General features: G+C 68.0%; 58 protein-coding genes and 1 tRNA gene (2 of these 59 running past the window's edge). 29 read left to right on the top strand and 30 right to left on the bottom strand.

Features of this window, described 5'->3' with window-relative positions; all coding sequences use genetic code 11:
- Positions 1-483, bottom strand: partial view of a Gfo/Idh/MocA family protein gene (locus tag KIH31_RS01905; RefSeq protein WP_214425358.1) — the start only. The gene continues 717 nt to the left of window position 1, outside the view; the window shows 483 of its 1200 coding nt (coding positions 1-483); the start codon lies at positions 481-483; its stop codon lies off the left edge, out of view.
- 296 nt (positions 484-779) lie between these two features.
- Here KIH31_RS01905 and KIH31_RS01910 point away from each other — a divergent pair, with 296 nt between their 5' ends.
- The 5 genes from KIH31_RS01910 to aroQ all read left to right on the top strand — a co-directional run bounded on the left by KIH31_RS01910 (position 780) and on the right by aroQ (position 6758).
- Positions 780-1721, top strand: coding sequence for a carbohydrate ABC transporter permease (locus KIH31_RS01910; RefSeq protein WP_214425359.1), 942 nt, complete (start codon positions 780-782; stop codon positions 1719-1721).
- Between the two features lie 10 nt (positions 1722-1731).
- Positions 1732-2661, top strand: coding sequence for a carbohydrate ABC transporter permease (locus KIH31_RS01915; protein ID WP_214425360.1), 930 nt, complete (start codon positions 1732-1734; stop codon positions 2659-2661).
- A 25-nt stretch (positions 2662-2686) separates the two neighbouring features.
- Positions 2687-4030 carry an ABC transporter substrate-binding protein gene (locus tag KIH31_RS01920; protein WP_214425361.1) on the top strand — a complete coding sequence of 448 codons (1344 nt, stop codon included), beginning with the start codon at positions 2687-2689 and terminating at the stop codon, positions 4028-4030.
- Positions 4031-4120: 90 nt separating this feature from the next.
- Complete coding sequence (locus KIH31_RS01925; RefSeq protein WP_214425362.1) at positions 4121-6232, top strand: alpha-galactosidase; 2112 nt, start codon at positions 4121-4123, stop codon at positions 6230-6232.
- 61 nt (positions 6233-6293) lie between these two features.
- Positions 6294-6758, top strand: a complete 465-nt coding sequence (gene aroQ, locus KIH31_RS01930) for a type II 3-dehydroquinate dehydratase (protein WP_214425363.1) — start codon at positions 6294-6296, stop codon at positions 6756-6758.
- Between the two features lie 23 nt (positions 6759-6781).
- Here aroQ and KIH31_RS01935 read toward each other — a convergent pair whose 3' ends face one another.
- Positions 6782-7966, bottom strand: coding sequence for a MarP family serine protease (locus KIH31_RS01935; protein WP_214425364.1), 1185 nt, complete (start codon positions 7964-7966; stop codon positions 6782-6784).
- A gap of 180 nt (positions 7967-8146) precedes the next feature.
- Here KIH31_RS01935 and KIH31_RS01940 point away from each other — a divergent pair, with 180 nt between their 5' ends.
- On the top strand, positions 8147-8824 hold the full coding sequence (locus tag KIH31_RS01940) for a Crp/Fnr family transcriptional regulator (protein ID WP_214425365.1): 678 nt from the start codon (positions 8147-8149) through the stop codon (positions 8822-8824).
- Positions 8825-8888: 64 nt separating this feature from the next.
- Here the strand turns inward: KIH31_RS01940 and KIH31_RS01945 are convergent, their stop codons facing one another.
- The 3 genes from KIH31_RS01945 to KIH31_RS01955 are packed head-to-tail and all read right to left on the bottom strand — an operon-like array spanning position 8889 to position 10438.
- Positions 8889-9800, bottom strand: a complete 912-nt coding sequence (locus tag KIH31_RS01945; protein ID WP_214425366.1) for an NUDIX hydrolase — start codon at positions 9798-9800, stop codon at positions 8889-8891.
- Entirely contained in the window at positions 9784-10278 is a 495-nt protein-coding gene (locus tag KIH31_RS01950; protein ID WP_214425367.1) for a RidA family protein, read from the bottom strand. Before KIH31_RS01950 ends, KIH31_RS01945 begins: the two co-directional genes overlap by 17 nt.
- Before the next feature lie 4 nt (positions 10279-10282).
- The gene (locus tag KIH31_RS01955) at positions 10283-10438 is read right to left on the bottom strand and encodes a DUF4177 domain-containing protein (protein ID WP_214425368.1); all 156 of its coding nucleotides are present in this window, start codon (positions 10436-10438) and stop codon (positions 10283-10285) included.
- A 37-nt stretch (positions 10439-10475) separates the two neighbouring features.
- Between KIH31_RS01955 and KIH31_RS01960 the strand changes: the two genes are divergently transcribed.
- The 5 genes from KIH31_RS01960 to KIH31_RS01980 all read left to right on the top strand — a co-directional run bounded on the left by KIH31_RS01960 (position 10476) and on the right by KIH31_RS01980 (position 17542).
- Complete coding sequence (locus KIH31_RS01960; RefSeq protein WP_250545344.1) at positions 10476-12725, top strand: transglycosylase domain-containing protein; 2250 nt, start codon at positions 10476-10478, stop codon at positions 12723-12725.
- Positions 12726-12729: 4 nt separating this feature from the next.
- Positions 12730-13662 (top strand): metallophosphoesterase, encoded by a 933-nt coding sequence (locus KIH31_RS01965; RefSeq protein ID WP_214425370.1) that lies wholly within the window; start codon positions 12730-12732, stop codon positions 13660-13662.
- A gap of 71 nt (positions 13663-13733) precedes the next feature.
- Positions 13734-15536 carry an ABC transporter ATP-binding protein gene (locus tag KIH31_RS01970; RefSeq protein WP_214425371.1) on the top strand — a complete coding sequence of 601 codons (1803 nt, stop codon included), beginning with the start codon at positions 13734-13736 and terminating at the stop codon, positions 15534-15536.
- Complete coding sequence (locus tag KIH31_RS01975) at positions 15533-17383, top strand: ABC transporter ATP-binding protein (protein WP_214425372.1); 1851 nt, start codon at positions 15533-15535, stop codon at positions 17381-17383. The genes KIH31_RS01970 and KIH31_RS01975 overlap by 4 nt, the downstream gene beginning before the upstream one ends.
- An 82-nt stretch (positions 17384-17465) precedes the next feature.
- Positions 17466-17542 (top strand) — tRNA-Pro (locus KIH31_RS01980).
- 426 nt (positions 17543-17968) lie between these two features.
- Here KIH31_RS01980 and KIH31_RS01985 read toward each other — a convergent pair.
- Positions 17969-18124 (bottom strand): hypothetical protein, encoded by a 156-nt coding sequence (locus KIH31_RS01985; protein ID WP_214425677.1) that lies wholly within the window; start codon positions 18122-18124, stop codon positions 17969-17971.
- Between the two features lie 124 nt (positions 18125-18248).
- On the opposite strand from KIH31_RS01985, the gene KIH31_RS01990 reads away from it, so the two are divergent.
- Positions 18249-19529, top strand: a complete 1281-nt coding sequence (locus tag KIH31_RS01990) for a helix-turn-helix transcriptional regulator (protein WP_214425373.1) — start codon at positions 18249-18251, stop codon at positions 19527-19529.
- A gap of 9 nt (positions 19530-19538) precedes the next feature.
- On the opposite strand, the gene KIH31_RS01995 is transcribed toward KIH31_RS01990, so the two are convergent.
- Together KIH31_RS01995 and purD are read right to left on the bottom strand one after the other, a co-directional pair.
- Positions 19539-20426: a phosphoribosylaminoimidazolesuccinocarboxamide synthase gene (locus KIH31_RS01995; RefSeq protein ID WP_214425374.1), complete on the bottom strand. Its 888-nt coding sequence runs from the start codon at positions 20424-20426 to the stop codon at positions 19539-19541.
- On the bottom strand, positions 20423-21730 hold the full coding sequence (gene purD / locus KIH31_RS02000) for a phosphoribosylamine--glycine ligase (protein ID WP_214425375.1): 1308 nt from the start codon (positions 21728-21730) through the stop codon (positions 20423-20425). Before purD ends, KIH31_RS01995 begins: the two co-directional genes overlap by 4 nt.
- Before the next feature lie 127 nt (positions 21731-21857).
- Between purD and KIH31_RS02005 the strand changes: the two genes are divergently transcribed.
- The 5 genes from KIH31_RS02005 to purM are packed head-to-tail and all read left to right on the top strand — an operon-like array spanning position 21858 to position 26309.
- On the top strand, positions 21858-22862 hold the full coding sequence (locus KIH31_RS02005) for an asparaginase (protein ID WP_214425376.1): 1005 nt from the start codon (positions 21858-21860) through the stop codon (positions 22860-22862).
- Complete coding sequence (locus KIH31_RS02010) at positions 22859-23224, top strand: sterol carrier family protein (protein ID WP_214425652.1); 366 nt, start codon at positions 22859-22861, stop codon at positions 23222-23224. The genes KIH31_RS02005 and KIH31_RS02010 overlap by 4 nt, the downstream gene beginning before the upstream one ends.
- 36 nt (positions 23225-23260) lie before the next feature.
- A complete protein-coding gene (locus KIH31_RS02015) occupies positions 23261-23593 on the top strand; it encodes a hypothetical protein (protein WP_214425377.1) in 333 nt (110 codons plus the stop codon).
- A 32-nt stretch (positions 23594-23625) separates the two neighbouring features.
- On the top strand, positions 23626-25185 hold the full coding sequence (purF, locus tag KIH31_RS02020; protein ID WP_214425378.1) for an amidophosphoribosyltransferase: 1560 nt from the start codon (positions 23626-23628) through the stop codon (positions 25183-25185).
- On the top strand, positions 25182-26309 hold the full coding sequence (gene purM, locus KIH31_RS02025; RefSeq protein WP_214425379.1) for a phosphoribosylformylglycinamidine cyclo-ligase: 1128 nt from the start codon (positions 25182-25184) through the stop codon (positions 26307-26309). The genes purF and purM overlap by 4 nt, the downstream gene beginning before the upstream one ends.
- Positions 26310-26422: 113 nt before the next feature.
- Here the strand turns inward: purM and KIH31_RS02030 are convergent, their stop codons facing one another.
- Positions 26423-26659, bottom strand: a complete 237-nt coding sequence (locus tag KIH31_RS02030; protein ID WP_214425380.1) for a DUF3073 domain-containing protein — start codon at positions 26657-26659, stop codon at positions 26423-26425.
- A gap of 248 nt (positions 26660-26907) precedes the next feature.
- Here KIH31_RS02030 and KIH31_RS02035 point away from each other — a divergent pair, with 248 nt between their 5' ends.
- On the top strand, positions 26908-27501 hold the full coding sequence (locus KIH31_RS02035) for a septum formation family protein (protein ID WP_214425381.1): 594 nt from the start codon (positions 26908-26910) through the stop codon (positions 27499-27501).
- A 3-nt stretch (positions 27502-27504) separates the two neighbouring features.
- Here the strand turns inward: KIH31_RS02035 and clpB are convergent, their stop codons facing one another.
- A complete protein-coding gene (clpB, locus tag KIH31_RS02040) occupies positions 27505-30141 on the bottom strand; it encodes an ATP-dependent chaperone ClpB (protein ID WP_214425382.1) in 2637 nt (878 codons plus the stop codon).
- A gap of 257 nt (positions 30142-30398) precedes the next feature.
- Between clpB and KIH31_RS02045 the strand changes: the two genes are divergently transcribed.
- Positions 30399-30995, top strand: a complete 597-nt coding sequence (locus tag KIH31_RS02045; RefSeq protein ID WP_214425383.1) for a hypothetical protein — start codon at positions 30399-30401, stop codon at positions 30993-30995.
- Positions 30996-31019: 24 nt separating this feature from the next.
- Positions 31020-31919, top strand: a complete 900-nt coding sequence (locus KIH31_RS02050; protein WP_214425384.1) for a DUF4031 domain-containing protein — start codon at positions 31020-31022, stop codon at positions 31917-31919.
- A 3-nt stretch (positions 31920-31922) separates the two neighbouring features.
- On the opposite strand, the gene KIH31_RS02055 is transcribed toward KIH31_RS02050, so the two are convergent.
- From KIH31_RS02055 to KIH31_RS02065, 3 genes are all read right to left on the bottom strand, one after another.
- Positions 31923-32918 carry an aldo/keto reductase gene (locus KIH31_RS02055; RefSeq protein WP_250545345.1) on the bottom strand — a complete coding sequence of 332 codons (996 nt, stop codon included), beginning with the start codon at positions 32916-32918 and terminating at the stop codon, positions 31923-31925.
- Positions 32919-33005: 87 nt separating this feature from the next.
- Positions 33006-33404 carry a YccF domain-containing protein gene (locus KIH31_RS02060; RefSeq protein WP_214425386.1) on the bottom strand — a complete coding sequence of 133 codons (399 nt, stop codon included), beginning with the start codon at positions 33402-33404 and terminating at the stop codon, positions 33006-33008.
- A gap of 43 nt (positions 33405-33447) precedes the next feature.
- Entirely contained in the window at positions 33448-34374 is a 927-nt protein-coding gene (locus KIH31_RS02065) for an NAD(P)-dependent oxidoreductase (protein WP_214425387.1), read from the bottom strand.
- A gap of 46 nt (positions 34375-34420) precedes the next feature.
- Between KIH31_RS02065 and KIH31_RS02070 the strand changes: the two genes are divergently transcribed.
- A complete protein-coding gene (locus KIH31_RS02070) occupies positions 34421-35485 on the top strand; it encodes a D-2-hydroxyacid dehydrogenase (protein WP_214425388.1) in 1065 nt (354 codons plus the stop codon).
- Between the two features lie 28 nt (positions 35486-35513).
- Here the strand turns inward: KIH31_RS02070 and KIH31_RS02075 are convergent, their stop codons facing one another.
- On the bottom strand, positions 35514-35702 hold the full coding sequence (locus KIH31_RS02075) for a hypothetical protein (protein WP_214425389.1): 189 nt from the start codon (positions 35700-35702) through the stop codon (positions 35514-35516).
- 104 nt (positions 35703-35806) lie between these two features.
- Between KIH31_RS02075 and KIH31_RS02080 the strand changes: the two genes are divergently transcribed.
- From KIH31_RS02080 to KIH31_RS02090, 3 genes are all read left to right on the top strand, one after another.
- Positions 35807-36235 carry a lipopolysaccharide assembly LapA domain-containing protein gene (locus tag KIH31_RS02080; protein WP_214425390.1) on the top strand — a complete coding sequence of 143 codons (429 nt, stop codon included), beginning with the start codon at positions 35807-35809 and terminating at the stop codon, positions 36233-36235.
- 70 nt (positions 36236-36305) lie between these two features.
- Positions 36306-36503, top strand: coding sequence for a hypothetical protein (locus KIH31_RS02085; RefSeq protein ID WP_214425391.1), 198 nt, complete (start codon positions 36306-36308; stop codon positions 36501-36503).
- A 21-nt stretch (positions 36504-36524) separates the two neighbouring features.
- Positions 36525-37412, top strand: a complete 888-nt coding sequence (locus KIH31_RS02090; RefSeq protein WP_214425392.1) for a Rieske 2Fe-2S domain-containing protein — start codon at positions 36525-36527, stop codon at positions 37410-37412.
- A 131-nt stretch (positions 37413-37543) separates the two neighbouring features.
- Here the strand turns inward: KIH31_RS02090 and KIH31_RS02095 are convergent, their stop codons facing one another.
- The 5 genes from KIH31_RS02095 to KIH31_RS02115 all read right to left on the bottom strand — a co-directional run bounded on the left by KIH31_RS02095 (position 37544) and on the right by KIH31_RS02115 (position 41482).
- Positions 37544-38266, bottom strand: a complete 723-nt coding sequence (locus KIH31_RS02095) for an amino acid ABC transporter ATP-binding protein (protein ID WP_214425393.1) — start codon at positions 38264-38266, stop codon at positions 37544-37546.
- Entirely contained in the window at positions 38263-38997 is a 735-nt protein-coding gene (locus KIH31_RS02100; RefSeq protein WP_250545346.1) for an amino acid ABC transporter permease, read from the bottom strand. Before KIH31_RS02100 ends, KIH31_RS02095 begins: the two co-directional genes overlap by 4 nt.
- A 9-nt stretch (positions 38998-39006) precedes the next feature.
- Positions 39007-39660, bottom strand: a complete 654-nt coding sequence (locus KIH31_RS02105) for an amino acid ABC transporter permease (RefSeq protein ID WP_214425394.1) — start codon at positions 39658-39660, stop codon at positions 39007-39009.
- Positions 39661-39740: 80 nt separating this feature from the next.
- Positions 39741-40574, bottom strand: a complete 834-nt coding sequence (locus KIH31_RS02110) for a transporter substrate-binding domain-containing protein (RefSeq protein WP_214425395.1) — start codon at positions 40572-40574, stop codon at positions 39741-39743.
- A 113-nt stretch (positions 40575-40687) separates the two neighbouring features.
- A complete protein-coding gene (locus KIH31_RS02115; RefSeq protein ID WP_307857501.1) occupies positions 40688-41482 on the bottom strand; it encodes an IclR family transcriptional regulator C-terminal domain-containing protein in 795 nt (264 codons plus the stop codon).
- Positions 41483-41623: 141 nt separating this feature from the next.
- Between KIH31_RS02115 and KIH31_RS02120 the strand changes: the two genes are divergently transcribed.
- Complete coding sequence (locus KIH31_RS02120; RefSeq protein WP_214425397.1) at positions 41624-42754, top strand: diaminopropionate ammonia-lyase; 1131 nt, start codon at positions 41624-41626, stop codon at positions 42752-42754.
- Here KIH31_RS02120 and KIH31_RS02125 read toward each other — a convergent pair.
- From KIH31_RS02125 to KIH31_RS02145, 5 genes are all read right to left on the bottom strand, one after another.
- Positions 42742-43197, bottom strand: coding sequence for a group III truncated hemoglobin (locus KIH31_RS02125; RefSeq protein WP_214425398.1), 456 nt, complete (start codon positions 43195-43197; stop codon positions 42742-42744). The genes KIH31_RS02120 and KIH31_RS02125 overlap by 13 nt on opposite strands.
- The gene (locus KIH31_RS02130; RefSeq protein ID WP_214425399.1) at positions 43194-43628 is read right to left on the bottom strand and encodes a hypothetical protein; all 435 of its coding nucleotides are present in this window, start codon (positions 43626-43628) and stop codon (positions 43194-43196) included. The genes KIH31_RS02125 and KIH31_RS02130 overlap by 4 nt, the downstream gene beginning before the upstream one ends.
- Entirely contained in the window at positions 43625-44329 is a 705-nt protein-coding gene (locus KIH31_RS02135; RefSeq protein ID WP_214425400.1) for a metalloregulator ArsR/SmtB family transcription factor, read from the bottom strand. Before KIH31_RS02135 ends, KIH31_RS02130 begins: the two co-directional genes overlap by 4 nt.
- Positions 44330-44398: 69 nt before the next feature.
- Positions 44399-44860, bottom strand: coding sequence for a pyridoxamine 5'-phosphate oxidase family protein (locus tag KIH31_RS02140; RefSeq protein ID WP_307857502.1), 462 nt, complete (start codon positions 44858-44860; stop codon positions 44399-44401).
- 115 nt (positions 44861-44975) lie between these two features.
- On the bottom strand, positions 44976-46556 hold the full coding sequence (locus KIH31_RS02145) for a DEAD/DEAH box helicase (protein WP_214425401.1): 1581 nt from the start codon (positions 46554-46556) through the stop codon (positions 44976-44978).
- Positions 46557-46581: 25 nt separating this feature from the next.
- On the opposite strand from KIH31_RS02145, the gene KIH31_RS02150 reads away from it, so the two are divergent.
- On the top strand, positions 46582-46737 hold the full coding sequence (locus KIH31_RS02150) for a hypothetical protein (protein ID WP_214425402.1): 156 nt from the start codon (positions 46582-46584) through the stop codon (positions 46735-46737).
- Between the two features lie 91 nt (positions 46738-46828).
- Here KIH31_RS02150 and KIH31_RS18370 read toward each other — a convergent pair whose 3' ends face one another.
- Positions 46829-48958, bottom strand: a complete 2130-nt coding sequence (locus KIH31_RS18370) for an acyltransferase family protein (protein ID WP_214425403.1) — start codon at positions 48956-48958, stop codon at positions 46829-46831.
- A 152-nt stretch (positions 48959-49110) separates the two neighbouring features.
- On the opposite strand from KIH31_RS18370, the gene trmB reads away from it, so the two are divergent.
- Complete coding sequence (gene trmB / locus KIH31_RS02160) at positions 49111-49887, top strand: tRNA (guanosine(46)-N7)-methyltransferase TrmB (protein ID WP_214425404.1); 777 nt, start codon at positions 49111-49113, stop codon at positions 49885-49887.
- 45 nt (positions 49888-49932) lie between these two features.
- On the opposite strand, the gene KIH31_RS02165 is transcribed toward trmB, so the two are convergent.
- Complete coding sequence (locus tag KIH31_RS02165; protein ID WP_307857503.1) at positions 49933-50631, bottom strand: zf-HC2 domain-containing protein; 699 nt, start codon at positions 50629-50631, stop codon at positions 49933-49935.
- A complete protein-coding gene (locus KIH31_RS02170; RefSeq protein ID WP_214425405.1) occupies positions 50628-51128 on the bottom strand; it encodes a sigma-70 family RNA polymerase sigma factor in 501 nt (166 codons plus the stop codon). Before KIH31_RS02170 ends, KIH31_RS02165 begins: the two co-directional genes overlap by 4 nt.
- Positions 51129-51332: 204 nt before the next feature.
- On the opposite strand from KIH31_RS02170, the gene KIH31_RS02175 reads away from it, so the two are divergent.
- Positions 51333-51863, top strand: a complete 531-nt coding sequence (locus KIH31_RS02175; RefSeq protein ID WP_214425406.1) for a hypothetical protein — start codon at positions 51333-51335, stop codon at positions 51861-51863.
- A gap of 92 nt (positions 51864-51955) precedes the next feature.
- Positions 51956-52300: a UPF0758 domain-containing protein gene (locus tag KIH31_RS02180; RefSeq protein ID WP_214425407.1), complete on the top strand. Its 345-nt coding sequence runs from the start codon at positions 51956-51958 to the stop codon at positions 52298-52300.
- On the opposite strand, the gene KIH31_RS02185 is transcribed toward KIH31_RS02180, so the two are convergent.
- The 3 genes from KIH31_RS02185 to KIH31_RS02195 form a co-directional block, all read right to left on the bottom strand.
- Positions 52281-52706, bottom strand: a complete 426-nt coding sequence (locus KIH31_RS02185; RefSeq protein ID WP_214425408.1) for a heat shock protein transcriptional repressor HspR — start codon at positions 52704-52706, stop codon at positions 52281-52283. The two genes, KIH31_RS02180 and KIH31_RS02185, sit on opposite strands and share 20 nt — an antisense overlap.
- 40 nt (positions 52707-52746) lie before the next feature.
- Positions 52747-53724, bottom strand: a complete 978-nt coding sequence (locus KIH31_RS02190) for a DnaJ C-terminal domain-containing protein (protein ID WP_214425409.1) — start codon at positions 53722-53724, stop codon at positions 52747-52749.
- Positions 53725-53802: 78 nt separating this feature from the next.
- On the bottom strand, positions 53803-54421 hold the 3' portion of the coding sequence (locus tag KIH31_RS02195; RefSeq protein WP_214425410.1) for a nucleotide exchange factor GrpE. It continues 35 nt past the right edge of the window; the window shows 619 of its 654 coding nt (coding positions 36-654); the start codon falls outside the window, past its right edge; it ends in the stop codon at positions 53803-53805.

Here is a 54421-nt window from a genome sequence, read left to right on the forward strand (position 1 = left end):
CTCGTAGAAGCCCAGGTCCATGTCGTGGACGTAGTCGCCCTCCGCATAGAACACCCGTCCGAAGGCACCGTCGGCCTGCTTGCCCCGGGCGTAGACCGTGGCGGGGTTGTAGTAGCTCGTCTCCCCCATCATGTAGGTCAGCCCGGTGTCCCGGACCGCCTCGATGATGTCGGCGATCTCCTGTTCCGAAATCGCCATCGGGACCGCGGAGTACACATGCTTGCCGGCGCGGAGCGCCTGGACCACGAGGGGCCCGTGCGTCCAGCGCTGGGTGAAGATCGCGACGGCGTCGACGTCGGAGGCCAGCATCGCCTCGAAGTCCGGGAGGGTGCCGTCGAGTTCCAGCCGTTCGGCGAGAGCGGCGGAACGTTCGGCAAGCACGTCCGTGACCAGGACCCGGTCGATTCCGGGATGCAGTTTGAAGAGTTTGGCGAACTGACCGGCAAACTGGCCGGCGCCGACGAGTCCGAGGGAGATGGTCACGGCAGGGCCTTTCTGAGGAGGGCGGGAAGCATCATCCCCGGTGACGCAGGTCACGCGGGTGTCAGGTCAGTCTTTCGCCAAAATCTACACGAGTCAACCCCTGCTACGGCCTCGAAGATATCGCGACCGAAACAAAGGGAAAAAGGGCTTGCGGTTCTAAATCTACTCGCGTAGATTGATCGCCAGCTGTTGCGCAAGTCACATACCGGATAGCTCCCGGAGGCCGGCGGAACACCCACGGCACCGGGCCCTGTCGCCAGGGCGGGAGCCGCCCGCAGTACTGAGAAAGGCACACCATGACCATCGTCAGGCAAGCGGCCAGGGCAGAAGCTTCCCCGGCCCCCGCACCAGCACCCGGCCGCACACGCCCCCGAAGCAAGGACCTGAGAATTGCCCTGCTCTTCATCGCCCCGGCTTTCCTCGGGTTCGTGGCGTTCTATCTGGTCCCGACGATCCGGGGCATCTACCTGAGCTTCACCCGGTACAACCTCTTCGGCGACCCGAAATGGATCGGCCTGAAGAACTACACGGACATCTTCAAGGACAAGCTCTTTTGGAACTCCCTCTGGGTGACGCTGGAGTATGTCGTCCTGAACATCGGGTTCCAGACAGTGATCGCCCTGGTTCTCGCGGTCCTGATGCACCGGGTGGCCAAGTCGACGCTGGTCCGCGGGGTCCTGCTGCTGCCCTACCTGATCGCGAACGTCGTCGTCGCCATGGTCTGGTTCTGGATGCTCGACTACCAGATCGGCATCGTCAACCAGCTGATCGACTGGCTCGGGCTGCCCCGCATCGCCTTCTTCGGGGACCAGGCGTGGGCCATCCCAACCATCGCCTTCGTCAATGTCTGGCGGCACATGGGCTACACCGCGCTGCTGATCTTCGCTGGACTGCAGGCCATCCCGGGCCACATCTACGAAGTTGCCGCCCTTGACGGGGCCAGTGCCTGGAAGACGTTCTGGCGCATCACCATGCCGCTGCTTCGTCCGGTGCTTGTGCTGGTCATGGTGGTCACGGTGATCGGCTCCTTCCAGGTCTTCGACACGGTCGCGGTCACTACCGGCGGCGGCCCGATCAACGCGACGCGGGTCATCCAGATGTACATCTACCAGCGCGCGTTCGCCGAGTCGGACTTCGGCTATGCCTCCGCCCTCTCCGTGATCCTCTTCATCATCCTCGGCATCGTCGCCTTCCTTCAGATGAAGTTCCTGCGCGGCAACGAATCCGACCTCAGCTAAGGAACCCGACATGGCAACCACCCTCAGCACCCGTCCGCGCGCCCGGACGGCCCCCCGGCGCCGCAAGCCCATCAACTGGGGCCGCGTCGGCAGCTGGACCGTCCTGGCCTTCTTCATCCTGCTCACCGTCGTCCCGTTCCTCTGGATGATCCGCACCGCGCTCTCCAGCAACCACTCGCTGGCTGCCAATTCCAGCAACCTCCTGCCGGCCGATTTCAGCTGGGGTGCCCTGAAGCGGGTCTTCGGGCTGCAGTCCCAGCAGGACGCCCTCGCCGAAGGCGGTTCGGGCGCGGCAGTGAACTTCCTGCTCTACCTGCGCAACTCGCTCATCGTCTCGACGCTGATCACCGTCGCCCAGGTGTTCTTCAGCTCGCTGGCCGCCTACGCCTTCGCCCGGCTGCAGTGGCCCGGACGGGACAAGGTCTTCAGCATCTTCCTTGGCACCCTGCTCGTGCCGCCGATCTTCACCGCGCTGCCGAACTTCCTGCTCATCAAGAACCTGGGCCTGCTCAACACCCTCCTCGGGATCGCGCTGCCCACCATGCTGATGACGCCGTTCGCGATCTTCTTCCTGCGCCAGTTCTTCCTCGGCATGTCCCGCGAGGTGGAGGAAGCCGCGATGCTCGACGGCGCCAAGCACCTGCGCATCTTCTTCCAGATCGTGCTGCCCAACGCCGTCGGACCGCTGGCCACGCTCGGCCTGCTGACCTTCATCGCGGCGTGGAATGACTACTTCTGGCCGCTGCTGGTCGGGCAGACCGAAGCCTCCCGCGTCCTCACTGTCGGCCTGGGGGTCTTCAAGAGCCAGTCCCCGCAGGGCGCCCCGGACTGGAGCGGCCTGATGGCCGCCACCCTCATCGCGGCACTGCCCATCCTCATCCTGTTCCTCGCCTTCGGCAAGAAGGTCGTGAACTCCATCGGATTCTCCGGAATCAAGTAACCCCCCCCCCCCCCGAAAGGTCATCATGAAAAAAACCATCGGCGTTCTCTCGGCTGTCGCCGCCGTCGCCCTTTCCCTCACCGGCTGCGGCGCGGACGGCGGATCCTCCGCGGACGCGAAGGGAGACATCAGCTACTGGCTCTGGGACTCCAACCAGCTGCCCGCCTACCAGCAGTGCGCGAACGACTTCCACGCCGCGAACCCGGACCTGACAGTCAAAATCACCCAGCGCGGCTGGGACGACTACTGGGGCACCTTGACCAACGCGATGGTCGCCGGCACCGCGCCGGATGTCTTCACGGACCACGTCTCGAAGTACCCGGACTTCATCGCCAAGAACCAGCTCCTCCCCTTGGACGACGCCGTCAAGCAGGACAACGTGGACCTGAGCGTGTACAACAAGGGCCTGGCGGATCTCTGGGTGGGCCAGGACGGCAAGCGGTACGGCCTGCCCAAGGACTGGGACACCATTGCCATGTTCTACAACAAGAAGCTGACCGACGCCGCCGGCATCCCGGCCGACCAGCTGCAGAAACTCGCCTGGAACCCGACCGACGGCGGAACCTTCGAAAAGGCCATCGCCCACCTCACCGTGGACAAGAAGGGCGTGCGGGGGGACCAGCCCGGCTTCGACAAGAACAACGTGGCGGTCTACGGCCTCGGCCTCGACGGCGGCTCCGGGTCCGGCGTCGGGCAGACCCAGTGGAGCATGTTCACGGGCGGCACCGGCTGGAACTTCACCGACAAGAACCCATGGGGAACGCACTACAACTACGACGACCCGAAGTTCCAGGACACCATCAAATGGTGGTCGAGCCTGGCACAGAAGGGCTACATGCCCAAGCTGGAGACCACCGTGGGAGCCAACATGGCGGACAACTTCGGCGCAGGCAAAGCGGCGATCAACACCCAGGGGTCCTGGATGATCAACCAGTACGCCTCCTACAAGGGGATCAACGTCGGCCTCGCGCCGACCCCGACCGGACCCGACGGCAAGCGGGCCAGCATGTTCAACGGTCTGGCGGACTCGATCTGGGCCGGGACCAAGAACCAGGCCGGGGCCACCAAGTGGGTTGAGTACCTGGCCTCGGCCAAGTGCCAGGACATCGTGGGCAAGAAGGGCGTGGTCTTCCCTGCAATCAAGAGCTCCGACACCCTCGCGGTCAACGCGTTCAAGGCCAAGGGCATCGACGTCACCCCCTTCACCAAGCAGGTGGCGGACGGCACGACTTTCCTCTTCCCGATCACGGAGAATGCGGCCAAGATCGACGGCATCATGAAGCCGGCCATGGACGCTGTGCTCTCCGGCAAGTCGCCCGTGGGCTCGCTGACTGACGCCAACAACCAGGTCAACGACCTGTTCAACTAGACCGCCGCGCAACGCTGGACCCCGCGCCGGGCTGGAGGAATAGACTGTGTCCTCCAGCCCGGCGTTCACCTTTCCCCTTTTGGAGCTAATTTGGACCCCCTGTATTTGCGGTCGGCCGGCCGCAGCCTGCTGATCGACCTGTCCGCCCCGGAGCCCGTCCTCGTCCATTGGGGCGCGGACCTGGGCGAGGAGCTTCCCGAGCTGTCACTGCTGCAGGAGCCGGTGCCGCCGTCCTCGCTGGACGTCCCGGTCCGGCTGGGCCTGGTGCCGCAGGCCTCCTCGGGCTGGCGCGGCCGGCCTGGCCTGCGCGGCAGCCGCCACGGCCAGGATTTCTCCCCGCGGCTACGGCTGGCCTCGGCCGAGAGCACCGGCCCCGGGTCCGCCCTGCTCACCCAGTCGGACCCGGACCTGGGCCTGACCGTGCGCACCGAGCTCACGCTCAACGACGGCGGCCTGCTGCAGCTGCGCCATGAGCTGGTCAACGACGGCGCCACCGGCTACCAGCTCCAGGGCCTGGACCTGGTGCTCCCGGTGGGGCCGGCGGCCTCCGAGCTGCTCGACCTGACCGGCCGCTGGTGCCGCGAACGCCACCCGCAGCGCCTGCCCGTCCAGCAAGGGACCTGGCTGCGCTCCGGCCGCCACGGGCGCACCGGCCATGACGCGAGCCTCGTCCTCGCCGCCGGCTCTGCCGCCTTCGGCAACCGCACCGGCCAGGTCTGGGCCGTGCACCTCGGCTGGAGCGGGGACCATGAAACCTTCGCCGACACGCTGGCCGACGGCCGGACAGTGCTCGGTGCCGGCGAACTGCTTGGCGCCGGGGAAATCGACCTCGCGCCGGGCAAGTCCTACCGCACCCCCTGGCTCTTCGCCGCGTACTCGGACCGCGGCCTCGACGGCATCACCGAGTCCTTCTACCGATGGTTCCGGAACCGGCCGCACCACCCCGCCCGTCCCCGGCCCGTGGTGCTGAACACCTGGGAGGCGGTCTACTTCGACCACGACCTGGACACGCTGACCGAACTCGCCGAGTCCGGCGCCGACCTCGGGGTCGAGCGCTTTGTCCTCGACGACGGCTGGTTCCGTGGCCGCCGGGACGATACGAAGGGCCTGGGCGACTGGTACGTCGACGAGGAGGTCTGGCCGGAAGGACTTACCCCGCTGATCGACGCGGTGACCGGGCTGGGGATGGAGTTCGGGCTCTGGGTCGAACCCGAGATGGTGAACGAGGATTCGGACGTCGTGCGCGAGCACCCCGACTGGATTGCGGGCCCGGCCGTCGCCGGCGGCGTCCGGATCCCGGAACGCTGGCGGCACCAGCAGGTGCTCGATCTGGCCAACCCGGAGGCCTGGGATTACATCTACCAGCGGCTGGACGCCCTCCTGAGCGGGAACAGGATCAGCTACTTGAAGTGGGACCAGAACCGGGACCTGACCGAGATGGGCCACGGCGGCAGCCCGTCCGTCCACGCCCAGACCCTCGCCGTGTACCGGCTGCTGGACGCGCTGCGGGCGGCGCACCCCGGCGTCGAGATCGAAAGCTGCTCCTCCGGCGGCGCGCGCGTGGACCTGGGCATCCTTGAGCGCACCGACCGCGTCTGGACCTCGGACTGCAACGACGCGCTGGAACGGCAGACCATCCAGCGCTGGACCGAACTCGTCGTCCCGCCCGAACTCGTCGGCGCACACATCGGCCCGACGACGTCGCACACCACCCACCGCACGCACAGCCTCTCCTTCCGTGCCATCACCGCACTGTTCGGCCATTTCGGCATGGAGTGGGACGTCCGGACGGTGACGGGGGCCGAACGGGAGGAGCTCAAGCAGGTCATCGCGCTGTACAAGCAGTACCGCGGCCTGATCCACGGCGGAACGTCCGTCAACAGCGACCACCCGGACCCGGCCCTGCTGCTGCGCGGCGTCGTCTCCGAGGACGGCGGAACGGCCCTCTACGCGCTGGCCGCCCTGGCGACGTCGTACCGGGAGATCCCCGGACGGGTGTGCCTGCCGGGGCTGGACCCGCAGGCGCGCTACTCCGTCAGGGCCCTGTACCCGACGGACCGCAGCGCGTTCATTGAGACAGCTCCGGCGCCCTGGGTGGCCGCCGGCGCCGAAGCAACGGGCCGGTTCCTGGCCGAGGTCGGGCTGCCGATGCCCGTCCTCAACCCGGAGCACGCCCTGCTGATCGAGGTCACCGCCCTGTAATGCCCGGTCATCCCGCCCGGTGCGAGGCGGATGCGCCGACCGTCTGCGGCATAGTTAAGCCATGACGAACGACGCATCCGCCGGGCGCGGAACCATCCTCGTGCTCAACGGCCCGAACTTGAACCTGCTGGGCACGCGCGAACCGGCCATCTACGGCAGCGCCACGCTGGCCGACGTCGAACAGCTCGCCGCCGCATCGGCCGAGCGCCTGGGCTTTCGTGCCGACTGCATCCAGTCGAACCACGAGGGCGATCTGGTGGATGCCATCCACGAGGCCCGCGGGAAGGCGGCTGGCATTGTGATCAACGCCGGCGCCTACACGCACACGTCCGTGGCCATCCGGGACGCCATCTCCGGGGTGTCCATTCCCACTGTCGAAGTCCACATCAGCAACGTGCACCGCCGCGAGGAATTCCGCGGCCACTCCTACCTTTCGGCCGTCTCGGAGGCCGTGATCGTCGGTGCCGGCGTCAAGGGCTACGAACTGGCCATCGAGTTCCTCGCGGACAAGCTCGCCCGGGCCTGAACAGCCGCCCGCGGCCGGGGTTGCTACTTCTTGGTGCAGGAGCCGGAGGAGACCATGCGGCTCAGGGACGGCGCCTCGGCGGCCACCGGGTCCAGTTCCGACGGCGTGAAGGCGTAGCCGACGGTCGAGTTGTCCGTTGCTTTGGCGAAGACCACGCCGGCCACCTGGCCGGAGGTGTTCAGCAGCGGGCCGCCCGAGTTGCCCGGCTGCACGTCCCCGGCGATCTCGTAAATCTTCTCGGGCGAGGGGTTCTGCCCGTAGATGTCCGGCACCAGTGCCGTCGTCACGCCCTGAACCGCGGCAGGCTTGGAGGTGAACGGCCCGCCGTGCGGGTAGCCGGCAAACGCGGCCTGGCTTCCGGCCTTGAGCTGTTCTCCCAGCGGGAGCGCGGGCACGGTAAGTCCGTCCACCGCCAGGACCGCCAGATCCTGCTTGGAATCGAAATACACAACCCGGCTGGACAGGGCGCCCCCGCCCTGCAGTTCGACCACGGGCTGGCTCACCCCGGCCACCACGTGGGCGTTGGTGAGGACCCGGCCCGGTGACACCACGAAGCCGGTGCCGGTCTGGTTCTGGCCGCACTGGTAGGCGGTGCCGGTGATCTTCAGGACCGACTTCGCCGCCTGGTTCAGCGCCGGGGTGTCGGTGCTCGCGTTGGGGATGCTCGCCGGCTGCGAGGAATGCAGCCCGTCGAGCAGCTTCGGGATTCCGTCCCCCATCACCGAGGAGCGGAGCTGGGCAATCATCGCCTTCAGCGCCGTCGGCGTGCCGGAGTCAATTGTGCGGATCACCTTGGAGTCGGCGATGGCGGTGGAGACGCCGGGAACGCCCATCGTGCTGACGCTGAAGGCCAGCGCGGAGAGGACCAGGGCCGCCACGACGACGTTGACCACCCCGCCCAGGGCTCTGTCCAGCGCACGCAGCGGCTGGAACGGCAGCACCCGCCGGATGGCGCGGCCCAGCATGGTGCCAAGCGCATGGCCGACGGCGACAAGCACCACGGCCACGGCGATCACGGCGGTCAGGCGCCAGTTGCTGTCCTGCACCGCGCTGCTGACCATCGGCACCGAAAGGAAAGCCGCGACCGCACCTGCAATGAACCCCGCGATGCCTCCGAGACTGACCAGGAATCCGCTGCGCAGGCCGTAGAACAGGTAGGAAAGCAGCACCAGGACCAGGATGAAGTCCAAAATGGTGAACCCGAACATGCTGCTCCTCCGTGCCGATGTCTGCTCCAGAAGTCTACCTGCGGGCGCTGACAGGTTGCTGGGCGGCAGCTTGGGCGGGCCCCGCGGCGCCTGCCCCAAGGCGTTGCGGATGCCAAGTCCGTCACAAGTAAGGAAGAATGTGGGGAGAATAAAGCGAAGAGTTACGAAAAGAGGAGATTCATGGACATCGAGGTACTGCGCCGCGCACCACTGTTCGCCACGCTCGACGACGAGGCTTTCCGCCTGCTGACCGACGAGCTCACGGAGGTGGATCTTTCCCGCGGCGCCTCGGTGTTCCACGAGGGGGACCAGGGCGACCAGCTGTACTTCATCGTCTCCGGCAAGGTGAAGCTCGGCCGCACCTCCCCCGACGGCCGCGAGTCGCTCGTCGCGATCCTCGGACCCGGGGAACTTTTCGGCGAGATGGCCCTGTTCGACCCGGCCCCGCGCAGCACCACCGCGACGGCTGTTTCGGAGACGCGCCTGGCAGCCCTGAAGAACGAGAGCCTGAACGCGCTGCTGAAGACGCGCCCGGAGGTTTCCGCACAGCTGCTGCAGGCACTGGCCCGCCGCCTGCGCCGTACCAACGACACCCTCTCGGACCTGGTCTTCTCGGACGTGCCGGGCCGCGTGGCGAAGGCGCTGCTGGACCTGGCGGACCGGTTCGGACGGCCGGCCACGGACGGCGTCCTGGTGGCGCACGAGCTGACCCAGGAGGAACTGGCCCAGCTGGTCGGTGCCTCGCGCGAGACGGTCAACAAGGCGCTGGCGGAGTTCGTCCAGCGCGGGTGGCTGCGCCTGGAGGCCCGCGCCGTCGTCATCCTCGACATGAACAGGCTGCGCCAGCGGAGCCGCTAACCGTTCCGGCAGACCGTCGGCAGCATCAACCGCCGGACAACCAAGCGTGGGTCCCCCAGGGGGCTCACGCTTCTTTGTAGGCCTCTTTCATCGCGTCCACCGCGAGCAGGAACCGGCCCTCCTCAACGACGAGCCGGGGCTGGTGCTCGTGGGAGCGGCGTTTGTGGCTGAGGTAGGCGATGCACCCGCGGGAGGCGGAAAGCTTCTCCAGGATGATCTCGGCGCCCGGGACGGTGATCTCGCTCAGCGTCAGACCGCGGGTGTTGTCCTGGCCCACTTCGTCCCCGAGCGCGGCAGTGGCCCGCTGCGCGATGATGTCGGCTGCCGAGACCCAGCGTCCCCACACACCCTTGGATTCAAGCAGGGATGCGGTCTGGTTGACCGGCAAGGCAGCAGCGAAGTAGCGCGTGTTGAAACGGCGGTGGGCGAAGTCAGGGCTCAGCCAGTTCGTGAGCAGTTTGAGCAGGTCGGTGCGCAGCAGCAGGCCGCGCCGGTCCAGGATCTCCGCAAACGTCATGTCCTGCATCGCAAGCGCCTCGCGGTCCTTCATCCACTCATGCGTCTGGACTGCCTCGACGGTGGCCGACGCATCGGGACCGGCCAGCAGCACGCCGGTCTCCTCGAAGGTCTCCCGGATCGCTGCCACCACATGCTGGCGGGCGAGCTGGATGTCGGGGAGGCCCATCGCTTCGGCCCACTGGGCCGGGGTGGGACCGACCCAGCCGATTGGGTCGTTGTCGCTAGCCTCGAGGGAGCCGCCCGGGAAGGCAACGACGCCCAGCGGTGAGCTTCCGGGCCGGTACGCGAGGTACGTCTCGGGCCCCTCGGCGCCATCTCGAAGCAGGACAACCGAGGAGGCGTACCGGGGTTTGCGCGGGGTGCGCTCTCCGTGCTCTACCCAGCTGCGGGCGGATTCGAGCAGTTCGGGCGGCAGCGGGAAGAGCCGCCGCGCAGGGGTGCTACTGGAATTCGGCAATCAGTTCCACCTCGACCGGCGAATCAAGGGGCAGGACGGCGACGCCGACCGCGGAGCGCGCGTGCACACCCGCATCCCCCAGCACTTTCCCCAGCAGCTCGGAGGCGCCGTTGATGACGCCGGGCTGGCCGGTGAAGTCCGGGGCCGAGGCCACGAACCCGACAACCTTGACGATCCGGGTGATGCGGTCCAAGTCCCCGATCTGCGCCTTGACGGCAGCGAGGGCATTCACGGCGCAGAGGGCAGCGTACTCCTTGGCGTCCTCTGCGGAGACGCCGGCCCCGACCTTGCCGGCGGCCGGGAGCTTGCCCTCGACGAACGGAAGCTGGCCGGAGGTGTAAACGTGGCTGCCGGAGATGACGGCGGGAACGTAGGCGGCCACCGGGGCCGCCACCGCGGGAAGCGTGATCCCCAGTTCCTGCAACCGGGCTTCAACCGCGGAGACTGCCGATCCTTCAGGCGTCGTGGAAGCACTCATGGGGCTACTGCTTCTCCCTCTTCAGGTACGCCACCAGGCCGTTGCCGTCCGGGCCGGGAACGACCTGGACGAGCTCCCATCCGTCGCTTCCCCACTGGTCAAGAATCTGCTTCGTCGCGTGGATAATGAGCGGAATTGTCGCGTATTCCCATTTGGTCATGAGAGACAGACTAGCCCGTGCTTGTAAAGTGGAGAACATGGCCGCACGCAAGTCACCACTCCTTGACACCGCTACGACCCTCGGAAAGATTCTTGGCTTCCTGGGTATCAGCGCTATTTGCGGTGTCCTCGTCGCTGGATTGCTGGTGCCCGCCGCGGCCCTCACCGGCACTTCCGCCACGAACTCGATCCAGTTCTTCGACAACCTCCCGGCGGAGCTGACTGTCAATCCTCCCGGCCAGTCGACCAACGTCCTCGCCGCCGACGGGACGCGCCTTGCCACGTTCTATGACGAGAACCGGGTTCGCGTGCCGCTGGACAAAATGTCCAAGTACATCAAGGACGGCATCGTTTCCATCGAGGACGCCCGCTTCTACGAGCACGGCGGCGTGGACGGCACCGGCATCCTGCGCGCACTCACCTCGAACCTGACCGGCGGACGCCAGGGCGCTTCGACGATCACGCAGCAGTACGTCAACAACGTCATCATCGAATCCCAGGTGGCTTCCGGGCACGCGGCGGAGGTCAAGCTTGGCGGCGACAAGACCATCGGGGACAAGCTGCGCGAGATGAAGCTCGCCATTGCGCTGGAAAAGAAGTACAGCAAGCAGCAGATCCTTGAGGGCTACCTCAACATCGTCTTCTTCAACGCCAACGCGTACGGCATCGAAGCCGCGTCCGAGTATTTCTTCAGCCGCCACGCCAATGACCTGACCCTGCCGCAGGCAGCGCTTCTGGCCGGCCTCGTGAACAGCCCGGCCAGCTACGACCCGACGGTGCACCCGAAGGCCTCGGCTGGGCGCCGGAACCTCGTGCTCGACGCCATGCTCAGGCAGGGCAAGATCACGCAGAAGCAGCACGATGACGCCGTCAAGACGCCTGTCACCGTCAAGGTCACGCAGCCGAAGCAGGGCTGCACCGCCGCGGCGATGGCGCCGTACTTCTGCCAGTACGTTGAGCGCCTGATCCTCAACAACCCCGCCTTCGGCCAGACCGAAAATGACCGGGAACAGATCCTGCACCAGGGCGGGCTGACCATCAAGACCACGCTGGATCCCCGGCTGCAGAAGGCGGCGCAGAAGCAGGTGGACTCCACCGTCCCGGACAACCCGGACCGTTACGGCGCGTCCCTGGTGACCGTCCAGCCCGGTACCGGCCGGATCCTGGCGATGGCGCAGAACACCGTGCCGGTGAAGTCCGGCAATAAGTTCGACTTCATCTACAACGTCAACGTGGACAAGAACGACGCGGCCGGCAATTCGCTGATGGGCGACGGCGGATTCCAGCCCGGATCCACGTTCAAACCCTTCACCTTCGCTGAATGGCTCAGCGAAGGGCACCAGATGATGCAGACCGTGCAGGCGTCCCGGCACAGCTACCCCGTCGGCTTCCCCTGGAAATCCAGCTGCGGTGTCCCGGTCGACGGCCACTATGACGACCTGCAAAATGCCACGCCCGGCTACGACCGGGACAACCTCACCATGCTGGAGGCCCTCTACAACTCGGTGAACACCGGCATCTACGCCGGTGCCTCGGAGCTTGATCTGTGCGGCATCCAGAACATCGTCAATGCACTGGGGATCCACAACGGTGACAACAACCAGCCCGTGGACATGCACACGCTGGGCAACATCCTCGGTTCCACGGACGTGGCGCCGTTGACCATGGCATCCGCGTTCGCCGCCTATTCGCATGACGGCACGCTGTGCGCGCCGATTGCGATCACCGAGATCAGTGACGGCAGCGGGAAGAAGTGGCCTGCCCAGACGCAGGACTGCAAGGAGGCGATCAAGCCCGAGATCGCCCACGGTGTCACCTACGCGCTGCAGCAGGTGCTCAAGAAGGGCTCCGGCTACAAGATCCCGCTGGACAACGGCATCCCCGCCGGCGCCAAGACCGGTACCTCCGACTTCTCGAGCCAGACCTGGGTGGTCGGATTCACCTCCGGCCTGACCACCGCGTCCTGGTTCGGCAACCCTGAGGGCAAGGCCCGGCCGATGCAGGGGGTGACCATCAACGGCAAGGTGTGGCCCCAGGTCGATGGTGCGGACATCGCCGGCCCGCAGTGGCAGCAGTACATGAACCAGGTGGCGCCGCTCTACAGCACCAACCCGTTCCCGGAACCGCCGCAGGACATGATCGGCAACACCCAGCCGAGCTACAACGTTCCCGCCGCGCCGGCGCCCGACCAGCAGCCGCAGCAGCAACCGCAACCGCCGCAGCAGCAGTCCCCGGCGCCCGCGCCGAGCCCGGCCCCCGCGCCGAGCAAGCCTGGCAAGAAGCATTAGCGCCATGCCAAGTGGCCTCGCGCGGCTGGGCCGCAACCTGGCCCGCGTCGTCGGTACCGGCGCTGCCGTCGGCGCCGCGTGCGTGGCGTACGGCAGCCTGCTCGAGCGCAACGCGTTCACTGTGCGCGAGGAGGCCGTGCCCGTGCTGCCCGCGGGGTCCGGGCCGCTCCGTGTCCTTCACCTCTCGGACATCCACTTCGTGCCGGGCCAGAACATCAAGACCCGCTGGCTCAGGGGACTTGCCGGGCTGAAGCCGGATCTGGTGGTCAACACCGGGGACAACCTGAGCCACCCGGATGCCATCGCCCCGCTGCTGGACGCGCTCGGACCGCTGCTGGAGGTTCCGGGCGTGTTCGTCCCCGGCTCCAACGATTACTACGCCCCCACCTTCAAGAACCCTGCCAGCTATCTGCTCGGGCCGTCGCGGATGACCGGCAAGGAGCCGCAGGAGCTGGACACGGCCCGGCTGCACTCGGGATTCGGCGCGGCCGGCTGGCTCGACTTGACCAACCGCGCCGGGTCGATGACGCTGCAGGGCCTGCGCCTGGACTTCACCGGCGTCGACGATCCCCACCTGCGCCGGGAAAAGTACGCGGGATGGCCGGCCGGGGGCGCAAAGGCGGCGCAGTCCCCGCAGGTGAAGATCGCCGTTGCGCACGCCCCGTACCAGCGCGTGCTGGACAGGTTCACCGACGACGGCGCGCAGCTGATCTTCGCGGGCCACACCCACGGCGGCCAGCTCTGCGTCCCCGGCTACGGTGCCCTGGTCAGCAACTGCGACCTGCCGACGTGGCGGGCCAAGGGGCTCACCCGGTGGGAGCACGGCGGACGCTCAAGCTGGCTGGAGGTGTCCGGAGGAATCGGCACCTCCCGCTTCGCGCCGGTCAGGTTCGCCTGCCGCCCGGAAGCCGTGCTGCTCACGCTCACGCCTGCCTGAGCGGAGCCGCGCGGCCTTCGGCATAGAGTAGTTGCCACAGGTAATCACCTACTCCGGCACAAGAAGATGAGATGGCCGCGCAGACGACGCTATTTGAATCCATCGGACGCATCCAGCCCCATGTGAGGCCGATCCTCGGCCGGCTCACCCTGGGCCTGTTCAGCGCGCTCGGCGCCAGCGTGGTGGCGCTGGCTGTCCCCCAGGTCCTGCGGGAACTGGTCAACGGCGCCCTGCACCGGGGAGGCGATCCCGCCCAGCTCTGGGCTGCGGCGGCAGCGGTGCTGGGGCTCGGCATGCTAGAAGCCGGCTTCATTGCCCTGCGCCGGCAGTTCGTCATCAATCCCGCGACCACCGTGGAGACGGGGATGCGCGTCGCCTTCTACCGCCACCTGCAGGACCTGCCGGTCGCTTTCCACGACCGCTGGGGCTCCGGTCAGCTGCTCTCCCGCTCCATGAGCGACCTGAACCTCATCCGCCGCTGGCTGGCCTTCGGCGCCCTCATGCTGGTGGTGTGCGCGCTGACCACCGTCATCGGCGTCGCGCTGATGTTCGCCTCCAGCTGGCAGCTGGCGCTGGTCTTCCTGGCGGCGGCCATCCCGGTGGTGATCTTCGGCTTCCGGTTCAGGACGAGCTACCGGGTGGTGTCCCGACTGAGCCAGGACCAGGCCGGGGACCTCGCGACGGCCGTCGAGGAGTCGGTGCAGGGCATCCGGGTGCTCAAGGCGTTCGGCCGCGGCTCGGAGGCCCTGGAGAGCTTCTCCAACCAGGCGGAGGAACTGCGCCGGACGGAGATCGTCAAGGCCCGCACCCTCGCCACGTTCGCCCTGGCCGTCACCCTGATCCCGGAGCTGGCTCTCGGACTCGCCCTGGTCGTCGGCGTCCTCACCGTCGCGGACGGCCAGCTCACGGTCGGCGCCGTCGTCGCGTTCTTCGCCACCGCCGCCGTCGTCGCCGGGCCGGTGGAGGCGCTCGGGCCGCTGATGGGCATGACGCTCACGGCCAAGACCGCTATTGACCGCCACTTCGACGTCATGGACGAAACCAGCACCATCCTTGACCCGCCGCCGGGACGGGAGCTGATCCCGGAAACCGGGTCCGGGGCGCTGGACTTCCGTGGGGTCCATTTCCGCTACCCGGACGCGCATGCCGGCACCCGCGACGTGCTCAACGGGGTGGACCTGCACGTCCGGCCCGGGGAGACGATGGCGCTGGTGGGTGTCACCGGCAGCGGCAAGAGCACCCTGCTGCAGCTGGTGCCGCGGCTGTACGACACCACGGCGGGTGAGGTGGCCGTGGACGGCGCCGACGTGCGCGGGCTGCCGCTCGAGGCGCTGCGAACCCGGGTCGCCGTTGCCTTCGAGGACACCACCCTGTTCTCCAGCTCGGTGCGCGACAACGTCTTGCTGGGCGCCCCGGACCAGACCGAGGAGGCGCTCGACGAGGCCCTCGACGTCGCCCAGGCACATTTTGCCTACTCACTGCCCGACGGCGTCGACACCCTCATCGGTGAAGCGGGCCTGAGCCTCTCCGGCGGCCAGCGCCAGCGACTGGCTCTGGCCCGCGCCATTGCCGCGCGCCCCGGCGTGCTGGTGCTGGACGACCCGCTGTCCGCCCTCGACGTGAACACGGAGGAAAGGGTCGAGGAGCGGCTCCGCGAGGTCCTCGCTGACACCACCACCCTGATCGTGGCCCACAGGCCTTCCACTGTGCAGCTGGCGGACCGGGTGGCGCTGCTGGAGGAGGGCAGGATCTCCGCGGTCGGCACGCACGAGGAGTTGCTCGCCGGCAACGCGCACTACCGTTACGTCCTCGCGAGCCTGACCGACGAGCCGGAAGACCTGGACAGCGCGGACGAAGAGGAGGCCCTGGCATGAGCCCCAAGAACGCCCGGAGCACCGGGCCCGCACCCGCGGGCGTGGCGGATGAGGACAACGTCAGCCTGAGCCGGGCCGACAGCCGGTCCGTCCGCCAGCGCTCCATGCGGCTGCTCGGGCTGCTGCTCAGGCCCCTCCGCGGAGCCTTCGCGGGCACCGTGGTCCTGGTCCTGCTCTCACAGGCGGCGCGGGTGGCAGGGCCGGCCCTGATCGCCTTCGGCATCGACCACGCTCTTCCGGCGCTGCGCAGCGGCAACCCGGCCCCGCTCGCCTTCACCGGCGTCGGCTACGGCGCCGCGGCGCTGGCCGCCGGGCTGCTCACCGCCGCGTACGTCAACGCGACAGCCCGGCTGAGCCAGGCCATGCTGCTCGATCTGCGGCTGCGCGTCTTCCGGCACACCCAGCGGCTCAGTCTCGAGTTTCACGAGCGCTACACCTCAGGCCGGATCATCTCCCGGCAGACGTCGGACCTGGAGGCGCTCCGGGAGCTGCTGGACAACGGCGTGGGCTCGCTCGCCTCGGGCGCCGCCTACATGGTGTTCACCGCCGTGTCGATCTTCGCCCTGGACTGGGAAACGGGCGTGCTCGTGCTGCTCGCGTCGGTCCCGATGTACCTGCTGTCCCGTTGGTACCAGCGGCGCTCCCAAATCGCCTTCCGCGCCTCACGCGTGGCATCGGCAAGCCTGATCGTGCACTTCGTCGAAACCATGACCGGCATCAGGGCCGTGAAGGCCTTCCGCCGCGAACGCGCCAACGCGGCCCGCTACGGCGATCTCGCCGAGGACTACCGCCGGGTCACCGTGCGCTCAATCAACCTCAACGGAATCTTCCAGCCGGGGCTAGTGCTGATCGGGAACGTAACGGTGGCGGTGGTGCTGGTGGCCGGCGGCTTCAGGGTGCTCGACGGCGGGATGGCGGTGGGGGCGCTGCTGGCCCTGATTCTGTACACCAAACGCTTCTTCCAGCCGGTGGACCAGATGGCCATGTTCTACAACTCGTTCCAGTCCGCCCAGGCGGCACTGGAGAAAGTCTCCGGGCTGTTGGAAGAGGTTCCCACTGTCAGGCCGCCCCGCCACCCCGTCCCGCTCACGCAGCCGCGCGGCAGCCTCAGGCTCGACGGCGTGGAGTTCCGCTACGGCGACGGGCCGGTGGTGATTCCCCGGCTGGACCTGGAGATTCCCGCCGGGCAGACGGTGGCCCTTGTGGGGCAGACCGGAGCGGGCAAGTCAACGCTCGCCAAGCTCATCGCGCGCTTCTACGACGTCTCCAACGGTTCGCTCACCATCGACGGCGTGGACGTCCGCGACGTCTCGGACGAGGACCTGCGCCGCGCCGTCGTCATGGTCACCCAGGAAGCTTTCCTCTTCAGCGGCACGGTGGCCGAGAACATCGCCCTCGGCAACCCCTTGGCCACCCGCGGGGAGATCGTCGCGGCAGCCCGCTCGGTGGGAGCGCACGACTTCATTGAGGCCCTCCCGGACGGCTACGACACCGACGTGAACAAACGCGGCGGTCGCGTGTCCTCGGGCCAGCGGCAGCTGATTTCCTTCGCCCGGGCCTTCCTGGCGAGCCCGGCCGTGCTCATCCTGGACGAGGCAACCTCCTCGCTGGACATCCCGTCCGAACGGATGGTCCAGGCCGGGCTCCGGCGGCTTCTGGGCGGGTTCCATGGAGCGGGCCGCACGGCACTGATCATCGCGCACCGGTTGTCCACCGTGGAGATCGCTGACCGCGTCCTGGTGATCCATGACGGGCGCGTGGTCGAGGACGGGACGCCGGCGGAGCTGATCTCCGGGGAAGGCCGTTTCGCCGCCCTGCACCGGGCGTGGCGGGACTCACTCGTCTGACGGCGGCGCCGGTTTCGCGGATTGGCCGTCCGTCGGCTATTCTTGAGAAGTTGCTTTTGAGCCCCGCTCGAAGCGATGGATTCGGGGTGTGGCGCAGTTTGGTAGCGCGCGTCGTTCGGGACGACGAGGTCGCAGGTTCAAATCCTGTCACCCCGACCACCAGGATCCTTGCGGATCTCAGGTGCCTCCGGCTTAGGCCGGGGGCATCGTTGTTTAAGGCCTTCGCCGGTTCACTGCGCCAACTGTGCCCGCGGACGCATGCTCCATCCGCTGAATCCGTCCCCTGAGCACCGCAACAGCGCATCGGCGGGCAGACTTGGCGGGACGCTGGGCCTGGGGGCACGAAAAAGGGCCTCCCACGCGTTCGCGTCGCGGGAGGCCCTCTCCGCAGCTCCGGCTGGTGCACCCAAAAAACCAACCGAAGTCTGATGGGGCGGACCACTCCTCCGCCGTCATCAGCCTGCTGTGAAATATGCATCCCCGGGCATTGTTCGCGGATACCCGGGGATACACCATTTCATCTCCCCCTGGGGCTAGGGGAAGCCTAGTTGGGACCTATCGAAAACGCGCCGCGCCGCGAAGCTGCTAGTTGGTGGTGGTGGAGTTCGGCCAAATCCCAACAGCGGTGGTGGTACCCGAGTTGGGCCAGATGCCAACTGCGGTTACAGCAGCCTGCGAGGAGAAGCCAACCAACGCGAGCGCTGCGGCCACGAGCAGGGAAACGCCATACTTCTTGATCATGAGAGTTCCTCTATTTTGTCGGGTCGAGCCAACAAGGTGATTTTCCTTGTTGACAGACATTGTAAAGTTAGATCTACAATAATTGTCAAGCAAAACGCGGCACTAACTCTGCGAAGGAGGATCCTTGGGTAACGGATTCGGAGAAAGACTCCGTGCAGAACGTCTTGCCCGCGGACTCACCCAAGCCGACTTGGGACGCAATTTGTATTCTTCCAGCTACATCTCGCTCTTGGAAACAGGCCGCCGCGAGCCGACCGCCGATGTCATCGAAGAATTGGCCCGCAGGCTTGAATTGACGCCGAACACGATGGAAGCGTGGGGTTCTCCCGTCGCTCCCGGTGACGCTGAATTCGTTCTGGCCGAGCTGCTTGCGCGTCAGGCGTGGGACCTACGTGACTACAGCTCGGCCGGCCAGCATGCTGAGGACGCCGCCCGAATTGCACTGGACCAAAAGAACACCACCGCCTGGTGGAACATGTCTTTTCTTCAGGCTCGCTGCTCGCTATTCGAGGGCGATTTCGTTGGTTGTCAGACTGTCGCCGATGAACTGATGGACCACCCGCTTACGGCCGAGTCGCCCGGCTTGGCCGTGCAAGCACTCACGCTGCGTGCGATGGCCTACCAAGGACAAGGGCTACTCAAGGAGGCGGTCACCTTCGCCGATCAAGCAGTCGCCCAAGCGCGTGAACTACCGCAAGGCTCCAGCGTTCATATCAAAGCTCTCCGAACTGCGATCGCCGCCTTGGCGGAAAGTGGAGCATTGGACGACGCGTGGAGGTATTGCAGCGACTTGGCTGAGCTGGTTCAAGACCATGCCCATGGCCAAGTAGCTGGCGAGGCGCACTGGGTTATCGGCAACGTGGCTTTTCTGCGTATGAGCTTAAAAGAAGGCGTTAGCCACCACGAACAGGCATCGCAACTCCTTTCGCCGGCCAGCGACATTGAACTGTGGGCCCAGTTCAACAAGGCTTCCGCCTGGGTTCGCCTGTCAGCAGGGATCACCGACCCGGAGACCCTGCGTTGCATCGAGAGGACGGAACTCGCATTCTCGATCGTCGGCGGAAACAAAAGCGACCGCTTGGAGGTCGAACAGATTCGCGCCCGCTGGGACTACCTCACCGGCGACAGCGTCGCGGCGGTCACGCGCCTGCGGAACATCTACGACGACCGCGAAGGTCTCGCCCGTCACACAGTTGGTGAAGTCGCCCTTCTCCTCGGCCAGGCGTTGAAGGCGACCGGAGAAGCCGCCGAAGCCCGCAGCTACCTGCAGCAGGCTCGGGATGCCTTCACCGAGGCGGGAGCCACCGACCGTGCCGCCCTCGCCTGGGACCTGGTCCTTGAAATTCAGGCAAGCGAGCGGATCGCCGCGTCCCAGTCCGCGACCGGCAAGCCGGCCGCGAACTGAAACCGGGCCTTAGCTGAACGTCAGGCCGGTCAGCTTCTCGTAGGCCTCCACGTAGCGCGCACGGGTCTTCTCGACCACTTCCTGCGGGAGGGCCGGCGGCGGAGAGTCCGAGGACCGGTCCCAGCCGGCTTCATCGGAAACGAGCCAGTCACGGACATACTGCTTGTCAAAACTCGGCTGGGAACGTCCGGGCTGCCAGGTGGCGGCATCCCAGAAGCGCGAGGAGTCCGGCGTCAACACCTCGTCCCCCAGCGTGATCACGCCGGTGGCCGGGTCCAGGCCGAATTCCACCTTCGTGTCCGCGAGGATGATGCCGCGCTCCCGGGCAATCTCCTCGGCCCGCGTGTAAATCTTCAGCGTCAGCTCACGCAGCCGGTCCGCGACGTCGGGCCCGACGACGTCGACCACGGCCTCGAAGCTGATGTTCTCGTCGTGCTCACCGACCTCGGCCTTGGCCGACGGCGTGAAGATGGCACGGTCCAGCCGGGAGCCGTCCACCAGCCCCGGCGGCAGCTCGAGGCCGCACACGGTGCTGGAGGCGCGGTACTCGATCAGGCCGGAGCCGGTCAGGTACCCGCGGGCGATGCATTCCACCGGGAACATGTCCAGCTTCTTGCAGATCATCGCCCTGCCGGCCACGGCCTCGGGAACGTCCGTCGAGAGCACGTGGTTCTCGACGTCGTCGAGCTGCTCAAACCACCACAGGCTCAGCTGCGTCAGGATCCGGCCCTTGTCCGGGATCTCGGTGGCGAGGATGTGGTCGTAGGCGCTGATCCGGTCGCTGGCGACGACGAGGACCTGGTCCTGCGGGCGTGCGGAGTCCGGGGCGGGAATGTAAAGGTCCCGGACCTTGCCCGAGTAGACGTGCTGCCAGCCGGCGAGGTCGGGGGCGCTCACGGTGCCACCTCCGGCTGCAGGCCGGACGCACTGTACGGTACCGTGATTTCCCCGCGTGCGGCCTTCGCGGCGATGTCGCGGCGGTACTGGCCGCCGTCGAGCTTGATCAGGCCGACCGACTCGTACGCTTTCTCCCGCGCCTCCTCAAGATCCGCGCCCAGGGCGACGACGGCGAGCACGCGGCCGCCTGCGGACACCACCTTGCCGTCCTCGAGCTTGGTTCCCGCGTGCAGGATGTGCACGTCGTGCACGGTCGCAGCCTTCTTGAGGCCGCCGATCTTGTCCCCGGTGCGGGGCTTGTCCGGATAATTCGCAGAGGCCAGGACGACGGCGACCGCCGTTTCGCGGGCCCAGGTGAGCTGCTCGGCCTCATCGAGCTCGCCCTTGGCCGCTGCCAGCAGCAGCCCGCCAAGCGGGGTGCGGAGGCGGGCCAGGACGGCCTGCGTCTCCGGGTCCCCGAAGCGGGCGTTGAACTCGATGACGCGCATCCCGCGCGAGGTCAGGGCCAGGCCGCAGTACAGCACCCCGACGAACGGCGTCCCGCGGCGGGCCATCTCGTCGATGGTGGGCTGCGCAACCCGGTCAACGACTTCCTGGACCAGCCCGGCAGGCGCCCATTCGAGCGGCGAGTAGGCGCCCATGCCGCCCGTGTTCGGGCCCTCGTCGTTGTCGCGGATGCGCTTGAAATCCTGCGCCGGCGCGAGCGGGACGACGTTCCGGCCGTCGGAGAGGACGAAGAGCGACACTTCGGGTCCGTCCAGGAACTCCTCGATGACCACCTGGCCGCCCGCCTCGAAGCAGCTCCGGGCATGCGCCAGGGCTTCCTCGCGGTCCTCGGTGACGACGACTCCCTTGCCTGCTGCAAGCCCGTCGTCCTTGACGACGTAGGGGGCGCCGAAAGCGTCCAGCGCCTCGGCAGCTTCGGCCTCCGTCGTTGCCACGCGCGCCATCGCCGTCGGGACATTCGCGGCGGCCATGATCTGCTTCGCAAACGCCTTGGATGCCTCCAGCTGGGCCGCGTCCTTGCCCGGGCCGAAGACCGGGATCCCGGCCCCCCGGACGGCGTCCGCGACACCGGCGGCGAGCGGAGCCTCGGGGCCGATAACGACAAGGTCGACGCCGAGACGCACCGCGAGTTCGGTGACCTCGCGCGGATCGTTGCCGTTGATCGCATGGGTGGGCACGAGGTCCGCAATCCCGGCGTTGCCCGGGGCCGCGTGCACCTCGCTCACGTGCGGGTCCGCCAGCAGGGCTCGGACAATGGCATGTTCGCGCCCGCCGGGGCCAATCACAAGTACCTTCACAAGGCTCAAGACTACGTGCTGCCTCCGGGCCCCGCGAAGTGCCGTGAGGTCTGTGAAGTGTCTTCAAGAGGCCCCGCCGGCGCATGGGACATACTGGGACAAAGCGCAGCCGAGCAGAAAGCCCTTCATGTCCCACACGTTTTCCGCGACCAGCGCCGTCGAGCTAGCCGTCGTGGAGCGCAGCGGCTTCATCGAGTCACGGCACATCGGCTCGGCCGTCGTCGTCGCGGGAGACGGCTCGGTGGTGACGGCCCTCGGTGACATTGACGCTCCGGTTTTCGCCCGGTCCTGCCTGAAGCCTTTCCAGGCCCTGGCCTCGATGCAGTCGGGCGTTCCGCTGCGCGGGGCACAGGTGGCCCTCGCCTGCGCCAGCCACGTCGGCTCGCACGAGCACATGGATATCGTTGCCGGGATGCTCAAGCAGGCGGGGGTGGAACCGGACAGGCTCGGCTGCCCCGCGGACTGGCCCTTTGACGAGCAGGCACGCGACTGGCTCGTGCGGACGGACCGCGGACGGTCGAAGCTCGCGATGAATTGTTCCGGCAAGCACGCCGCGTTCCTCTGGGCCTGCACTGAAAACGGCTGGAACCTGGAGAGCTACCTCGAGCCGAACCACCCCCTGCAGCAGCGGGTACGGACCGTCATCGAGGAGTACACCGGCGAGCCGATCGCGCATCTGGGCACCGACGGCTGCGGCGCTCCGGTGGCTGCGGTTTCCCTGACCGGTTTGGCTCGCGGCTACTCGCGGCTCGCTAAGGCCCCGCGGGACAAGGACGCCGACGCCCGTGCCGCGACCGTTGCCACCGCGATGCTGGACTACCCGTGGGCCGTCCAGGGCCGCGGCCGGCCGAACACCGTGGTCATGGACGACCTGGGTGTGCTGGCGAAGGGCGGCGCCGAAGGCGTGCTCGCGATGGCGACCGAAACGGGCGCGTCCGTCGCCGTGAAAATACTCGACGGCAACGACCGCGCAGCCTCGCTGGTGGCGCTCACCATGCTCGCGGCGTGCGGCGCGCTGGACATCCCGGCGGCGGCAGGGGTGTTGGAGAAGGTGGTTCCCCCGGTACTTGGCGGCGGCCGCACTGTGGGCCGGATCCGCCTGGGGTCGGCCGTGACGGCGCTGCTCGACTGATGGCTGCCCGACGTCGAATACCCGTTGCGGACGGACGCGCCGCCCTCGCGGAGTGGAGCGCCGCAGCCGGCGGTGCGGTGCCGCGGACGACGACGGCGACCGCCGTGCGCTACTCGCTCGAGGAACTGGCCGCGCGGGCGCCGGGCAACAGCGTCGAGGTGCGGGTGCCTCCGTTCGGCGTCACCCAGTGCGTTGCCGGTCCGCGGCACACGAGGGGGACTCCCCCTAACGTCATCGAGACCGACGCCGCCACCTGGCTTTCCATGGTGACGGGCGCCCTCCCCTGGGCCGACGCCGTCGCCCAGGGCAAGGTGGCCGCCTCCGGGCTGCGCGCCGACCTCTCGGCCCTGCTGCCGCTCTGACCAAGTGCCAGGCGGCGGGACGCTAGGCTTTAACGCATGACTTCCGAGCAGCCCACGCCCCCGCAGGAGCCGGCCGAGCAGCGCCAGATCCAGGTTCGGCGGGCCCCGCGGTTCGTCCCCTTCCTGGTGCTCGGCGGCGTGCTCGGGCTCGTCGCTGCCGGCATCGCCGCCTTCGCGGGCCCCGCCAACCCCGACTACGACCGCGGCACCGTCCTGGGTTTCTTCTCGGTGCTCTTCGCGATCTTCGGCGTGCTGCTCGGCGCGCTCGTCGCGCTCGTGCTGGACCGGATCAGCGTCAGGCGGAGCAGGCAGGCCACCGTGCAGGCCCTCGGTCCCGAGGAGCAGAGCGTCCCGGAAGACCAGGGTTAAACCGCCGTCGCCGGTCATGCGACAATTGGGGAGTGGCACGCGGAGACGGAAAACTTTCCCACGATCTTTTACCCGGTGAAAAAGGCCCGCAGGACGCCTGCGGAGTCTTCGGAGTCTGGGCGCCGGGCGAAGAGGTGGCGAAGCTCACCTATTACGGCCTGTACGCCCTGCAGCACCGCGGACAGGAGTCTGCCGGCATAGCGACCAGCGACGGCAAACGCATCAACGTCTACAAGGACATGGGCCTGGTCTCCCAGGTCTTCGATGAGACGACCCTGAACACGCTGACCGGGCACATTGCGGTGGGACACTGCCGCTACTCGACCACCGGCTCCTCCACCTGGGCCAACGCACAGCCCACCCTCGGCGCGACCGCGCAGGGCACTGTCGCGCTCGCCCACAACGGGAACCTGATCAACACAGCGGACCTTTACGACATCCTGCTGGAGCGGTACGGCAAGCCCCGCAGCGGCGAGCTGGCCCAGGGCAACACCACGGACACGGCCCTCGTCACCGCACTGCTGGCGGGCGACGCCGAGCATTCGCTCGAGGAAACCGCGCTGGAGATCCTCCCCACCCTCCGCGGAGCCTTCTGCTTCACCTTCATGGACGAGGGCACGCTCTACGCCGCCCGCGACGCCTCGGGTGTCCGCCCGCTGGTGCTGGGCCGGCTGGAGCGCGGCTGGGTGGTCGCCTCCGAGACCGCGGCACTGGACATCGTCGGCGCTTCCTTCGTGCGCGAGATCGAGCCGGGCGAGTTCATCGCGATCGACGAGAACGGCCTGCGCACCCAGAAGTTCGCCCAGCCCAAGCCGGCTGGCTGCGTCTTCGAGTACGTCTACCTGGCACGCCCGGACACCACCATCAGCGGGCGCAGCGTGCACGCCGCCCGGGTGGAGATGGGCCGCAAGCTGGCCAAGGAGTTCCCGGTCGAGGCCGATTTGGTGATCCCGACGCCGGAATCCGGCACGCCGGCGGCGATCGGCTACGCGGAAGCCAGCGGGATCCCCTACGGGCAGGGCCTGGTCAAGAACGCCTACGTGGGCCGCACCTTCATCCAGCCCAGCCAGACCATCCGTCAGCTCGGCATCCGGCTCAAGCTCAACCCGCTCAAGGACGTGGTGCGCGGCAAGCGCCTCGTCGTGATCGACGACTCCATCGTGCGCGGCAACACGCAGCGGGCCCTCGTGCGGATGCTGCGCGAGGCCGGTGCTGCAGAGGTCCATGTGCGGATCTCCTCGCCGCCCATCACCTGGCCGTGCTTCTACGGCATCGACTTCGCCACCCGCGCCGAGCTGGTCGCCACCGGAATCAGCGTCGACGACGTCCGGGCGTCCATCGGCGCGGACAGCCTCGGCTACATCTCCGAGGAAGGCATGATCGAGGCCACTGAACAGCCCCGTGAACGCCTTTGCACGGCATGCTTCACCGGCAGCTATCCGATCGAGCTCCCGGACGCGGACCGGCTGGGCAAGAACCTGTTCGAACGCGGAAGCGCCCCGGGCAAGCAGACCAACGGTTCCTGCGATCCCGGTCCGGGCGCGGAGCTGGAATCCCTGTTGACTGACGCCGACAAGAAAGAGCGAGTATGAGCCGGCCCGACGCCACCCCCTCCGAAATCACCTACGCCAGCGCGGGCGTCGATGTCGAGGCAGGTGACCGGGCCGTCGAGCTGATGAAGGACGCGGTCAAGGCAACTCACGGGCCCCAGGTGCTGGGCGGTGTTGGCGGTTTCGCCGGCCTGTTCGATGTGTCCTCGCTGCTGACTTACCGCAAGCCGCTGCTCGCCACCTCCACCGACGGTGTCGGCACCAAGGTGGCCATCGCTCAGGCCATGGACATCCACGACACCATCGGCTTCGACCTCGTCGGCATGGTGGTGGACGACATCGTGGTGGTGGGCGCTGAGCCGCTCTACATGACCGACTACATCGCCACCGGCAAGGTGGTCCCGGAGCGCATCGCCGACATCGTGCGCGGCATCGCCGCGGCTTGCTCCGTGGCGGGCACAGCCCTCGTGGGCGGCGAGACCGCCGAGCACCCGGGCCTGCTCAAGGCCGACGAGTACGACGTCGCAGGGGCCGCCACCGGCGTGGTGGAAGCGGACAAGCTGCTCGGCCCGGACCGGGTCAAGACCGGCGACGTGGTCATCGCCATGGCATCCTCCGGGCTGCACTCCAACGGCTACTCGCTGGTGCGCCGCGTCATCAATGTCGCCGGCTGGTCCCTGGACCGTCAGGTGTCCGAGCTGGGCCGCACCCTCGGCGAGGAGCTGCTGGAACCGACCAGGGTTTATGCCGCTGACGTGCTGGACCTCGCCCGGCACGACGCCGCCGGCGTGCACGCCTTCAGCCACGTCACCGGGGGCGGGCTCGCCGCCAACCTGGCCCGCGTCCTGCCGCAGGGCCTGGTGGCCACTGTCGACCGCGCCACGTGGGAGCTGCCGCCCGTCTTCACCCTGGTCTCCGAACTCGGCAACGTCCCGCTTCCGGACCTCGAGCGCACACTGAATCTCGGTGTAGGCATGGTCGCGATCGTTGACGCGGCAGGCGCCGACGCTGCGCTGGCCAAGCTCGCCGAGCGCGGCGTGCCCGCCTGGGTCATGGGCACCGTGGGCACCGACCAGGCGGGGGCGGACACCTCCGGACCGGACTACGTTCAGGGCGCCAAGGGCGTCGACGGCGGGGCCGTGCGGATGGTCAATTCCTACCGCTGACGCCGGCAGAGACGACGCAGATACGACAGAAGCCCGGCACCGCGAAGGTGCCGGGCTGTTGTCTTGGAAGACCACGGCGGAAGCGGGCGCGCAGGGCGGACGCTTCCGAAGGATCAGCCGATGCGGCGGGCTTTTACCTCGTCGTCGTCATCGTCATCGAAACCAACCGCGTACTTGTCCTCGTAGTCCCCGAAATCATCGGAGTAACTCGGTGCCGAGTAGCTTTGCGAGCTACGGCTCGGCGCACCATGCAGCTCGCGCTGTAGTGCCGAGTAGTCGGTCTCCGGGCTGAAGTACTTCATGTCCCGGGCCTGCTTGGTAGCTTTTGCCTTTTGACGGCCGCGCCCCATGGCGTGACCCCCTCTGTACGTCGATCCGGGGTAGGCGTCTGGGCATGTCGACGCGGCCCCGGAATATTCGGTCAATTTGTCGTAACTATAGGGTACATGGTTTCGTTACAAACTTCGCGCCGGCGGCCCGCTATCCGCGCTGGGCGAAACAGCTTCCTGCACGAAGACTCCTCCACGGACCTGCTTCGGTAAAGTCAGTCCGGTAAAGGACGCTCCCGGGGGCAGAACGGAAGGCTCGGATCCGCAGCATGAACGGCCCCAGCGAACCGCAGCCTCCCGGCCCCGGGCACAGCACGCTTCCTCCGCCAAGCCACCGGAGGGCGCGGCTGCTGGCGGGCGTCGCCGCGGCCGCCGTCGTCGCCCTGGCGGTGCTGCTGTTCGCGGTGAACGGCCCCATGAACCGTCCCGGCAGCACCGGCACGGCCGAAACCCGGCCCTCGCCGACCCGGACGGTCCCCACGAGCCCGGCAAGCCCGGACGCGAAGGGCGTCATCCGGGCCAACGTCTCGCCGCTGGACTTCAACAAGGGCGACTGCATGCGCGACTACGACGGCAAGGCGCCGCGGGCCACGCTGGTCTCCTGCACCACACCCCACTCCGCGCAGCTGGTGAACACCTTCTACTACGGCGCCGATGACAGCTATCCCGGCCCGGACAGCCTCAAGGGCAAGGGCCAGGAGGTCTGCCGGGCCGCCGCCCTGACGGACGCCGCCAAGGACTACGACCTCAGGCAGGTCACGGCCTATCCCGCGGAGGCCACCTGGCAGAAGGGCGACCGCCGGGTGGACTGCTTCGTCGTCGTCGGCGCCGGCGACCCAATCACCAGGAACCTCGCCCGTTAGGCGCTAGGCCTTCCGCCGCACGCTGAGCCCGACGGCGACGGCTTCCCCGTTCGCGACGGCGTCGGCGGTGAGTTCGTCGACGTCGGCCGCTGTGTCCACGAGCACGGTATCCCCGTCCGTGATGTCACCCGCGAGGACCCCCTTGGCCAGCCGGTCGCCGATTTCGCGCTGCACCAGCCGGCGCAGCGGGCGCGCCCCGTAGGCCGGGTCGTAGCCGGAGAGCGCCAGCCAGGCGCGAGCGCCCTCCGTGACCTCGAGCGTCAGCCGGCGTTCGTGCAGGCGCGAGGCCAAAGACTGGACCTGCAGGTCCACGATGCGGGAGAGCTCGTCGACGCTGAGCGGGTCGAACATGACGATGTCATCGAGCCGGTTCAGGAACTCCGGCTTGAAGGACGAGTTCACCACGTTCATGACCAGGTCCCGCTTCGCCTCGGCGCTGATGGTCTGGTCCACGAGGTACTGGCTGCCCATGTTGGAGGTGAGAATCAGGATAACGTTGCGGAAATCGACGGTGCGGCCCTGGCCGTCGGTGAGCCGTCCGTCGTCGAGCACCTGCAGGAGGATGTCGAACACCTCCGGGTGCGCCTTTTCCACCTCGTCGAGCAGCACCACCGAATAGGGCCGGCGCCGGACGGCCTCGGTCAGCTGGCCGCCCTCCTCGTAGCCGACGTATCCGGGAGGGGCACCGACCAGCCGCGAGACGGAGTGCTTCTCCGAGTATTCGCTCATGTCGATGCGGACCATCGCCCGCTCGTCGTCGAACAGGAAATCGGCGAGCGCCTTCGCGAGCTCGGTCTTGCCGACGCCGGTCGGGCCGAGGAAGAGGAAGGAGCCGGTCGGCCGGTCCGGGTCCGAGATGCCGGCCCGGGCACGCCGCACGGCGTCCGAAACGGCCTGCACCGCGGCAGCCTGGCCGATGAGCCGGGATCCGATGACCTGTTCCATCTGCAGCAGTTTCTGGCTCTCCCCCTGCAGCAGCCGGCCCGCAGGGATGCCCGTCCACGCCGAGATCACCTCGGCGATGTCCGCGGCGGTGACCTCCTCGGCGACCATCAGGTCCGCCTTGTTCGTGTTCTGTGCTTCCGCGGCGGCAGCAGCATCGAGCTCGCGCTGCACCGAGGGGATCTCCCCGTAGAGCAGCCGGGACGCCCGCTCCAGGTCTCCTTCGCGCTGGGCCATGTCCGCAGCGGAACGCAGCTCATCCAGCCGCGCCTTGAGTTCGCCGACCCGGTTCAGGCCCGCCTTCTCCGCCTCCCAGCGCGCGTTGAGCCCGGCCAGCTGCTCCTTCTTGTCCGCCATGTCGGCCCGGAGCGCCTCAAGCCGCTCGCGCGAGGCGTCGTCGGTCTCGTTCTGCAGCGCCAGTTCCTCCATCGTGAGGCGGTCCACCGCGCGGCGCAGCTGGTCGATTTCCTCGGGAGCCGAGTCGATCTCCATGCGCAGCCGGGACGCTGCTTCGTCGACCAGGTCGATGGCCTTGTCCGGCAGCTGGCGGCCGGGGATGTACCGGTTGGAGAGCGTCGCCGCCGCGACCAGGGCGGAGTCAGCGATGGCAACCTTGTGGTGCGCCTCGTAGCGCTCCTTCAGCCCGCGCAGGATGCCGATGGTGTCATCCACGCTGGGTTCGCCCACGTAGACCTGCTGGAAACGGCGCTCCAGCGCCGGGTCCTTCTCGATCCGCTCCCGGTATTCATCCAGCGTGGTCGCACCGATCATCCGCAGTTCGCCGCGGGCCAGCATGGGCTTGAGCATGTTGCCGGCGTCCATCGCGCCCTCGCTGGCGCCGGCGCCGACAACGGTGTGCAGCTCGTCGATGAAGGTGACGATCTGGCCGTCGGAGTTCTTGATCTCCTCGAGGACAGCCTTGAGCCGTTCCTCGAACTCGCCGCGATACTTGGCGCCCGCCACCATGGCTCCCAGATCCAGGGAGACCAAGGTCTTTCCGCGCAGGCTCTCCGGGACGTCGCCCGCCACAATCCGCTGGGCGAGGCCTTCGACGACGGCGGTCTTGCCGACGCCCGGCTCGCCGATGAGCACCGGGTTGTTCTTGGTCCGGCGGCTCAGCACCTGCACGACGCGGCGGATTTCGCTGTCCCGGCCGATCACCGGGTCCAGCTTGCCCGCGCGCGCCACGGCAGTCAGGTCCGTGCCGAACTTCTCCAGCGCCTGGAAGGTGTTTTCCGGGTCCGCGCTGTTCACCTTGCGGTCCCCGCGCACCCCGGGCAGCGCAGCCTTCAGTGCTTCCAGCGAGGCGCCCGCTTCCCGCAGCGCCTTCGCCGCCGGATCGGTGCCCGCCGCGATGCCCAGCAGCAGGTGCTCGGTTGAAACGAACGAGTCCCCAAGGGCCTCCGCCTCCTGCTGGGCCGCCTGGATCGCCTGCAAGCCCTGACGGGAGAGCTGCGCCTGGGCCACCGAGGTGCCGGAGCTTGCCGGCAGCGCCCTGATGGCGGAACTCGCCGCAACGCTGACCGCGTCGGGGTCGGAGCCGGCCCCCTTGAGCAGGGCAACCGCAACGCCGTCGCGCTGGTCCATCAGGGCCTTGAGCAGATGGGCGGGCTCGACTTGAGGGTTGCCGGCCGTGGTCGCGTTCATCGCGGCGCTGGAGAGGGCCTCCTGGCTCTTCGTGGTGAATTTGACGTCCACTGAAACGGCTCCTTTCCGAGCACTCCTGGATAGCGGTCAGCTGGGCGGAGCTCGCGGCACCAACGCTAGCCAAAGTCGGTTCCCGAGATAAGGTGCACCTGCTCCGATCAGTTAACTTGAGTGTAGGGCACTCAAGTTCAATTTCCAAGCCGCGCACGCGTGAGGAATTCGTCAACGGCACTGGCCCTGGGGCCGGACCGGCGGTGCAATAGGTACAGCAACCGGCACGCGGTGGAAGAGCAGGAATGGAGGCCCTGATGGGGACGAGCAGCGGCGGCCCTGGCCCGGGCGCGCGTGATTTCATCGTCGTCGACGACGGCGGCTCTTTCGGTTACGCCGCAAGCGAGGCCGAACTGCTGAGCCAGCTCGAGTACCCCGAGGAGGCCGCGTGCGTGGTGGACCGTTCGGGCAACAACTTCGACCTTGAGGAGGTGCCGGACGGCGGCCTGCGGCTCGCTCCCAGCATTGGCAGGGCCGACCTGGAATGGCTCCGCCGGGTCTGGCACACGGCCCAGCAGCGCAACCCTGCGGACTACCCGCTCGTTCGCCCGCTTCCTGACTCCGACGAGGGCTTCCTGCGCGAACTCTTCGCAGTGCTCCGGCTCAGCAGCGGAGGTCCTGACGCCGCGGCCCACCTGGGCGGCTTCTGGGTGGTGAACGACGGCGGCAGCACCTCCAGCACGGCGAGCCTCAATGACATGCTCGAGCTGCTCGCCGGCCAGCGGCACACGGAGTCGACCTCTGTCGAAGGTCCGGACCGCCGGCGCTACCGGGTGGAGCGGGAGCGACGCCGGGGACCGCTGGGCGTCCTGCGGCCGGGCCGGCCCTATCTGGTGCAGACGTGGCCGGTCTGAGGCTGCCCTCCTAGACTTGACCGCGTGGCCATCCTCATCGATCCCCCCGCCTGGCCCGCGCACGGCACGTACTTCTCGCATCTGGTCTCGGATGAGTCCCTGGCCGAGCTGCATGAGTTCGCGGCGGCCGCGGGCGTTCCCGAGCGCGCCTTCGACGAAGACCACTACGACGTCCCCGAACGCCGGTTCGCGGACCTCGTGGCCCGCGGCGCCGAGCCGGTCGACGGCGGCACCCTGGTGCGCCGGCTGATCGCCAGCGGTTTGCGGGTGCGGGCGCGTGAGCGCAGCGGCGCCCTGGCCGGCCCGCTGCTGCGCCGCTGGACGGCACTGCTGCCCGAGGCGGCGGACACCGGCGCCGAACTCCTCGACCGGTGGGCGGAGCCGCACCGGCGCTACCACAACCGGGCACACCTGCTCGCGGTGCTCGAGGCCCTCGACGCGCTCGGCAACACGCACGCCGCCCCGCACGGCCGGACGGTCGAGCTGGCGGCCTGGTTCCACGACGCCGTCTATGCCGGACGGGCCGGCGAGGACGAGGAGGCGTCGGCGTCGTTGGCCGAGGACCTGCTGGGACGCGCGGGCCACGATCCGGTCGCCACCAGGGAGGTGGCGCGGCTGGTGCGGCTGACGGCCGGCCACCGGCCGGGGCGAGACGACCTGCCCGGCGCCCTGCTGTGCGACGCGGATCTCTCGGTCCTGGGCCGGGACAGCCACGGCTACCGCAGGTATCAGCGCGCCGTCCGCGCCGAGTACGCCCACGTCGCGGAGCAGGACTTCCTGCGCGGCCGGACCGCCGTCGTCGAGCATTTGCTCGGACTCGACCCGTTGTTCCATACCTCCGCCGCGCGCGCCCTCTGGCTTGAGCCGGCGATGCGCAACCTCGCGGCGGAACACGCCGACCTGCGGCGGCGGCTCGAAGGCTGACGGTTATTCGCGGCCCTGCGAAACCCAGGCCGGGTCCGCGGACCTGGCGCCCAGGACCGCGTCCGCCGCGGCATCGAGAATGGCCAGCTGGGCCGCGTCGAGGGACAGCGCCAGAGCCCCGATGTTCTCATCGACCCGCCGGGCGCGCCGCGTGCCGGGGATGGGGACCACGGGCAGCCCGAACTGGACACCCTTGGCGAGCAGCCATGCCAGCGCGACCTGGGCCGGCGTCGCGCCGAGCTCGATGGCGACCATCTTCACCGCGGACACCACGCTGTTGTTGGCCTCCAGCAGGCCGTCGGCAAACCGCGGGAAGGACCGCCGGATGTCGTGCTCGGCGAGGCTGCGCCTGTCGACCGTGCCGGTGAGGAACCCGCGTCCCAGCGGCGAATAGGGCACGAATCCAACACCGAGCTTGGCGGCGGCCGGCACCACATGGCGCTCGACGTCGCGGCTCCAGATGGACCATTCACTCTGCACTGCCGCAATCGGGTGGATGGCGTGGGCCTGCTTCAGCTCCGCCGCCGTCACCTCGGACAGCCCAAGGTGGCGCACCTTCCCGGCCCGGACCAGCTCCGCCATCGCGCCGACCGTCTCTTCCAGCGGCGTGGCCAGGTCCCGCCGGTGCAGGTAGAACAAGTCGATGACGTCGGTGCCCAGGCGCCACAGGCTGGCTTCGGCGCTTTCGCGCACGTAGGCCGCGTCGCCACGCGAGGACCGCTCCCCCGTCGCCGGGTTGCCGGTGATGCCGAATTTGGTGGCGAGCTGGATATCGCCGCGGCGCTCCTTCAGCAGCTTGCCGATGAGCTCTTCGTTGGAGCCCATCCCGTACACGTCCGCGGTGTCGATGAAGGTGACGCCGGCGTCGACGGCGTGCCGGAGGGTCGACAGGGCCTCCTCGGGATCGACCTCCCCGTACACGGGAGTGAGCGCCATCGCGCCGAAGCCCAGCCGGCTCACGGCCAGGCTGTCACCCAGGGCTGTAGTTCCGATCGGCATGGCCATCCCTTCGTCGCGTCCGCTGTTTGGACGATAGCCCTCCCCGGGACGGTTGGCCAGAGATCGGCGGCGGCAGGATGGAGTCGGTCAGCGGTACGTCGGGACGAAGGGCCGCGATGTCGGGACGATAACCTTGCCCAGCGGCATCAGGGAGATCGGGATCATCTTGAGGTTGGCGATGGCCAACGGGATTCCGACGATCGTCGCTGCCTGCGCAGCGGCCGTTACCACGTGTCCCAGGGCTATCCATATCCCTGCCACCAGGACCCAAATGATGTTGCCGGCCGTGGTCAGCACACCGGGTGCGCCCCGGTCCACGACAGTGCGGCCAAAGGGCCAAAGGGCGTAACCGGCGATGCGGAACGAGGCGATCCCCCACGGAATGGTCACGATCAGCAGGCAGCACACCACCCCGGCTGCGAAGTACCCGATCGCGAGGAATACGCCGCCGAATACGAGCCAGATGATGTTCAGAATCGTCTTCATGGCTCCCATTCTGCAAGGACGCAGCGCGCCCCGCCAGAGGGGTTCACCCTTGGCGGACCCTGGCTTCCCCCAGGTGCTCGATGGCCTCCCGGACGACGGCGAGGTCCAGATCACCAAGACCTTGGTCGTTGACGGCCGCATAGACGCGTTCCCCGGCCGTGGCCAGCGGCACTGCCGTCCCGGCTTCCTCGGCCGCAGCAAGGACGAACCGGAGGTCCTTGTGCATGAACTTTGCCGGCGCGGTGACCGTGTAGTCCCGCGCCGCGAAGCGCGGGCCGAGCTGCTGGAGCACAGTGCTGTTGGCCAGGCCGCCGCCGAGGATTTCCAGCAGTGCGGCGGGTTCAATGCCCGAGTGTTCGGCGAGCACCACTGCTTCGGCGAGCGCGGCCGCCGTCGTGCCCACCACCAGCTGGTTGCAGGCCTTGGTGAGTGAACCCGCGCCCAGCGGACCCATTAGCCGCACCGTCCGCCCCATCGCCTTCAGCACCGGCTCCACCCGGTCGAAGTCTTCCTGAGCGCCGCCGGCCATGACGGCGAGGGTGCCGTCGACAGCGCCCTGCCGGCCTCCGCTGACGGGAGCGTCGACGACGGCGGCGCGCCCCCCGGACGCTTCGCGCACCACGGCACCGAAGCCGCGCACCCGGTCAGGCGCAACGGTGCTCATGACCAGGAGGGTGGCACCCTGAGCGGGAGGCTCCCGGCGCCACCGCTCCAGCAGCGCCTCCGCCGCAGCCTCAATGAACGGCAGGTCCGGGAGCATAAAGATGATCACCGGCAACTGCGCGAGATCAGCCACCTCAGCCACCCGGCGGGCACCGAGCGCCACCAACTCCTCGGCCGCGCCGTCGGAGCGGTTGTGCACCGCCACCTCGAAGCCTGCCCTGACAAGATTGGCCGCCATCGGGGCCCCCATGAGTCCCAGGCCCACAAAGCCGACCGTCGCTGCCGCCCGCGGATCCTCTCCGCTCATTACGCCCTCCGCTCGCATTTGTTCAGCATTCTAGCCAGCATTCAGTATGATGAACAGCATGACTTCCCAGTTGACCGTCGCCGTTGCCGTTCCCCTGGAGCCGGAACTCGTTGAGGAGATCCGGCGGACGGACCCGTCCGTGACGGTGCTCTACGATCCGGACCTGCTCCCGCCGGAGCGCTACCCGGCGGACCACGCAGGCGACCCGGCCTTCACCCGCACCCCGGAGCAGGAGGAACGGTACTGGAGCATGCTCGACGCCGCGGACGTGCTGTTCGGCTTTCCCAACGAAAGCGCCGCGGGTCTTGCGCGGATCGCGGCCTCCAACCCCAACCTCCGCTGGGTCCACGCGATGGCCGCCGGGGCAGGCGGCGCGGTCAAGGCCGCCGGCCTGAGCCCGGAGAACCTGGAGCGGATCACCGTCACCACCTCCGCGGGAGTCCACTCGCTGCCGCTGGCCGAATTCGGCATCATGGGCGTCCTCAACGGCTTCAAACGAACCGCGGAACTGGCCCAGGACCAGCGGGCCAAAATCTGGCCGGAACTGCGCACACCGACCCGGATGGCCAATGGCTCCCGTGTGGTCGTGACGGGCCTCGGCGAAATCGGTCTTGAGACCGCCCGCCTGGCCCGCGCACTCGGCATGAAGGTCAGCGGCACGAAACGCACGGTCGAGGAGATCGACGGCATCGACCGCGTGACCACGAACAAAAATCTGCCGGAGCTGCTGGCGGAGGCGGATGCCGTGATCAACACGCTGCCCGGCACCCCGTTCACGGAACGGCTGTTCAACCGGGAGGTCTTTGGCGCGATGCGCCACGGAACGGTCCTGGTCAACGTGGGCCGCGGCACCGTGGTGGACGAGGAAGCCCTGCTCGAGGCACTGGACGAAGGACGCGTCAGCTACGCATGCCTCGACGTGTTCGCAGTCGAACCGCTGCCCTCCGGGAGCCCGCTGTGGGACCACCCCCGTGTCATGGTCTCGCCGCACACCTCGGCCCTCAACGCATCGGAGAACCGCTACATCACGGAGCGCTTCTGCTCGAACCTGCGCAAGTTCCTCGACGGGGAACCGCTGCCGCACGTCGTCGACCCGGTGCACTTCTACTGATCCGGCACCGGCGGCTGCCCCGGGCCCGTTACTGGGAGCCGCCCTTGTTTCCGGTTTTCTCGGCCTCTGCCGCGGCCTCCATGACGGAGTCGGGGATCTTCACCTCGCCCAGCGCCTCGTCCTGAATGTCGTCGGCGTTGCCGTGCGCCCCGGCCTTGTTGTCTGCGGCGTTGTCCGCGGCCTCGCCGGTCCGGTCCTGCTTCTCAGCCTCGCTCATGATCTCAGCCTCACTCATTGACCCAGAAGACCACGATCCGCAGGCGAGGTCAACGCTGCCGGCACGGGGTTGCCAGAACCCATATAGTCAGTACGCTTACTAACATGAGCACCGAACCGTTCAAGGAACCCGCCCGAGACGAAACGCCGCCTGCGCCGACCGCGACGGCCGGCACTCCTGACTCCGTCGTCAGCCGCGCACAGGGTCGGGCGACTCCCGCACCGGGCACCGACACCGCCGGCCGACCCGGCACAGCCGCCGGGACCCAGACCGCACCGCGGTCCGAAGTCACCCGGGCCGGTGTGGTGTGGGTCAGCGTGGCCGTCGCCCTTGTCCTGCTGGTGGGACTGATCGTCTTCATCCTGCAAAACCAGGACGTGGCGCTGGTGCACTTCCTCGGCTTCGAAGGGTCGGTGCCGGTCGGCATGGCCCTTTTCATCGCGGCTGTCGCGGGCGGCGTGCTCGTGGGCATCGCCGGCGCCGTGCGGATCACTCAGCTGCGGCTGCGCGACCGCCGGCAGCGCCGCGCCTGACCTCCGCCGCCGCGCCGAATCCTCGGGCCCTGGTTACGATTCCCGGCCCCCCGACAAGAAGGAGACGATCATGGAACAGGCCAGCTTCCCCACGGGCTCGGAGCCGGACCCGCGCCCGGACCCCGCCCACCCGGGGCCCGGCGAGGCCCAGCCCGGCCAGCCCGATCCGGGCCGCGCGCCCGAGCCCGGGCCTTTCGAGCCGCCAACGGCGCCACCGACGGGTCCCGGCGAGCCCGGTCCGGACATTCCCCCGATCCTGCCGGGCTGAGCCGGAAGCAAGGAGCCCACTGTGAAACTCACCGGAACACTCGAACTGCTCGACCACCTGGAGAAGGCGGACGTCCTCGATCCGGCCGCCACCTGGCTGCGTAAGGCCGCGCGGGCGACAGTCCGGCCGCAATGGCTGCGGGACGCCCTGCACGGCGTGCCCTTTGGACACCCGCTCCATCCCGTCGCAGCCCAGGTGCCGGTTGGCGCCTGGACCTCGGCTGCCGTGCTGGACCTCGTACCGGGTGCGGAGCGCGCCTCCGCCATCCTCGTCGGCACCGGGCTGGCTGCGGCGGCCCCGGCTGTCATCTCCGGAGCGACGGACCTGTCCGAACTGCACGAGCAGCAGCAGCGGGTGGGAGTCGTCCATGCCAGCGCGAACGCCGCTGCCACCTGCCTGTATGCCCTGTCGCTGGCCCAACGGCTGCGCGGGAAGCACGTGAGCGGCAAACTTCTCGGCTATGCAGGCTTCGGCGTGGCAACTGCGGGCGCCTTCCTCGGCGGCCACTTGGCCTACCACCAGGCCGCAGGGGCGAACCACGCCGAAGAAGTGCCGCACCGCACTCCCCCCGGATGGCACTCCATCGGCAGGCTCGAGGAGTTCACGGACGGCAAGCCGCAGCAGGTGATGCTCGACACGGTTCCACTCTTCGTGCTGCGCCAGGGCGACGAGGTTCAGGTGTTGGCCGACGCGTGCAGCCACCTTGCCGGTCCCCTGCACGAAGGCAAAATCAGCCGGCAGCAGGTCTCCGGGCGCGCCGAGGACTGCGTCCAGTGCCCCTGGCACGGCAGCACCTTCTCGCTGCGCACCGGCGAGGTGGTGACCGGTCCTGCAAGCGCCGGGCAGCCGGTCTTCCAGAGCCGCGTGGTCGACGGCGTCGTCGAAGCCCGGCTCCCGGGAGCCGGCTGAGATCCTCCGGATGGACCGCGACGCGCGAAAGGCCGGCAACGGCGGGATTCCGTGAGGAAATCCCGCCGTTGCCGGCCTTTCGGCCGCTTGGTCGGACGGTCCGGCTCAGGCGGCGTCGGCGAACCGTGCGGCTACAGCACCCGGCTCAGGAAGGCCTTGGTCCGGTCCTGCGTGGGCCGGTCGAAGATATCCGCCGGAGTGCCTTCCTCCACGATGTAGCCCTGGTCCATGAAGATCACCCGGTCGGCCACTTCACGGGCGAAGCCCATCTCATGGGACACGACCACCATCGTCATCCCTTCCCCGGCCAGGCGTTTCATCACGGCCAGCACGTCTCCGACCGTTTCCGGGTCGAGCGCGGACGTTGGTTCGTCAAAGAGCATGACGGTGGGATCCATGGCAAGCGCCCGGGCGATGGCGACACGCTGCTGTTGTCCGCCCGAGAGGGAGCTGGGGTAAACGTCTGCCTTGTCGGAGAGTCCCACCTTGGCCAGGAGTTCCAGCGCCTTCTCCTTGGTCACTTCCCGGGATTTCTTCGCCACCTTGATGGGGGCAATCATCACGTTGTCGAGCACCTTCATGTGCGGGAACAGGTTGAACTGCTGAAACACCATGCCCACGTCCCTGCGCACAAGGACCCTGTCGAGCTTCGAATTGCCGAGGTCATGGCCGTTGATGACGACGCTGCCTGCCGTGATCGTCTCCAGCAGGTTCAAACAACGGAGGAAGGTGCTCTTGCCAGACCCCGAAGGCCCGATCACACAGACAACTTCGCTGGGTTTGATCTCGCAGTCGATGCTCTTGAGGACCTCTACGTTTCCGTATTTCTTCTGCAGGCCTTTGACGGAAATCATTTCTCTCCTCGAACTTGAAGTAGCGGTTCTTCGGCCAGCAGGTCGGTGCTTGCCGGTCCCAGGTCAACGGCCTGCGGGCGCCCGAGCGATACCGTCAGTCGCTTCTCGTACCAGCGGCCGAATTTCCCCAACGGGTAGCAGATGACGAAGTAGATGGCCCCGACCACAACGAATGTCAGCAGCGGCAGCATCGTGGTGGTCCCGATGATCTTGCCGGCCTGCGTGAGGTCGACGAATCCAATCACCGACACGAGGGATGAATCCTTGATCATCGCCAAAATAATCCCCGTCCACGGGGGAACGACCACCCTCATCGCCTGCGGCACAATGATGTAGCGGAACTTGAGGAAGTAGTTCATCCCCAGCGCCTCCGCCGCTTCGAACTGGCCGCGCGGAACCGACTCCAAACCCCCGCGGACGACTTCGGCGATGTACGCGCTCACGAACAGCGTCAGGGCTATGGCTCCGCAGGCCAGCTTCGAGAAAACTGCTCCCGGAATCAAGAGCGGCAACGCGAAGAAGGTGAACAGCAAAATGATCAGCAGCGGAATGCCGCGCAGGAGGTTGGTGTAAATGGCACTGACCCACCGGATGAAGCCGATGCTCGATGCCCTGGCCAGGCCGACGAGCAGGCCGACGATGCTGCCGCCGACGGCCGAGATGATGCACAGAAGTGCAGTCATGCCCAGACCCTTTGCCAGCGGGAGCAGGAACTGTGCGTAATCACCCATTGCCATCACCTACCATCTGAAAAGCCTCTTCTCTCCGATTCGTGACCCCAGGGCGAGGACGGAGGAAACTGCGTAGTACAGCAGCGCGCCGACGGTGAATACCTCGAAAGTGCGCAGCGTGTCGGAGTTCACGGTCATCAACGCTTCGGTCAGTTCGGGCAGCGCGATCACGGAGGCCACCGAGGAGAACAGGAACAGCAGGATGAACTGGTTCGTCAGGGCCGGGAACACCTTGCGGATCCCTGGCGTGAACACGGCATACCGGAAGGTCTGCCCGGAGCTCATGCCGAGCGCGTGCGCCGCCTCCCGGAGGCCACCAGGAACGGACTCGAAACCGGCCCTGAGGATTTCCGCGACGTAGGCACCATTGTTGATCGACAAGGCGATCAGGGCGGACCACAGCGGGTCCAGGTCGATCCCGACCTGCCCGAGACCGAAATAGATCAGGTACAGGACCACCAGCAGCGGCACATTCCGCACCACTTCGATGTAGGCGCCGCTGATCCTGCTCAGGACCCGCGAGGTGCCGACTTTGGCAAAATAGGCCAGCAGGCCCAGCACGCTCCCGACCAGGAAGCTTATGACGCTGATGTAGACGCTCATCCACAGTCCTTGAAAAATGACTGGTAGATAAGGGATCAGGTCACCGAGGTAAAACGACATACAGAACTCTCTTCGCCAAGCGACGGATTTCGGTGCTGCGCTTTGGCGCCCGACCGCCCGTGGACGGCCGGGCGCTCCCGCTACTGGTGGGAGATGACCTGGGGAAGGTCAGCGTTGAACCACTTCTTGTACAGCGACTGGTTCGTGCCCGAGCTGTTCAAATTGCGGATGAAGTTGTTCAGGTAGTTGACCCACACCTGGTCGCCCTGCTTCACTCCCATGGAAATGAGCGCCGGGCTGATCGGATCGCCGTCCAGCACCTGCAGGGAGGGATCCTTGGCGGCCGCGGCCCGAACGGTGGCAAAGCCTTCCATCACCGCGTCCACCTTGCCGGACTTGACCGCCTGGACGGCGTCGGCAATCGTGTCGAAGCGGACCACGGTGGTGTCGGGGAACTGCTTGGTCATCAGGGTGTCGTTGGTGCTGCCGCGCGCGACGGACACCTTCTTGCCCTTCAGATCGGCGATGCTCTTGATGGGGTTGTCCTTGCGGAACAGGGGCAGAGCACCGGAGGCGATGTACGGCATCGTGAAGTCCACGGCCTTCGCCCGCTCGTCGGTCGCCGTAAACGCGTCGATGTCGACGTCGACCCGGTTGGAGTCCAGGACCGGCTTCCGGCTGGTTCCGTCGGTGTTGACCATCTCCAGCTTTACGCCCAGAGCACTGGCGAGTTTCGCGGCAATGTCCGGTTCGTAGCCGACAATTTTGCCGCTGGCGTCCTGCGAGCTGTAGGGCGGATAGTCGGGCAGGACTCCTACTTTGAGCGTGCCGCTCTTGATGACTTGCTGGAGGCGGCTGTCTGCCGCGCTGGGTGCCCCCGCGCTCCCCGAGGATGAGCACCCCGTCAGCGCCAGCATCGAAGCCATGGCCACCAAGGCCACCGGCGTCGCAACCTTCTTGAAAATACCCGTCATTGCGTTCCCAATCTTCGGAGGCCGTGCCGCGTTGCACGACCTAGGATGCGATATAGATCACTATGCTGAACAGCGTACATCATGGTGTACAGCGAGCCAAGCTTAAATCCGACTTATCCCATCGGACTGCCCAGGGTGCGGGCAAGCTCCTGAAGTTCCCCAACGATGGCGGCTTCCTGCTCGGACGAGAAGGTCGCCTTGAGCGCCGTCACCGACAGCCCAAGGCTCGGGCCGTGCACCCCCCGCGTCGGCACGGTAACCCCCACAGAGACTACGCCCAGGGTGGACTCCTCATCCTCGAAGGCGTACCCCTTGCGGCGCACTTCCTTCAGCTGTTCCTTCAGCTCCTCCGCCGTCCTCAGCGAGTTCGGCGTCATCACCGGCAGGTCCGTACCGTCCGGGAAGAGTTCGTCAATGTCGTGGTCCCGCAGCCGCGCCACCAGCGCCTTGCCGACGGCGCACAGCGACACCGGCATGCGGTCCCCGATGTTCGACGTCAGCCGCACGGCCGGGTGGCCCTCGTAGCGGGCCAGGTAGATCACGTCCTTGCCGTCGAGCAGTGCGATGCGCACGGTTTCCTTCGACAGCGTCGGAGCGCTTTCACAAAACCGGTAGAACTCCTGCACCTCGTCGAGCCGGCTCAGGTAGGCGGCACCGAGTTCCACCAGCTTCCGCCCGAGCGCAAACCCGCCTCCCCGGCGCACGATCAGGTGGGCCTCCTCCAACGCGAGCAGCAGGTTGGAGGTGGAGGATTTGGGAATTCCGAGTTCGCGGGCGAGGTCGCTGAGCGAGACGACCCCTGTGGCCGAGGCCGCGAGCACGTCCAGGACCGCAGCGGCCCGGGTTACGGCGGGAGCCGGCGAGGCCGCACTCGCATGGGCCACGCCTTGAACACTCAGTTCGGTCACGATTCTCCCTTGGTCGTTGTGTTCAGCATGCTGAACAGGGAACATCCTATTGGAATCCTTCGGGACCGTCCACCGCTGGGCCGCCCCGGAGCGGGGAGTAGACTGGCGCACGCCCAGGCACCCCAGCGCAAGGAGTATCCGATGAGCACCAGGTGGTATGCCAACCCGGCAGCCCGCGAATTCGTGGCGGCACCCGAACCGCGCGGCGTGCTGGACTTCCACCGCAGCCTGCCCGGCTACGCACCCACCGCGCTGCTGGAGCGGCCGGACCTGGCCCGGGAACTCGGCGTCGGGCGCGTCTTCGTGAAGCAGGAATCCTCCCGCTTCGGCCTGCCCGCCTTCAAGCTCCTCGGGGCTTCATGGGCGGTCTTCAGGGCATTGTCGGCCCGAGCCGGCCGCACCGAGGGCGGCTGGCAGCCCGATACGTTGGCAAGGCGGTTCGCCGGGGATCCGGATGCGCCGGTGTTGGTCTCGGCAACGGACGGCAACCACGGCCGCGCCGTGGCCCGCATGGCTGCCCGGATGGGACTTGCGGCGCGAATCTTCGTGCCCGAGGAGATCAGCCCGCGGGCCAAGGAGGCCATCACCAGCGAGGGCGCGGAACTGACGGCCCTTGCCCTCCCGTACGACGACGTCGTGCGCGCGGCGGCGGACGCGGCACAGGCCGACCCGCGGAGCATCCTGGTCCAGGACACCGCATGGGAGGGCTACACCACGGTGCCCGGCTGGATTGTGGAGGGCTACTCCACCTTGTTCGCGGAGATTGACACACAGCTGCAGGACGCCGGTGCCGGGCGTCCCTCGATGGTGGTCACGCCCGTCGGCGTCGGTTCCCTCCTCCAAGCCACCGTGCGGCACTACCGCAAGCTGGGCGGGAGCCAGCCGGCGCTGCTGAGCGTCGAACCGGAATCGGCACCGTGCCTGCTGCGCTCCCTCGAGCAGGGCGAACGCACCTCGGTGCCCACCGGCCACACCATGATGGCCGGCTTGAACTGCGGGACGGTATCGCTCACCGCGTGGCCGGAGCTCTCCCGCGGGGTCGACGCCGCCGTCGTCATCGGCGAAGAGGACTGCCGGCGGGCGGTCAAGGACCTGGAGGAACTCGGTGTGGACTCCGGTCCGTGCGGGGCTGCGAGCCTGGCGGGGGCGCGGGCTGTGCTGGAGGACCCGAACCGGCGCGCCGACGTCGGGGCTGCGGCGGACGACGTCGTCGTGCTGCTGAGCACCGAAGGCCGCGCGGCGACCCCCGTGGAACCGCCCTACAGCGGCTGACCCCCGCGCCGGATGGTGCCGTACTCGCTGGCCCGGCCGCCATTGACCCGGCGGTGGATGGAGCCGGCAATTCGGCCGGCCTGCAGCTTGGCCAGCTCCGCCTTTTCACCGGCGTAAAGCTCATCCACCGTGTTCCGCCATGTCTCGAGCCAGCGGTCAAAGAACTCCCACCGCAGCGGCACCTTCGCGTGCAGTTCCTCGTGCACATGCAACGCGTTGCGCTTGTACAGGCCGGCCCGGAAAAGCACAGTTTCCCAGAAGTCGCACATCACGGGCAGGTGCGCCGCCAGATCCATCCGGGCCACGTCGACGAAGACCGGTCCCAGCATCCGGTCGCGAAAGACCTTTCGGTAGAAGGTGTCGACCAGCAGTTCGACGTCCGCCCGATTCCGCAGGTCAGCTCTCCCTCCGGCGTCCACTTCCCCGCCCGTGCCGCCGCTCATCCGAACGCCTGCAGGCAGTAGAGAACTCCGAGCAGGGGCAGGGCCAGCAGCTTCACGCCTTCGACGCCGATGTAGAGCAGGTGCGATGACGATTCGGGCGCCTCCCCCACCGCAGAGCGGGCCGCGACGCGCCGGTCCATCCGCGGCCGGAGCCACAGCGCCTGGAAGACAGTGAGCAGGGCGACGCCGGCCAGCACTGCCTCGCTCCCCGCCGACCCCGCGCTAACGAAGGCCGTGGCCACCAGTGCGGCACAGAGCACGAGTTCCACCCGGTTCAGCGCCTTGAAGACCAACCGCCCGATTCCCACCCCGAGCGGTACCGTGATCCCGGGTGCCCGAAACTTCAGCGGTGTTTCGATCAGGGATATCGCGGCGATCATGCCGAGCCAGAGGAACGGCAGAGCGACCTGCAGCAGCTTCGCAACGATCATCGGGCAGCTCCCGCCAGGCGGGCGGGGTGCCGGTCAATCACCGCAAGGCACAAACCCGGCTCCGCGAACGGACGGAGCTCGGCCGCGGCGTCCGGGGCTCCGGACCGGTCCAGCAGACTCTTCATCATTCCGGCGTGGACCGAGCACACCACCTCCCGGTTCTCACGGGCCACCTCCACGAACGGGCAGGCGTGCAGGCGCAGCTCCACCGGCTCCGGCAGCGGCCCGGGGACGGGCGGCGCAGGCTCGAATCCGAACTGCGTGAAGACGTCCCTGATGGTCTCCACAGCGTCCTCGAATGTTGCTTCCGGACCCGCTTGCGGCGAGTTCGCCTCCACCCAGCGAGCCCCGGCCTGTTCCGCGTGTTCAGCCGGCGTGGCTGCGGAAGTCTTCAGCAAACTGCCGGCCAGGAGCCCGCTGAGCCACCGGTAGCCGTCGCGCACGGCACCGGCCGCGGCGGCGGCATAGAGCAGGCGCGGGCGCCCGCGGCCAGCCGGCGCCTCGCTGCGTGCCTCGATCAGCCCGGATGCGAGCAGCCCGTCGAGATGGAACCGCAGCGTCGTCAGCGGAACGTCCACCGCGGCCGCCAGTTCGCGGGCCGACAGGGGATTCTGCGCAGCACGCAACGCTCGAAGGACATCCGCTTTGGCAGCAGAACCCAGGGCCGCGTGGATTTTGACGCTGTCTGTCGTGGGGCTCATGCCGCCATCCTACATTAAAAACGACTCATGCCGTTTTTAATGTAGCGAAGCCTATTCGCTGCCGAAGCCTTATTCGCTGGAGGCAGACGGCAGCCCGGTGAAGGGCGTCACCCAATGCGCGGGCTCCACGACCGCGAACCGGATTCCGGTGACGTCGGACGGCGAGAGACGCACGAAGAACGGCTTCGTCCCCTTTTGCCAGGGGAACAGGGGCAGCGCGGCCGAGTTGATCACCTCTTCGGTGCGGGTGATTTGTCCCAGCGGCCCCTTGAGCACAACACTCCAGGCCTCCCCTGTCTCCGTGTCGTAACCGTCGACCTCGAAGGCGGCCTTGGACTTTTCCAGCGCCGCAGCAAGCTTGGTGCCGGGGGCTGTACGGAAGATGACGGATCCGTGGTCGACCACGAAGTTCACCGGAAAAATGTCCGGATGGTCCTCGACGATTACCGAGAGCCTGCCGACCACCACCGTGCGCAGCAATTCCCAGCACTCGTTCGCTTTCAGCCGCTTGATCTCTCCCGCCGTATCCACGGGACCATGCTACGGCGGCCGCGGCCGTCCGCACAGGGTCCCTCAGCCCTGGACGCGCAAAGGGCGCGAATGCCGAAGCATTCGCGCCCTTTGCTGAGCGGTGGAATCCGCGCCGTCAGCGGGCCCGGCGGGTGTTGCTCGCCGGAGCCGAGGCCCGGCGCTGTCCGGCCCGGGCCGGACGCGACGCGCCGGCGGCGGAACCGCCGTGGCTGCCGGTGCTGGTGCTGTAGACCGAGCGGGGAGCACCGGACGACGTGCGAGCAGCGCCGCCGGCGGCGGCACGCTGCCCGGTGGCCGGACGGCGGCTGCGTCCCTGGGCAGAGGGCTGCGCAACGGCGCCGCGCTTGCTCTCGGCCGAGCCCTGGCGGTGTCCGGCACCCGCAGCGTTCCGCGCGGAGCCTGCGGCGGCGCCGGAACCTCCCCGGCGACTGCGCTTTCGCTGCGCGTTGGCGCCGGTGGACTTGCCGCCGCCGTTCTGCGGCAGCTTGGCTGCCATTGCGGCAGCGCGCACCTGCGGATCAACCTTCGCGGCAACCTCGCCGACCAGCTTCGCCACCAGGGGCGACGTCGGCGTGACCGTCTCAAAGGCAACGTCGACGCCGGCGGCCTTCATCAGCTTGCCCACTTCGAGGCGCTGTTCCGGCAGGGTCACGGTGACAACAGTGCCGTCCGACCCGGCGCGCGCCGTCCGGCCGGAACGGTGCAGGTAGGCCTTGTGCTCCGTGGGCGGATCGATGTGCACCACGAGTTCGACGTCGTCGACGTGGACGCCGCGCGCCGCGACGTCGGTGGCGACCAGCACACGGACCTCACCGGCGGCGAATTCCGCCAGGTTGCGGTCGCGGGCGTTCTGGGACAGGTTTCCGTGCAGGTCAACGGCCGGGATGCCGGCGTCGGTCAGCACCTTGGCCATCTTGCGGGCGTGGTGCTTGGTGCGCATGAACATCACCCGGCGGCCCGTGCCGGAGGCGAGCTGCTTGATCAGCTCCTTCTTCTCGGACTGGCCCTGCACCACCAGGACGTGGTGTTCCATGGTGGTCACGGCTGCCTGCGGGTCATCCACCGAATGGGTGACCTGATTGGAGAGGTAGCGGTGCACCAGCTTGTCCACGCCGTTGTCCAGCGTGGCGGAGAAGAGCATCCGCTGACCGTCGGCCGGGGTGGTGTCCATGATGCGCTTCACGCCGGGCAGGAAGCCCAGGTCCGCCATGTGGTCCGCCTCGTCAAGGACGGTAATTTCCACTGCATCGAGGCTGATGAGCTTCTGCTTCATCAGGTCCTCCAGCCGGCCGGGGCAGGCGATGACGATGTCCACGCCGGCCTTCAGAGCCTTTTCCTGGCGCGACTGGGACACCCCGCCGTAGATCACGGTGGTGTTCAGCCCCAGTTCCGCGGCGAGCGGCTCGATCGTCTTGTTGATCTGGTTGGCCAGTTCGCGGGTCGGCGCCAGCACGAGGCCGAGCGGGCGTCCGGGACGTCGCCGGTAGGCCGCTTCGCGTTCGGCCAGCCGGGCCACGAGCGGGAGGGCGAAGGCGATGGTCTTGCCCGAGCCGGTGCGGCCCCGGCCGAGCACGTCGCGGCCGGCAAGCGTGTCCGGCAGGGTCTTGACCTGGATCGGGAACGGGGTCTCGATGCCTTGGGCGGCAAGCGAGGAAGAGAGAGCCTTGGGCACACCCAGGGCAGCAAATGTCGTCATGGTGAAAGAAAGGTACTTTCGGTCAGTGGCCCCGGCGCAGGTTTGCGCGGGGTTCGCCGAAGAAATGATCAGGACGGTCAACCGTTTCGCGGACATACGTCGCGCTGTCAGCGGGACCCTTCAGGATGCGTTCATCGACGCAGGCTGCACCATCAACGGGCAGCAGGTCCTTCCAGTCTAGCAGTTGACGGCGTCCAGGCCCGCCCCGGGGCCGCACCGGGCCCGGAGCGCAACCGTCCAGGGGCATGCCTGAGCCCAACCGGGAGGGTGCTCTAATGCAACTGCGCGGAGACGTAGGGAGCAAGGGCACGCGAGTATTCGGCGCTGATATGCGAGTAGTCGCGGTAGACGATGACCGACCCGACCTGCGGGTAGCAAAGCTTCGCGTCGCAGAACTGCGCGCGCAGCCTGACGTGCTCGAATCCGGGGGCATGGAAAGCTTCAGCAGCATGCGTGATTGCCATCGTCGCTGAAGGGAACGCGGCGGCGACCGGATTGGCGCAGGCGAGCGGGTCGCCTGGATGGCTGGCGAGGCAGGTAGGCACATACTGGCCGTTGGTGCGCGGGACGTCCTCGAAAGCCACCACGCGCTTGCCGGCGGCCAGCCAGTCCTGCCAGGTCTTCTCATAGCCTTGGACGGCCGGGGTCCCCATTGGGGAATCCGCCGGCGCCCGGTAACTGTAAGCCGTGGAAAAGGCTGCCGTGAAGACGGTCGTAATCGACTTGTCAGCTGCCAGTGCGCTGCTCACTTCCTTGACCCACGTCGAGCAGTCGTTCATGTTCGCGTCGGTCTTCTCCGAAGGCAGCACCCGGAGGGCAGCGGTCGCCGGGCAGGAGGCTTTAGTGAAGGTCTTGATATGCCATCTTTTCTGGGCGGCCAAGGCCTCGATGGCAGGCAACCATGCGGTTGCATGCGAATCCCCCACGATGGCGACGGTCGTCCGGGCATGGGCGGCATCGACACCGAGGTCACAGGACACCAGCTCGGTACCCCCAATGTTTCCCTGGCAGCCAGGATGCAGCGGGTCCGTATTCTCCCGCGACACAAGGGCCGGTGCCGGGTTCGGAGCCTGCGTACCGACCACCGGCCCGCAGCTGCGGGCGCGGTCGAGCGAACCGGGACCATAGCAGGGGTTGTGCAGGGCGGCCGCATCCACGGGAGGAGCCGCGTAGGCCTGAACCGTCAGGGCGTAGGAGAGGGCCACCACCACCGCCATGCCGGCAGCAGCGAAGGAGAAGGCCCGCGCCGGCGTCCCGAGCAGGCGGCCCTTGCGCAGCGGGTCCTCGATGGCGAGCTTCGTCAACCAGGACAGCAGGATGGCCGCGGCCAGCAGCATGGACTTGTCGATGAAGCCGGGGGCGCGGCCCAGGACGTAAGGCGTGACGATCAGGAGGGGCCAGTGCCAGAGGTACAGCCCGTAGGAAATGCCGCCGACAAAGGTCATTGGCCGCAAGGACAGCCACCAGCGGGGACCGAACACGGACCGGTTGCCGGCAAAGGCCAGCACAAGCGCGGTGCCGGCAACCGGGAGCAGAGCGGTCCAGCCGGGAAACGGCGTCGCGGCGGTGAAGAAGACCGCGGAACCGGCGATCAACGCAACACCGAGCCAAGCGCCGGCCGTGGCCGGCACACCCGGGAACCGGCGATCCAGGAATACCAGGGCGACCAAGGCCCCGGCAGCGAACTCCCACACCCGGGTCTGGGTGACAAAGTACGCCACCGACGGCATTTGGGCCGTGATGACGATCGAGCAGGCGAGGGAAACCGCCCCGACAACAGCGAGACCCGCGATCATCGCGCCCCTGGTCGTGGTCCACGCGGCTGCACCGACCCCGCGCCGACGAAGCACACGCGCGACGAACAGCAGCGCGAGCACCAGAAGCGGCCAAACGAAATAGAACTGCTCCTCCACTGACAGCGACCAGTAATGCTGGACCACCGAGGCGTCGTTGTGCTGCGCGGAATAATCGACTGAGTCGGTGGCAAGTGCCCAGTTCTGGACGTACAGGGCGCTCGCCGCCAACTGGCGGGCAGTCACTTCCCAGACCGTAGCGGGAACCCACAGGAAGACGGCCGCCATGGACACCAGGAGCACGAAGAAGGAGGCGGGGAGGAGCCGCCGCACCCGCCTCGCCCAGAACCGGCCCAGCGCCAGGGTGGAACGGGTCTGTATCTCGCGATAGATGTGCGAGGTGATCAGATACCCCGAGATAACGAAGAAGACGTCCACGCCGATGTAGCCACCGCTGAGGCGACCGGGCCAGAAATGGTAGAGCACGACGGCGAGCACAGCAATCGTCCGCAGCCCCTGGATTTCGGGGCGGAACCCGTCCGCCGCATCCCGCCGGGAACGTTCGCTCGATGCGGTTTGGGGAAGCCTGCCGGCGGAGGTTGTGGACACAGACGTCGATTTTATCGCAGCTCCGCGCCGTTACCTTTTTCCTTGCCCCGTCCTGCTGGCCGGATGCGGGCTTGTTGGCCGATCGGCCCCGGATGCCGAGGGAAGCGCCGTCGGGCCCGCTCCGGGCCCGGGGACGGCTATCCTTGACCGCGATGAACATCCTTTCCGAAACCAGCCAGCCGCAGCCCGACGACGCCGGGCCGTACCGGGTCCAGCCCGTCTCTTTCGTCCGCCGGGGCACCCGTTTGCAGGGCCGGCGGCAGCAGGCCTGGGACGAACACCAGGACCTGGTGATCCAGGTTCCGCGCAAGGTTTCCGACACGTCGGTGGACCCGGCATTCCGGTTCGACGCGGAGTCCGTGTTCGGACGGCAGGCGCCCCTGGTCCTCGAAATCGGCTCCGGTCTCGGCGAGGCCGTGGTGCATGCCGCCCAAGAGAACCCCGGCACCGATTTCCTCGCGGTCGAGGTCTACCGCCCGGGCCTGGCGCAAACCCTGCTCAAGCTGGGCCAGCGCGGGCTGCGGAACGTCCGTGTGGTGCAGGCCAACGCACCCGAGGTGCTGACCAGCATGATCGTGCCGGGCTCGCTCTCCGAGGTCTGGGTGTTCTTCCCGGATCCCTGGCACAAGGCCCGCCATGTGAAGCGGCGGCTGGTGACTCCGCTCTTCGCCGAGCAGGTAGCGGCGGCCCTGCGGCCGGGCGGCGTGTGGCGGCTGGCCACCGACTGGGAGCATTACGCCGAGCAGATGCGGGAGGTGGCCGAGGCCAGCGCCAGCTTCGAGAACCTCCACCCGGGCGAGGGAGCAACGGCCGAGGACCCGCTCGGCGGCTGGGCACCCCGTTTTGAGGGCCGCACCCTGACGAGCTTCGAGAACAAGGCCCACCGGGCCAGCCGGCAGATCCGCGACCTGGCCTACCGCCGACGCTGATCAGCCGGAACGACCAGCCGCGGGGCCCGGCAGCCGGGCCGGCCCTCAGCTTCCCGCCGGCATGGTGATGAGGGCGACCTGCCGCTGCGCTGCGTCACGGACGGCCACGTTGGCGATCTGCGGCACGGGCAATGCCGTGGCGGTGGTGATCTTCGCCCGGCCTGCCGGCGTCGCGCCCCAGCTGCATACCCGTTCGGTGTGCCCTGCCCTGTCGGTCACCCACAGCGACAGCGCCCCCTCGTGCGGCAGCTGCGCGGCCTGCAGGGTCAGCTCCGTCCCCCACGCTTTGTGCACCAGCCCGAGGTCCACGCGCAATCCGGTTGAGTCGGCCACCGAGTAACTCTCATCCGGCCGCGGCGCCGGTACGAGCACCGGCTGCAGGTACACGCCGAGCGCCAGGCAGGCCGCCGCGAGCGCGGCCGCAAGGCCGCCTGCCCGCAGCCTGCTGCGCCGCCGCCGCCGGCCCAACTCCGTGAGCAGCTGCGTGGGATTTCCTGCGGGCACGGCCGCCGGGGGGAACGTCAGCGCCACAGCGTCGGCGGGCTCGACGGCGTCGAGCAACGTTGTCAGGCCGGACAGCCGGGCCAGTTCCGCGGCGCAGCCGGTGCAGCCGTCCAGGTGGCTTTCGAACTCCGCACGCTCGGCCGCCGGGAGACCGCCCAGCAGGTAGGCGCCGAGCAGTTCATGCGGGTGATCCCGCGGGCCGCCCGCGTCCGGCACCGTGCCGCCCTGTCCCTCGCTCACGTGTCGACTCCCATCTCCAAGAGGATTTCCTTCAGTGACCGGACGGCGTAGAAGGCACGGGATTTCACCGTGCCCGGCGGAATCCGCAGCGCAAGCGCCGCCTCCGTCGTGGTCAGCCCCCGGTAGTGCAGCGCGACGACGACGTCGCGGTGCTCCGGGCTGAGCCGGGCGAGCGCCTCCTCCATCAAGACCCGGTTCAGCATTTCGTCGATGCGGGAGGCGGCCGCCGGGACGAGCTCTAGGTCCTCGCCCGGGCTCTCGCGCGGCCTTCGCGCCTGGGCCCGCTGCGCATCCACCATGATGTTGCGGGCGGTGCGGAAGAGGTAGCCGCGAAGACTGGTCTTGATCACCGGGGCCTGCCGCCAGACCCTCAGAATGGTCTCCTGCACCACGTCCTCCGCCGTGGCGGCATTGCCTGTCGCCCCGATGACGAACCGGCGCAAGGCCACGGCGTGCTCATGGTAGATCCGGGCCACCGCCTCGTCATCCAGCGGCACGGCCGCCCGCCTCCCCGGCTCTCTCCTGGTGCCCCATCGCACGCTCCTGTCTGCCTCTACCCGGGATGACGACGCCGGGCGGCCTACGGTTCAATCGCTCAGCCGTTGAACCATTGTGCGGCCCGAAGGCGTCGTTGTGTATGACGGCCGTAAGCCGTTGCACGCCCCAGGCGCGATGACAACCTCAGAAGTGGAGCACCCATCATGCAAACGTTCTTCCGCTCCGGCCTGGTGGCGCTGGCCGCCGGGGCTTTCCTGCTCAGCGGCTGCGCCCAGGGCGCGGCACCCTCCTCCAATTCCGGTGCCTCGTCGGGCACCGCCTCGTCGGGCATGGCTTCCCCCGGTGCCGCAGCCGGGCCTGACCTCAAAACCGCGTCCTCCTCGTTGGGGCAGATCATCGTCGATGGAAAGGGGATGAGCGTCTATGTCTTCGACAAGGACACCAAGGACTCCGGGAAGAGCAGCTGCAGCGGAAGCTGCGCCGCAGCGTGGCCGGCGGTCCTGACGACGTCTGCCACGCCGTCCGTTTCCGGCGTCACCGGCAAGGTAGGGGTCATCCCTGCCGCCTCCGGAGGTAAGCAGCTCACGGTCAACGGGTTGCCCGTCTACACCTTCGCCCAGGACAAGAGCGCCGGCGATGTGAAGGGCCAGGCGGTCGGCAACGTCTGGTGGCTGCTGAATCCGGCGGGCGAAAAGGTCACCTCGACGGCGGGCAGCAGCACCGGCGGGTACTGACAGTTCCCCTCCCCAACCCCCGGCCGCTGCAGGGTGTCCACATAGCAGCGGCAGCGGGGACGGTGGCCACGGCAGCAGGCCTAGCGTGAGGCATGACTTCCTTTCCCGTCATCTCCGACCTGCCTCCCGAGCAGCGGCCCCGCGAGCGTCTCTTTGCCCTGGGCCCGCGCCGGCTGCGCCACGCGGAGGTCCTCGCGGTGGTGATCGGCTCGGGCACCCAGGGTGTGGGCAGCCTGGAGCTGGCCGACCGCCTGCTGCGGCATGTGGGCGGGGTGCGCGGGTTCGCTGCGGCCACCGCCGCACAGCTCCAGGAGGTCGACGGGGTGGGACCGGCCCTCGCCGCCCGCATCGCGGCGGGACTTGAGCTCGGCCGGCGCAGCACGGCGGCGGTGCATCACCCCGCGGAGCAGGACGCGCCTAAGGCTTCCAAATCATGAGGGCCTGCGAGCGCGGGCGCGGACGCTGGCCCCGGGCGAGCGAGACCACGTCGCCGGCCAGACCCGCGGCGAACACCCGGCTGTCCCCGCGCTGGGCGGCCTGCTGGGCCCGCAGCGCCACCACTTCCTCGCCCAGCTCCCGGACCCGGGACCGCAGCGCATCCACCTGGTTCTCCAGTTCGAGGATCCGCTTGATCCCTTCGAGCGAAACGCCTTCCTGGGACAGCCGCTGGACCTCGCGCAGCATGTCCACGTCCCGCTGTGAATAGCGGCGGGACCGGCCCGGCGCGCGGCTGGGTGAGACCAGTCCGAGGCGGTCATACTGGCGCAAGGTCTGCGGGTGCATCTCCGCCAGCTCCGCCGCGACGGAGATCACGAAGAGTGGTGCGTTGGCGTCCAGCGCCATGGCGTCTCCTTTCACGTGGGTCGGGCGGCCCGGGTGCGGGCTAGAGCCTGGCCTTGGCGGCCAGCTGGGCGCGGGGGTCCTCGTGGGCGGTCGCCTCGGCAAAGGCACGGACGGCTTCCTCGGCCTTGCCCGTGAGCTTCTGCGGCACGACGACGTCGATGGTCACCAGCAGGTCTCCGGAACCCTTGCTCGTCGTCACGCCCCTGCCCTTGACGCGCAGCGTGCGCCCGGACGGGGTTCCCGCGGGGACCCGCACTTTGACGGAGTCGCCGCTGAGCGTGGGGACCTGGATGTCTGCGCCCAGGGCGGCCTCAGGGAAGGTGACCGGAACGTGGACCCGGATGTTCTCGCCGTCGCGGGTGAAGAAGTCGTGCGGCCGGACGTGGACCGTGACCATCAGGTCCCCCGCACCGGCGGGCCCCGGCTGGCCTTTGCCTCGCATGCGGACTTTCTGTCCGTCCTTGATGCCGGCCGGGATGCGGACCTCAATTACGTTGCCGGTCGACGGCTCGCGCAGGTTCACCGACGTCCCGTTGATCGAGCCCGCGAAGGAAATGGTCGTGGTCGCGGTGCGGTCCGCGCCCTTCTGGGGCGGCGGCTGGTACCCGCCGAAACCGCCCCCGCCGCCGAACAGGTCGGCAAATTCGGGCGGGATGCCGCCGGCAGTGCTGAAGCCGCCGGAGTGCCGGCCGCGGCCGCCGTTGAACAGGCCGCCGAAGAGGTCCTCGAAGCCGGCCTGGCCGCCGGGAGCACCGGCGCCGCCCGCGCTGAAGCGGGCTCCCCCGCCCATGGCCTTGATGGCGTCGTACTGCTGGCGTTCTTCGTGGTCCGAGAGCACCGAATAGGCTTCGGTGATTTCCTTGAACGCCTTTTCGGCGGAGGCGTCATTCTGGTTCTGGTCCGGGTGGTACTTGCGCGCCAGCTTCCGGTAGGCCTTCTTGATGTCCGCTTCCGATGCGTCCTTGGACACCCCAAGGATCTTGTAGAAGTCCTTGTCGATCCAGTCCTGACTTGCCATAACGCCTCCTTTCTACGAAGTTTATTGCCGGAACGGGCTCAGCACCCCGCCGCCGGGCGGGGTGCTGAGCGGTGTCGCCTATTCGGGGACGGCGACGATCACCTGCGCCGCGCGCAGCACCCTGCTGCCGGACTTGTAGCCGGCGCGCAGGATCTGGCTGACCGAGTCAACCTCGACGTCGCTGCTGGGCTGCTGGATGAGCGCCTCGTGGATCGTCGGGTCGAACTCGACTCCGGTCTCGTCAATGCGCGTCAGCCCGTAGGTCTTCAACGCATTCTCGAGCTTGGTGGCGATGGCCGCGAACGGACCCTCGGTGAGGTCGCCGTGCTGGCGGGCCGCGTCGATGTCGTCCAGCACCGGCAGCAGCGAGTTCACCACGCCGATGACGGCCATTTCGCCCGCCACCGCTCGGTCGCGTTCAACGCGCTTGCGGTAGTTGACGTACTCCGCGTGAAGGCGGAGCAGGTCGTTCTTCAACTCGGCCGCCTCGCTGGTGGAAGCCTCGGCAGTTGCCGCTTCCGGAACGGGGACCTCCGCGTTGTTCAGGATTTCCTCCGCCTGGGAGAGCGCGTCGCCCTCGGGCGAGGAGGTGTTGGCCTCCCCGCCCTCGGCGGCCGCCGGCTGCTCCTGCTCGTGCCGTGCCTGCCCGGTCGTCGGATCCACCTTGCGCTTGTCCCGGATGATCGGCTCGCCGTTC

The sequence above is a fragment of the Paenarthrobacter sp. DKR-5 genome (assembly GCF_018531425.1).
In the GTDB taxonomy this organism is placed as follows: Bacteria; Actinomycetota; Actinomycetes; order Actinomycetales; family Micrococcaceae; genus DKR-5.

Coding starts and splice junctions, on each gene's coding strand:
- KIH31_RS01910 (WP_214425359.1), top strand. CDS start 780: ATGACCATCGTCAGGCAAGCGGCCAGGGCAGAAGCTTCCCCGGCCCCC.
- KIH31_RS01915 (WP_214425360.1), top strand. CDS start 1,732: ATGGCAACCACCCTCAGCACCCGTCCGCGCGCCCGGACGGCCCCCCGG.
- KIH31_RS01920 (WP_214425361.1), top strand. CDS start 2,687: ATGAAAAAAACCATCGGCGTTCTCTCGGCTGTCGCCGCCGTCGCCCTT.
- aroQ (WP_214425363.1), top strand. CDS start 6,294: ATGACGAACGACGCATCCGCCGGGCGCGGAACCATCCTCGTGCTCAAC.
- KIH31_RS01935 (WP_214425364.1), bottom strand. CDS start 7,966: ATGTTCGGGTTCACCATTTTGGACTTCATCCTGGTCCTGGTGCTGCTT.
- KIH31_RS01940 (WP_214425365.1), top strand. CDS start 8,147: ATGGACATCGAGGTACTGCGCCGCGCACCACTGTTCGCCACGCTCGAC.
- KIH31_RS01950 (WP_214425367.1), bottom strand. CDS start 10,278: ATGAGTGCTTCCACGACGCCTGAAGGATCGGCAGTCTCCGCGGTTGAA.
- KIH31_RS01955 (WP_214425368.1), bottom strand. CDS start 10,438: ATGACCAAATGGGAATACGCGACAATTCCGCTCATTATCCACGCGACG.
- KIH31_RS01960 (WP_250545344.1), top strand. CDS start 10,476: ATGGCCGCACGCAAGTCACCACTCCTTGACACCGCTACGACCCTCGGA.
- KIH31_RS01965 (WP_214425370.1), top strand. CDS start 12,730: ATGCCAAGTGGCCTCGCGCGGCTGGGCCGCAACCTGGCCCGCGTCGTC.
- KIH31_RS01970 (WP_214425371.1), top strand. CDS start 13,734: ATGGCCGCGCAGACGACGCTATTTGAATCCATCGGACGCATCCAGCCC.
- KIH31_RS01975 (WP_214425372.1), top strand. CDS start 15,533: ATGAGCCCCAAGAACGCCCGGAGCACCGGGCCCGCACCCGCGGGCGTG.
- KIH31_RS01985 (WP_214425677.1), bottom strand. CDS start 18,124: ATGATCAAGAAGTATGGCGTTTCCCTGCTCGTGGCCGCAGCGCTCGCG.
- KIH31_RS02005 (WP_214425376.1), top strand. CDS start 21,858: ATGTCCCACACGTTTTCCGCGACCAGCGCCGTCGAGCTAGCCGTCGTG.
- KIH31_RS02015 (WP_214425377.1), top strand. CDS start 23,261: ATGACTTCCGAGCAGCCCACGCCCCCGCAGGAGCCGGCCGAGCAGCGC.
- purM (WP_214425379.1), top strand. CDS start 25,182: ATGAGCCGGCCCGACGCCACCCCCTCCGAAATCACCTACGCCAGCGCG.
- KIH31_RS02030 (WP_214425380.1), bottom strand. CDS start 26,659: ATGGGGCGCGGCCGTCAAAAGGCAAAAGCTACCAAGCAGGCCCGGGAC.
- KIH31_RS02035 (WP_214425381.1), top strand. CDS start 26,908: ATGAACGGCCCCAGCGAACCGCAGCCTCCCGGCCCCGGGCACAGCACG.
- KIH31_RS02045 (WP_214425383.1), top strand. CDS start 30,399: ATGGGGACGAGCAGCGGCGGCCCTGGCCCGGGCGCGCGTGATTTCATC.
- KIH31_RS02055 (WP_250545345.1), bottom strand. CDS start 32,918: ATGCCGATCGGAACTACAGCCCTGGGTGACAGCCTGGCCGTGAGCCGG.
- KIH31_RS02060 (WP_214425386.1), bottom strand. CDS start 33,404: ATGAAGACGATTCTGAACATCATCTGGCTCGTATTCGGCGGCGTATTC.
- KIH31_RS02065 (WP_214425387.1), bottom strand. CDS start 34,374: ATGAGCGGAGAGGATCCGCGGGCGGCAGCGACGGTCGGCTTTGTGGGC.
- KIH31_RS02070 (WP_214425388.1), top strand. CDS start 34,421: ATGATGAACAGCATGACTTCCCAGTTGACCGTCGCCGTTGCCGTTCCC.
- KIH31_RS02075 (WP_214425389.1), bottom strand. CDS start 35,702: ATGAGCGAGGCTGAGAAGCAGGACCGGACCGGCGAGGCCGCGGACAAC.
- KIH31_RS02080 (WP_214425390.1), top strand. CDS start 35,807: ATGAGCACCGAACCGTTCAAGGAACCCGCCCGAGACGAAACGCCGCCT.
- KIH31_RS02085 (WP_214425391.1), top strand. CDS start 36,306: ATGGAACAGGCCAGCTTCCCCACGGGCTCGGAGCCGGACCCGCGCCCG.
- KIH31_RS02095 (WP_214425393.1), bottom strand. CDS start 38,266: ATGATTTCCGTCAAAGGCCTGCAGAAGAAATACGGAAACGTAGAGGTC.
- KIH31_RS02100 (WP_250545346.1), bottom strand. CDS start 38,997: ATGGGTGATTACGCACAGTTCCTGCTCCCGCTGGCAAAGGGTCTGGGC.
- KIH31_RS02105 (WP_214425394.1), bottom strand. CDS start 39,660: ATGTCGTTTTACCTCGGTGACCTGATCCCTTATCTACCAGTCATTTTT.
- KIH31_RS02110 (WP_214425395.1), bottom strand. CDS start 40,574: ATGACGGGTATTTTCAAGAAGGTTGCGACGCCGGTGGCCTTGGTGGCC.
- KIH31_RS02120 (WP_214425397.1), top strand. CDS start 41,624: ATGAGCACCAGGTGGTATGCCAACCCGGCAGCCCGCGAATTCGTGGCG.
- KIH31_RS02125 (WP_214425398.1), bottom strand. CDS start 43,197: ATGAGCGGCGGCACGGGCGGGGAAGTGGACGCCGGAGGGAGAGCTGAC.
- KIH31_RS02130 (WP_214425399.1), bottom strand. CDS start 43,628: ATGATCGTTGCGAAGCTGCTGCAGGTCGCTCTGCCGTTCCTCTGGCTC.
- KIH31_RS02135 (WP_214425400.1), bottom strand. CDS start 44,329: ATGAGCCCCACGACAGACAGCGTCAAAATCCACGCGGCCCTGGGTTCT.
- KIH31_RS02145 (WP_214425401.1), bottom strand. CDS start 46,556: ATGACGACATTTGCTGCCCTGGGTGTGCCCAAGGCTCTCTCTTCCTCG.
- trmB (WP_214425404.1), top strand. CDS start 49,111: ATGAACATCCTTTCCGAAACCAGCCAGCCGCAGCCCGACGACGCCGGG.
- KIH31_RS02175 (WP_214425406.1), top strand. CDS start 51,333: ATGCAAACGTTCTTCCGCTCCGGCCTGGTGGCGCTGGCCGCCGGGGCT.
- KIH31_RS02180 (WP_214425407.1), top strand. CDS start 51,956: ATGACTTCCTTTCCCGTCATCTCCGACCTGCCTCCCGAGCAGCGGCCC.
- KIH31_RS02185 (WP_214425408.1), bottom strand. CDS start 52,706: ATGGCGCTGGACGCCAACGCACCACTCTTCGTGATCTCCGTCGCGGCG.
- KIH31_RS02190 (WP_214425409.1), bottom strand. CDS start 53,724: ATGGCAAGTCAGGACTGGATCGACAAGGACTTCTACAAGATCCTTGGG.